The organism is Amycolatopsis sp. NPDC089917 (assembly GCF_040684635.1).
Classification (GTDB): Bacteria; Actinomycetota; Actinomycetes; order Mycobacteriales; family Pseudonocardiaceae; genus Amycolatopsis.
The window spans coordinates 1-54,874 of record NZ_JBFBGL010000057.1; the positions used below are offsets into that span (position 1 = coordinate 1).

Below are 54,874 nucleotides of genomic sequence, written 5' to 3' on the forward strand. Positions count from 1 at the left end.
ATCTCTTGGCCCGCCGCTCCTTTTATATTTTTCTCGCATCACCTTTTTTTTTTTATTGGTTTTTTATTTAGTTTTTTCGTCCTGAACGACCCTTTCATGACATCCGGGACCGGTACACACAACGAAGAGCCGGGCGCCACCCCCGACGTGGCGCACCGGCTCTTCGCTGTGCGCGGACCATCCCCCGACGATCCGCGCTCCCCGCCCTCCGGAACAAGGCCCCGACCCGTACGCCGGAGGGAGCTGGAGACTGTGTGGTTGTCGTACAACCATCCACGGCCGTCGGCCGTGGATACAAGTTCTTTCACTCTCAAGGACGCCATCTGCGTCGATTTGTTGCCCCGAATGACTCAAAATCGACTGACTGTTACCTGATCGTGACGAACCTGCGGGCTTCCGGGTCCGTACTACCCGAAAACGGGGGGTGACAAACCTTACCGGGACAGATCTGGTACTCGCGTACCAAAGTAGTTCATACTGGTACGCGTGTCCCAGTCTGTGTCCGCTTCCGCCGAGAGCCACCGCACCTCCCTCGCCGACTACCGCGCCGCGCTGACCGCGCCCGGATCCCGCGGGGCGGTGATCGCGTCGCTGCTCGCCCGCCTGCCGATCGCGATGATCGGCATCTCCGCGCTGCTCTACGTCCAGCGTGAGACGGGCTCCTTCGCCTCGGCCGGGCTGGTGTCGGCCGGGTCGCTGGTGGGCGTCTCCGTCGGCGCCGTCGTGCAGGGACGGCTCATCGACCGCTTCGGCCCGACACGGCCGCTGCTGGTCACCACGATGCTCTTCGCGCTGGCGATGACCGGCCTGGTGTTCGCGATCGAGGCGCACTCGCCGACGCTCGTGCTGGTCCCGCTCGCCTTCGGCACCGGGATCACGGAACCGATGGTCGGTTCGGCCTCGCGGGCGCTGTGGACACGCCTGCTGCCCGCCGGGCCGACGCGGAACGCCGCGTTCTCCTACGAGGCGATCAGCATGGAGGTCTTCTTCATCCTCGGTCCCGGGTTCGCCGGGCTGCTGATCGCCGCGCCGTGGGCGGGCACCGGCATCGTGACCGGTTCGCTGACGATGATCGCGGGCGCGGTGTTCTTCGCGCTGAGCCCGACGGTGCGGGCCTGGGGACCGGCGCCGTCGTCGGGCGGGAAACTGCTCGGCGCGCTGGCCAGTCCCGGGATGCGCACGCTCGCGCTCGCCGCGCTGGGCTTCGGCGCCGTGATCGGGTTCGTCGAGGTCGCCGTCCCGGCGGCCGCCACCGAAGCCGGGAACACCTCGATCGGCGGGCTGCTGCTGTCGGCCTGGTCGGTCAGCTCGGTCGCGTTCGGTGTCGCGTACAGCCTGCGGCCGTGGCCTCGTCAGATGGGCCTGCGGCTGCCGGTGCTGCTGGCCGGGTTCGGAGCGCTGGTGGCGCTGCTCGCGCTGCCGGGGTCGCTCTGGGGCCTCGCGCTCGCCATGCTCGCCGCGGGCGCGCTGATCACGCCGCAGTCGACGACGCATTCGGCGGCCATCGAGATCGCCGCGCCGAAGGGCACGGCGGCCGAAGCGTTCGGCTGGGTGCTCACCGCGGTGACCCTCGGGCTCGCGTTCGGGCAGTCGATCAGCGGGTACCTCGTCGAGCACGCGGGGCACGAAGCGGCGTTCCTCGCCGCCGGCGCCGTCGGGTTCGCGCTCGCCGCGGTGGTGTGGCTGCTGCGCGGCACCTTCCGCCCGCAGCCGTCCGGAGCCGTCGTCGAAGCCTCCGAACTTGTCGGTGCCGCCCGCTAACTTGCGGGCATGGACCTGACTGCCGCCACCCGCTCCCTCTCGTCCGCCGTTTCCGCCGCCGCCCGGCTGCTTTCGCCCCGTTCCGGCCTGCTCCTGCGCGCGGGGCGGGACGGCCTGACCGTCGGCGGGAACGACAGCGAACGCGCCGTCCGCCTGACCTGTGACGCCGTCACCCACACCGACGGCGAGGTCCTCGTCCCGGCCGGGCCGCTCGCGGAAACGTTGCGCATGCTCGAAGACGATCGGGTGCGCCTGGTCGTCGAGGGATCACGGCTGGCCGTGCGCGTGGAGGGCGGCCGGTTCGCGCTGCCGTTGCTGAGCCGCGAACTGCTGCTCCAGGAGATGCCGCCCAAGGTGTCCGAAGTGGACGGTGCCGCGCTGGCGACGGCGTTGCGGACGGTCGCGGGCACGGCGGCCAAGGACGACGCGCTGCCGATGTTCACCGGCGTCCGCGTGCAGAGCTTCAGCCGTGAGCTGCGGCTGACGGCGTCCGACCGGTACCGCATGGCCGTCGCCACGCTTCCGCTGCGCGGCGAGGGCGAGCCGGTCGACGCGCTCGTCCCGGCCGGCCTGCTCGCCGAGACGGCGAAGCAGGCGCGCGGCGTCGTCGGCCTGCACGGCGACGGGACCCGCTTCGGGCTGAGCTGGGAAAGCGTCACCGTCACCACGGCCGTGCTGGACGCGGGATTCCTGTCGGAGAAGCTGATCGAATCGTCCACTGTGGACACGACGGTCGAGGTCGCCGCCGACTCGCTGGCCGCCGCCGTGCGCCGCGTGGGCGTCTACGCGGACGAGCGCCGGGTGCTGACGCTGGAGGTCGGCGACTCGCAACTGCGGCTGGCCAGTTCGAAGCAGGACACCGGGGAGGCCGAGGAGACCCTGAAGGCCGACGTCTCCGGCGGCCGGACGTCGCCCTCGTTCCAGGCGCGTTACCTGCTGGACGCGCTACAGGGGTTCGCCGGGGAACGGGTGCGGCTCGACATCCAGCCCGGGATGCGGGCCTGCGTCATCCGCGCGGTCGAGCCGGGCGACGTGGAGCTGACGTACTACGTGATGCCGATGCTCCCGCGCTGACACCGGTCTCGTGAGCGGCCAGGACGGTTATCAAGGGGGTCGTGTTCGGGCAAGAGGGGCGATCACGCGAGATCCGTCTCTGATCACGCGAGTCGCGTCTTCGCGCACCCTGGGCTCAGACACGACGCCACCTTCGCCTTGAGAACCGTCCTAGCCACCACGGGGAGTCAGACGGAAGCGGCCTTCACGGCAGCCTCGATCTCGGCGAACGAAGGGTTCACCATCGCCGTCGAGCCCACGAAGACCGTCGGCACGACCTCGTTCCCGTCCGCCACCGAGCGCACTCGCGCCGCCGCGTCCGGGTCCTCCCAGATGTTGACCCGTTTCACCGTGAAACCGCTCTTCGACAGCGGCCGCTCCAGCGCGGCGCAGAACCCGCATCCGGGGCGCCAGTAGAACTCGACCTCGACGTCACTCATTCGCCGTCCTCCGACCTCAGGTACTCCAACTGTGCCTGCACACTCCACTCGGCGGGCGCCCACAAGGCCTTGTCGACGTCGGCGTAGACGACTTCGACGACCTGGCGCGGGGTGGCGTCCGCACCGAGTTTCTCCAAGGCCGAACGTACCTGGTCCAGCCGTTCTTCCCGGTGCGCCAGGTATTCGCGCGCGGTCGCGGCGAGGTCGGGCAGTTCCGGGCCGTGCCCGGGCAGACCGGTGGTGCCTTCGGGCAGTTCGATGAGCTTGCGCAGCGAGCGCAGGTAGTCGCCGAGGTCGTGCAGCACGGTGGTGCCGCGGCCGAGGATGGTGTCGCCGGTCAGGATCTGCCCGTCGGACACCAGGCAGATCGAGTCGCCGGTGTGCCCGGGCGTGTGCAGCACCGAGAGCCGCAGGCCCGCCGCCTCGATCACCTCACCGTCCACAAGGGACTTCCCGCCGATGCACAGCGCTTCGTCGAACGCCCGCACCGGAGCGCCGACGCGCTCGGCGAACCAGGGCGCGCCCTCGGCGTGGTCCGGATGGTGGTGGGTCAGGACGATCAGCTCGACGTCGCCGGTTTCCGCCAGCAGGGTCAGGTGTTCGATGTCCTCGTGCCCGGGGTCGACGACCACGGAGCCGGACGCGCCCGCCCCGCGCAGCACCCAGGAATTGGTGCCCTCCAACGTCATCGACGACGGGTTGTTCTCCAGCAGCACGGAGGCCGTCGGCGTCACCTGCCGCAGCACGCCGTACGCGGGGGCGCTCATGCCGGGTCCATGACGACGCGGACCTTGTCACCTTCGCGCACCAGCGTCGGCATGATCTTCACGATCTCGCGTTCGACGGCCCGCGCCGCGGCGGCCGAGTCGAACCCGCCCAGTTCGGCGAGGGTGATCCAGGTCGGTGGCATGAGCATGCGGCGCCCTTCCTTGGCGTCGGCGATGGCCTCTTCCGGCCGCTGCCAGCCGGTGCTGACGGCCTCGGAGGTGGCGCTGTCCGCCTCCTGCCCCTCGGGCAGCACGGCGACGAAGAAGCAGGTGTCGTAGCGGCGCGGTTCCTGCGGCGGGGTGAGCCAGTTCGCCCACGGGCGCAGGAGATCCGCGCGCAGCGTCAGGCCGTTCGCTTCGAGGAACGCGGCGAGGGAGAGTTCGCGGGAGACCAGCTTTCCGCGGGCTTCCTGGTACGGCGTCGTGTCGGTGACGACGGCGTCCCCGGTGCTCGCGAGCAGCACGCCGGACTCCTCGAACGTCTCCCGCACGGCCGCGCACACCAGGGCGCGGGCGAGCGATTCCTCGCAGCCGAAGCGTTCCGCCCACCACGCGGGCTCCGGGCCCGTCCAGCTCACCGAAGCGTCGACATCGCGGGAATCCACGCCGCCGCCGGGGAAGACGGTCATCCCGCCCGCGAACGGCATGCCCTTCACGCGATGCTGCAGGAAGACCTCGACGCCTTGCGCGCCGTCGCGGAGGAGGATCACGGTCGCCGCGTCCTTGGGCGTCACCGGCTCGCCGTCGGCGTTGGCCCGGGTGCCCACCCCGGCCCCCACCGGGATGTCGAATGTCAGTTCTTCAGCCACACCCGCACGTTAACATCGCAATTCGTCCTCTAGTTGCGATAGTTGCGCGTGCAACCACCGCATCCAGAGGACGAATTGCGTGGGGCTTGCTAGGACCAGCTGGAACCGCTACTGCGCGAAGCACCGTTCAGCCGGATCTTCGCCGCTTCGGCGCGCTCCCGTTCGGCGAGCTCGGCGTGCAGCTCGCGCAGGAGAGCGCGGTCGCGCTCGCTCAGGCTGGGGTCGTCGAGGTCGAGAGCGGGCAGCTCGACGACCTCGTGCATGCTCGGCTTGCCCGAGGCGATCTCACGGCCCTTCTCAGGGTCCTCCTTGAGCGCCTGGCGCAGCTGGGCCACCTCGGCCGGGGTCAGGTCGGCCGTGCGCTCGGCACGGGTCTCCGCCCGCGACTTGCGCGGCGGCGCCTGCTCCGGCGAGGACACGGGCGAAGACGGCGAAGGCGTGGCCGCCTGCTGCACGATCGGCACCACCGGCGCGATCGGCTCGACCGGTTCGTGGCCGCCGCTGCCGACCGGCCGCAGCCCGTGCCTGCTCGGCTGCTCCTTGACCGGCTCGGGAGCCGGAGCGGGAGCGGGCGGCGGGGTCATCGGCTCGGACCGAAAGTCACTGGAGTGGGTGCTCCCCGTGACCCAGACCGGGCTCGCGGCCGAAGAGGCGGCCTGGTGGTACGCGGACCGCGCGACACCGGGTCCCGCGACCTCGACGACCGAGCGGATGCCCGCGCGGCGAAGCGCGGTGTCCACCCGGAACGCGACCGCGGGCGGGTTGCCCTCGGGACCGATCTCGACCAGGACCACGCGCTGCGGCAGCGCGCCGGGCACGCTGCCGGCGGGCGTGTTCCGCCACACCGCGTGCACCGACCGGACGTCCGGCAGCACCTGCAGGGTGCGGTCGAGCGCCTCGGCGAGGCCGAATTCGGGCTGGTTCTCGCCGGTGAACCGGTGCGTGAGCACCGACTCGTCCTCCTCGACGAGCAGGTCGTTCGCCAAGGTGGCGTCGGACCGGCTCATTTCGAGGACGAGCGCGAGCTCACGCTGTTCGGACGAGCTCACCGGGATCTTCCCCGCGATCAGGGTTCCGGTGGTGAGCTCCACCGCTTCGTCGATGTGCGCACGCGCGATCAGCTCACGCGCTTCGGTCAAAGCACTGTCGTCGATTCGACCCGCCAGGGCCAGTAACAGGTTGTGCAGGCGCAGGGGCACCGAGAACCCGTCCATGGGCGGGCCGTCGTGGACCTCCACCATTGCTCTGCTCCCTCCCGGCTCGCCTGGTGGTGCGAGCGTTAAGCGGCGACCAGCCGACTTCCGGTGTCCACCGCGCCCACACAGACCAGCTCGGAGTTGGCGAGCGCGGTGCGGTGATAGCCGGTGAGGTCGATGCTCGGCGGGAGAACCTCGACGCCGGGCTCCTCGTCACCCAGCACGCGCAGGACGCGCTGCAGTTCGCCGGTCAGCCTCGGCAGACCGTTCGTCGCCGTGACCAGGAGGACTCGTTTCGCCCCACCCTCGCCGACCACACCGAGGTGTCGCCAGCTTTGCCGCACTTCACCCACATCCGGCCGTCCTCGCAACGTCGCGTGGATCAATACGGACACAGAGTCGACGGAGTTCACCCATTCGGGCGCACTCTGCGTGAATGTGTACCTGGTCTCGGTGACGTCGTCTACCCCCAGGGTGGAACTCACCTGATGCCAGTCGGCTCCGTGAGGAATGAGCCCGGCGACTAGCAGGCGATACTCGGTTTGATCCAGGTCGATCCTGTGCTTAAGCAAAGACCTGGGCAGGGTCCGCGCGAGCGTGCCCATCGCGCCCTCGCCCAGCCAGTCGCGGAACCGCCACAGGAGCTGGTCCGGCAGGCGCCCCGCCAGCCGGAGCAGGAGCTCGTGCGAGGACTTCTCGATGTCCGGATCCATCACTTCACCTCCACGATCAGTTCGATCTCGACCGGCGCCCCGATCGGCAGCTCGGCGACGCCGACGGCCGACCGGGCGTGGATGCCGGCCTCGCCGAAGATCTCCCCGAGCAGCTCGGACGCGCCGTTGATCACCGCGGGCTGACCGGTGAAGCCCTCCGCGGACGCCACGAACCCGACGACCTTGACGACCCGCGCGATGTTGTCGATCCCGACGACCGAGTCGACCGCGGCGAGGGCGTTGAGGATCGACGTCCGCGCGTACTGCTTCGCCTCTTCGGGGCTGACCTCGGCGCCGACCTTGCCGGTCGCTTCGAGCTCACCCTTCACGAAGGGCAGCTGCCCTGACGTGTAGACGTGCGAACCGGTGCGGACGGCGGGCACGTAGGCCGCCAGCGGGGCGGCGACGCCGGGCAGTTCGATACCGAGCTCGGCGAGTCGATCGCTCCAGGTCATGGCTTCAATCCCTCAGTTCTTGGCTCGTTTGAGGTAGGCGACGTGCTGCTCGCCGGTCGGGTTCGGGAGCACGGTGACGAGCTCCCAGCCGTCCTCGCCCCACTGGTCGAGGATCTGCTTGGTGGCGTGGATCAACAGGGGGACGGTCGCGTACTCCCACTTGGCGTCGCTCATGCCCGGGAGCGTAGCCAAACCGGCAAGGGCGCCCGACACACATGCGGCAAACCCTCTCGTGACCGGCTCGCCGATTTCCCGCCGATGTGTTTCACTTCACACCTACTCGGGAGTAGATAGGACGTTGACATGCGGACAACGAAGTCCCTCGCCGTCGCCTGCCTGGCCGCGGTCCTTGCCCTGATCTGCGTTTCGACGGCGTACGCGGACGAGAAACTTCCCGTTCCGTGGACACTCGCCGCGGCGCTGCCCGCACAGGCGGCGAACCCCGGCGGCCCGCCGCCCGGTTCGAACGACTTCGACTGCCGTCCGACCGCCTCGCATCCGAACCCGGTCGTACTCACCCACGGCCTCGGCGCCAATCAGACGGTGAACTGGCAGACGTTCGGCCCGCTGCTCAAGAACGACGGCTACTGCGTCTTCTCCCTCACCTACGGGATCCCCGGGAAGCCGCTGCCGGTCTACCAGCCCGGCGGACTCGTCCCGATGGAACAGAGCGCGAAGGAACTCTCGGCGTTCGTCGACAAGGTGCTCGGCGCGACCGGTGCGTCCAAGGTGGACATCCTCGGGCATTCCGAGGGCACGCTGATGCCTTCTTATTACGTGAAGTTCCTCGGCGGCGCGTCCAAAGTGGACAAGTACGTCAGCCTGACCCCGCTTTGGGACGGCACGACGCTGTTCGGCGCTTCGCATCTGTACGCGCTCGCGAGCGCGCTGGGCCTGGCGCCCGGGATCAACGGGATCCTCGACCCGGTCTGCGGCTCGTGCCGCCAGTTCCTGCGCGGTTCGGAATTCCTCACGAACCTGCGCTCCGGCAACGGCATATTCCAGCCGGGGGTGACCTACACGAACATCCTGACCCGCTATGACGAAGCCGTCGTCCCGTACACGAGCGGGCTCGGGAAGGGACCGAACGTGAAGAACATCGTCCTGCAGGACGGCTGTCTGCTGGACCTGGCGGAGCACGCCGGGGTCGCCGCCGACCGCAACGCGGCCGGGCACGTCCTCAACGCGCTCGACCCATCGCACGCGAAGCCGGTGCCGTGCGTGCCCGCGACCCCGATCGGGAGCTGACCCGCTCCAAGTACATGAAGGCCCCCTTCCTTGCGCCTAGGTACATGAAGGGGGCCTTCACGTACTTCAGCCCTCGCTAGGCTGGGCCCGTGGAGACCTGGCGCATCGTCGCGACCGTCCTGCTCGCCGCGGCCGGGCTGCCGCTGGTGCTGGTCCTGATGGCCAAGGCCCGGGACCGCCGGAACACCTCGGGAGCGGTCGCGATCACCGGCGCGGTGGCCTTCGTGGTCCTCGTGCTGCTCGGTGTGGTGATGCTCACGGCGCTGCCCGGCGTCCTGACCTGGGTCATCGTCGCCGTGGTGGCCGCCGCGCTCGGCGTCATGATGCTGGCGAGCTAAGGGCTCAATTAGGGTGGGACCGGTGAGCACTCCCCTTGCCGGCTGGACCGATGAACTCGCGAGAGCCAGGCTGCATTTCGTCACCGGTAAGGGCGGGACGGGCAAGACGACGCTCGCCGCTGCCCTGGGCCTCGCGCTCGCCAAAGGCGGGCGCCGCGTGCTGCTGATCGAGGTCGAAGGCCGCCAGGGCATCGCCCAGCTCTTCGACACCGAGCCGCTGCCGTACGCCGAGCAGCGCATCGCGGCCGTCCCCGGCGGCGGTGAGCTGCGCGCGCTGCACATCGACGTCGAAGCCGCGCTCCTCGAATACTTCGAGATGTTCTACAACCTCGGCTTCGCGGGGCGGACGCTGCGGCGGATGGGCGCGATCGAGTTCGCGACCACGCTCGCGCCGGGGCTGCGCGACGTCCTGCTCACCGGGAAGATCAAGGAATGCGTCGGCCGCACCGAATCGGACGGCCGCCACACCTATGACGCCGTCGTCGTCGACTCGCCGCCCACCGGCCGCGTCGTGAAGTTCCTCGACGTCACCAAGGCGCTGACCGATCTCGCCAAGACCGGCCCGATCCGCGGCCAGGCCGACGGCGTCGTCCGGCTGCTGCACTCCGGCGAGACCGCCGTCCACCTGGTGACGCTGCTGGAAGAGATGCCGGTGCGGGAGACCGTCGAAGCGGTCGCCGAACTCGACGGCGCGGATCTGCGCCCCGGCGCGGTGCTGGTCAACCGGGTCCGCCCGCCGCGGCTGCCCGCCCGTTCGGTGACCGCCGCCGCGGACGGCCGCGTCGACGCCTCACGGGTCCGCTCCGGGCTCGCGTCGGCCGGGCTGGACCTGCCCGAAAGCACCCTCGACGCGCTGGTCGAGGAGACCGTCGAGCACGCCGTCCGGGTCGCGGCCGAACAACGCGCCCGCGAGCAACTGTCCGAGGCGGACCTGCCGGGCCTCGAACTGCCGGATCTGACCGACGGGGTCGACGTCGCGGCGCTCTACGACCTCGCCGAAGCGCTGACCGAGCAGGGGGTGCGCTGATGCCGGACGACATCCTGGAGATCGACAAGCTGATCGACGATCCGGAAAGCCGGGTCATCGTGTGCTGCGGATCCGGTGGCGTCGGCAAGACGACCACCGCGGCGGCGTTGGCGTTGCGCGCGGCCGAACGCGGACGGCAGACGGTGGTCCTCACCATCGACCCGGCCCGGCGGCTGGCGCAGGCGCTCGGCCTGCGCGAACTGGGTAACCACCCGAAGCAGGTGCAGGTCGAAGGCTTCGAACCCAAGGGCGAGCTCTGGGCGATGATGCTGGACATGCGCCGCACCTTCGACGACATGGTGCGGGTGCACGCCGGCCCGGAACGCGCCGAACAGCTGCTGCAGAACCCCTTCTACCAGACCATTTCCACGTCGTTCTCCGGCACGCAGGAGTACATGGCGATGGAGAAGCTGGGGCAGCTCGCGGCCACCGACGAGTGGGACCTGATCATCGTCGACACGCCGCCGAGCCGGTCCGCGCTGGACTTCCTCGACGCGCCGACGCGGCTTTCGAGCGCGCTCGACGGCCGGATGATCCGGCTGCTCACCGGTCCGGCCAAGGCGGGCGGATGGGGTCTGCGCAAGGTCGTCAACGCCGGGTTCTCGATGTTCGCGAAGGCCGTCTCGACGATCATCGGCGGCCAGCTGCTGACCGACGCTTCGGCGTTCATGCAGGCCTTCGACAGCATGTTCGGCGGCTTCCGCGAACGCGCGCGCAAGACCTCCGAGCTGCTGCGGTCCGGCGGCACTTCTTTCCTGGTGGTCGCCGCGCCGGAGCCGGACGCGCTGCGCGAGGCGTCCTACTTCGTGGAGCGGCTTTCGGAAGAGAGCATGCCGCTGGCCGGGCTGGTCGCGAACCGGACGCATCCGGTGCTCGCCCCGCTGTCCGGTGCGGAGGCCGTCGCGGCCGCCGAGCAGCTGGCGAAGGGCGAGACCAGCGCACCGCTGGCCGAAGCCGTCCTCCGCCTGCACGCGGACCGGGTCGCGCTGGCCGACCGGGAGACGCGGCTGCTCGCCAGGTTCACGCGGGCGCATCCCGAGGTCCCGCTGGTGCGGGTGCCCGCGCTCCCCAGCGACGTGCACGATCTCGAAGGCCTGCGCGACATCGGCACACGCCTGGCGACTCGGTCCTGATCGTCCGTGAAGGACCTCTTCCCCACCTTGGACTCGGGGAAGGGGCCCTTCACGGAACGATGATCACGAGACTCGGACGCGGACGTCTTCCTCTTCGTCGATCCCGGTGAAGCTGCGCTTCGCCGCTTCGAGCAGATCGGACCAGCTGGAAACGTCCGGCCGCCGCCTCAGCAGCGCCCGCCGTTCCCGTTCGGTCATACCTCCCCAGATGCCGAAGTTGATCCGGCCATCGAGCGCTTCGGCGAGGCATTCCGTCCTGACCGGGCATCCGAGGCAGACCGCCTTGGCCCGGTTCTGTTCCGCCCCCCGGACGAACAAGCCGTCCGGATCGGTGTCGCGGCACGACGCATTGACTCGCCAGCTCGACTGGTTGGTTTCCATACCCCCAGCTCCCTACCCTGGTGTTCGACACACCACGGGAGGACGAAAAGCCTGCGCTCCTGCCCCCATGAGCGTGTCTCCCTGTGTGCTCACGTCGGTTGAGCCGGCACCTCCCCGGTGCCGGGTGCCTCCGTTCGGTCGAATGCGACTGCCGCTCGCACTCACCCGTCTGTCGGCTTTTTCATACGTGAGACGTTGACGGACTGTAAGGGCCCTCGGTTCCCTCCGCCAAGCCCTAGAATGCCTCCGACTACCAGCCGTCACCACATGGGGTCGGTTTCGTGACCGAATCCGCACCCACAGCGAGGTGACGTCACGGTGGGCTAACGGGTTCCGCGTACCCTGGTCCGCGTGCGCAAAACGGACGGTCTGCTGAAGCTCATTGGCCTGTGTGTGCTCGCGGGGGTGCTGGTCGCGGGGATGTTGTTCCCCGTGGCGGGTGCCGCGGGCGTTCTCTCCAACCAGGCGAGCGAGACCGTCGACAAGACATCTTCGGACCTCGCGGACATTCCGCCGCCCCTGGTGACGACGATCACCGACAACACCGGCAAGCAGATCGCGACGCTGTACAAGCAGTTCCGCATCCCGACCACCGAGTCGCAGATCAACGACGCCATGAAGTGGGCGCTGATCTCGGTCGAGGACAAGCGCTTCTACGAGCACAACGGGGTGGACTGGAAGGGCACGCTGCGCGCGGCGGTCAGCAACAGCACCGGCGGCGACACGCAGGGCGCGTCGACGCTGACCCAGCAGTACGTCAAGAACTACCTGATCAACGTCGTCTACCGGGACGACAAGCCGGGCCAGAAGCGCGCACAGGAGCAGTCGGTCGCCCGGAAGCTGAAGGAAGCCCGGATCGCGATCCAGCTGGAAACCAAGCTGAACAAGATGCAGATCCTGACCGGCTATCTGAACGTCGTCGAGTTCTCGCGGGAGATCTTCGGCGTCGGCGCGGCCGCGAACGCGTACTTCAACACGCCAGTCGAGAAGCTCACGGTGCCGCAGGCGGCGCTGCTGGCCGGTCTGGTGAACAACCCGGTCGTCAACGACCCGTGGAAGAACCCGGCGAAGGCGACCGAGCGCCGCAATCTGGTGCTGGACCGCATGGTCGACAACCAGAAACTCGCGAAGGTGGACGCGGAACGGTTCAAGGCCGAGCCGCTCGGCGTCGTCGAAGGCGGCCCGCAGAAACCCGCGTCGAACTGCACCGGCGCCGGGACGGAAAACGGTTTCTTCTGTCAGTACGTCGAGGACTATCTCCTCAAGAACGGCATGACGAAGGACGACCTGTACACCGGCGGCTACCAGATCAAGACCACGTTGGACGAACGGTCGAACCACGAGGCCAAGATGTCGGCCGAGGCCCAGGTCAAGAAGACCCAGGACAACGTCGCGAACACGCTGTCGCTGGTAAAGCCGGGCAAGGACCGGCACGAAGTCGTGGCGCTCGCGGCGAACCGTGACTACGGGCTGCACGAAGACCAAGGGCAGACGACGTTCGCGTTGCCTTCCGGCGTGTACAACACCGGTGGCGCCGGCTCGGCGTACAAGGTCTTCACCGCCGCCGCGGCCTTGGAAGCGGGCGTGGCCGGGATCAACAGCCCGCTCCCGGTGCCCGACTTCTTCACCTCCAGCGTGTTCGCCGGTGGTGGCAACAAATGCGCCCCGACCGGGCCGCCGATGCGCTCCCGCTGGTACTGCCTCGGCAACGCGGGTGACTACAACCCGGCCGGCGGCGTCATGTCGATGCAGCAGGCGCTGGCGACGTCGCCGAACACCGCGTTCGTTGCCCTCGAAGAGAAAATCGGGAGCACCGGGCCGGTCGTCGAGATGGCGCGCAAGCTCGGCATGCGCGACACCATGGCCAGCAACCTCGGCGGTGGCGCCGTCGACCCGAAATCCGACAACCCCGGCGCCAACACCAGCCAGCTGCAGGCCTTCGGCCCGCGGCCCGGCTGGCCCGGCAACGCGTCGTTCACCCTCGGCCCGGCTCCGTTGAGCGGCCTCGAACTGGCGAACGTCGGCGCGACGATCATGAGCGGCGGCGTCTGGTGCCCGCCGACCCCCCTCTCCGGGATCACCGACCGGGACGGAAAGCCCGTCCCCGTCAAGGAAGCCGCTTGCGAGCAGGTGGTGCCCGAAGGCCTCGCGAACACTCTCGCGGTCGGCCTGAGCCGGGACAGCGCGCCCGGCGGGACGTCGGCGGGCGCGGCGGGCAACGCCCGGTGGAACCGGCCGGTGATGGGCAAGACCGGGACCACGCAGAGCAACGGCTCGGGGACGTACCTCGGGGCCACCCCGCAGCTCGCGGGCGCGGCGATGGTGTTCCGCCCCAAGGGCGGAAACGGCGGTCTCTGCTACCTCGGACCGGGCAACGTGACCACCCGCGGTTGCGAGAACATGTTCGGCGGCAAGACGCCGGCGCAGACCTGGTTCGGGGCGATGTCGAAGATCCTCGAAGGCCAGGAAGCACTGCAGTTGCCGGCGCCGGACCCGAAGTACATGGGCGGCGGACGCTGATCGACCAGAGCCGCATTCACCAGCGCAAACCACGATGAGTCACATGAATCTAACTTTAAGTGAGCGACTGGCGGCCTAACGGGGAACAGTGGTCGACGGGATCATGTCGGCTGATCGCGACACCCCGCGTCGACCACGGAAAGTGAAGAAAAGAGGCCATTCTAGCGATTCTTCGGCTTCGCTGGAATGGGGGCGGACGATCACCCCTGATGAGCACGTAAACTGGACATTGTGAGCACGCTCAGTAACAACAGTACTTCGGGGGCGACGGTACGGCGCTTGGCCGTGGGAACCGTCGCCCTGGGAGCCGCGACCCTCGGTTACGCAGTCGGTATCGAAAGGCGCCGGTGGACGCTCCGGACCGCGGAGCTCCCGGTCCTCGCCGCGGGGGCGAAACCCTTCACGATCCTCCACATCTCGGACCTGCACATGCTCCCCGGTCACGTGAGCAAGCAACGCTGGGTAGCCGCGCTCGACGAACTCGAACCGGATCTCGTCGTCAACACCGGTGACAATTTGTCACATCATCAGGCCGTGCCGTCCGTGTTGCGCGCGCTCGGCCCCCTGCTGGACCGGCCCGGCGTGTTCATCTTCGGCAGCAACGACTACTACGCACCGAAGCCGAAGAACCCCGCGCGCTACCTCATGCCGAAGGGCAAGAAGAAGCGGATCCACGGCGAGCATCTGCCGTGGCGCGACCTGCGCGCGGCCTTCGTCGAACACGGCTGGGACGACCTCACGCACGTCCGGCGCACCATCGAGGTCGCCGACCAGTACGTGTTCACCGCTGGCGTCGACGACGCCCACCTCCGCCGCGACCGCTACGCCGACATCGCGGGCCCGGCCGACACCGGCGCCGCCGTCCGCATCGGGGTCACGCACTCCCCGGAACCCCGCGTCCTCGACGAATTCGCCGGCGACGGCTACGACCTCGTCCTCGCGGGCCACACCCACGGCGGGCAGCTCCGCGTCCCCGGCTACGGCGCCCTCGTCACCAACTGCGAACTCGACCGCACCCGGGCCCGCGGCGCGTCCCGCTGGGGCGCCCAGATGTGGCTGCACGTCTCCGCCGGACTGGGCACGTCGCCCTACGCTCCGGCCCGCTTCGCGTGCCCGCCCGAGGCGAGCCTGCTGACCCTCGTCCCACGGGGCACGACCAGCGAGAACCACCGGAAAGCAGCCCCCCGCAAAGCCCGAAACACCGTCCGCTAAACTTCTCCTCGACCCGCTAAGAAGTATCCGGGGTGTGGCGCAGCTTGGTAGCGTGCCTCGTTCGGGTCGAGGAGGTCGTGGGTTCGAATCCCGCCACCCCGACGCTGGATCAAGAAGGCCTTGCTCGTGTATTCCGCGAGCGAGGCCTTCTTGCGTTGCGGCCCGGGCCGAAGGACGCTTTCCCTGCATGACATGCGGCGAAAGTCCCCTTCAGCCCCCACCCTCCGGAACACCCGCCCTCCCGAAAGCGCCCCGCGCAGCCCCCGCCACTCCCAGGGGGGCGACCCCGGACCCAGCGTATCGACCAGGACCGTCGGAACCGATGGAAAGCGGGCCTGGAGGGGCTGGTTGTCCACAACGGCGGGCATGTGTGGACAAACCCCGCCTCAGGGTTCCCGCCCGCGAGTCAGCGGGTGGCGAGCAGCTCGGTCCAGCACTGCGCGAAATCCCCATCCCCCGACCGCGCCCACGACCACGCCGAGCGGGCGGCCGAAGCGAGCTGATCCCGGTCCGGGGTCGTCGCGGTTTCCAGCGCCGTCACCAGACGCGCCTCCACGTACGTCGCCAGCGCCCGGTACGTCGCGTCCGTGCGATAGCGGGTTTTCGCCCGCACGTCGGTGAAACCGGCGGCCGTGACCGCGGCCGAGATCGAACGTCCGGCGAACGGGTCACCCCCCGCGCGACGGCACAGCAGGTAGTGCCCGCGAAGGGCGGCGTCGACGTTCGCCGTCTTCGGCCGCAGCCGAGCCCGGCTCCAGTCCGATGTGGACAGTGCGAGCGCGCCGCTCGGTTTGAGCACCCGCCGGAGCTCCGCCAGCGCGACACCCGGTTCTTTCAGATGCTCGAAGACGGCGTGCGCGAAGACCACGTCCACCGAAGCCTCGGCGAACGGCAACGCGCACGCGTCCGCCACCAAGAAGTCCACTGTGGACTTTCTGTGTCCGTTGTCGATACCGAGGGTGATCGAACCCGGCCCGCAGCCGACGTCGACGAACCCCATCCCCGGTCCGAACAGCGGTTGCGCGAACACGGCCCGTTCGACCGCCTGGCGCGCTGACCGCGCGGACACCGCGGCGCGCGGCGCGTTTCCCTCCAGCACCCCGCACACAGTACGGCTCCGGAGTGGCAGGATCGAGGGGTGAGCACGCAGCCAGGCACTGAATATCCGTCCGCGGCGGTCCCGGACCGCCTGTTCGACGACGCCGAAGCCGAGGCCAGGTGGCGGGCCCGCTTCCACGCGCCGCGCATCTCGGTCCCCGAGTGGGCCATCGACGCGCCGGACGCGAACGTCTACGTCTCCAACGCCAGCGGCGTCTGGGAGGTCTACTCCTGGGACCGCTCGACCGGCGAGCACCGCAGGGTCACCGACCGGCCGAACGGCACCATGCACGCGACGCCGTCCCCGGACGGCCGCTGGATCTGGTGGTTCGACGACACCGACGGCGACGAGTTCGGTTCCTGGGTCCGCGAACCGTTCGCGCCGGGAGCCGCCGCCGAGCGCGCGGTGCCGGACGTCCACGACGGCTACCCCGCCGGGCTCGAGATCGGCACCCGCGTGATCGCCGTCGGCGTCTCGACCGACGACGGCAGCGAACTCTTCGCCCACATCGGCGGCGAGACCACCAGCTTCTACCGGCACGAGGACGACGCCGGGATCGCCTCGCTTTCCCGCGACGAGTCGCTGCTCGCGATCTCGCATTCCGAACACGGTGATTCGCGACACCCCGCGCTGCGCGTCCTTTCGACGGACGGCTTCACCGCGGTTGCCGACAAGTGGGACGGCGACGGCAAGGGGCTCGGCGCGCTGGAGTTCTCGCCGGTCGCGGGCGACCAGCGGCTGCTGGTGCTGCACGAGCGGCGTGGCCGCGAGGAACTGCTGATCTGGGACACCGCCGCGGACACCGAGCAGGAGATCGAGCTCGACCTGCCCGGCGAAGTGGTCGCGGGCTGGTACCCGGACGCGCGGGCGCTGCTGGTCGTCCACTTCCACCAGGGCCGCAGTTCCCTGCACCGGTACGACCTCGCGAGCGGCGAACTGTCCTCTTTGGACACTCCGCCCGGCCGGATCGGCGGCGCCGGGGTGCGGCCCGACGGCACCGTCGAGTACTCGTGGTCCAGTGCCGCGCGGCCGACGGCGGTGCGCGCGCGGACCGCCGACGGCGCCGACTCGGTGCTCCTCGAACCGCCGGGCGAGCGGGCGCCGGAATCCGCGCCGGTCACCGACGCGTTCGTCGACGGGATCGGCGGGCAGATCCACGCGCTGGTCTCGCGTCCGGCCGACGCGCCCGAAGGCCCTCTTCCGACGGTCTTCTCCTTGCACGGCGGACCGCACTCGGCCGACGAGGACCGGTTCTCCGCGTACCGCGCGGTCTGGCTCGACGCCGGTTTCGCCGTCGTCGAGGTCAACTACCGCGGTTCGACCGGCTACGGGTCGGCCTGGCGCGACGCCATCGAAGGGCGTCCGGGCCTGACCGAACTCGAAGACGTCGCCGCCGTGCACGACTGGGCCGTCCAAAGTGGACTCTCGGATCCGGAAAAGTGTGTGGTGAACGGCGCTTCGTGGGGCGGCTATCTGAGTCTGCTGGCGCTCGGCACCCAGCCGGGGCGGTGGGCGGCGGGGGTCGCCGGAGTGCCTGTCGCGGACTACGTCGCCGCGTACGAGGACGAGATGGAGCAGCTTCGCTCGTTCGACAGGGCGCTGTTCGGCGGTTCGCCGGAGGCAGTGCCGGCGGTGTACCGGGAATGCTCGCCGATCACCTACGTCGAGGCCGTGACGGCGCCGGTGCTGGTGCTCGCCGGGGACAACGACCCGCGCTGCCCGATCCGGCAGGTCGAGAACTACCTCGACAGGCTCGCGAAGCGCGAGATCCCGTTCGAGTTCTACCGTTTCGACGCGGGCCACGGGTCGCTGGTGATCGCCGAGACGATCAAGCAGACGGCGATCGAGGTGTTCTTCGCGCTGCGAGCCGTCGGGCTTCGCTGACCTTCGCGGCTTCGTTGCTTCGCAGGTCTTCGGGCCGGTTGTCCACAGCGGGAACCCGTTGTGGACAACCGGCCCCTCCCGGCCCGCGATCGACCGGAAACGTCCTACCCCCGCGCTACGCTGGGTGCGGGGCCGTCCCCCAGGGAGGGCGGGGGGCTGGGGTGGGGCTGGTTTCGGCGTGTGGGGTCAGCGGTCCGAGAAGAGGGTGCCGCCAGCCGCCCAGTGTTCGGCGGGGATCTCGTTGATGGTCACCCAGACGCCGTCGGGGTTGCCGCCGCAGGTGCGGACGAAGGCATCGGTCACCTCGCGCACGAGGGCCTGCTTCTGTTCGGCCGTCCGGCCGGGGAACATCGAAACGCTGATCATCGGCATGCACCGACTCTAGAGTCCGCGGTCGTGCTTCCGGAGCCTGTCCACCGCGTAGGCGTCACCTTCGAAGGTGATCCGGGCCGCGTCCCGGCCGAAGACGAACAGCAGCAACTCGATCGGCGTACCGACCACGGTCACCGTGTCCGGGCCTTCCTTCACCCGCGCTTCGCGGCCTTCGGGAGTCTTCAGGACCACGCCGACCGGTGATTTCCGCAGGTTCAGCTTCGAAGCCTGCTTGGCAGACTTCCACGCCGCCGCGTCCCGCGCGGACTCGGCCGGACGCGGCTCCCAGCCGGGCTGCCCACGTCGGACGTCCTCGTGGTGCACCAGGAACTCCGCGCTGTTCGTCAGCTCGTCGAGCGCACCGATCGACGTCGGCCAGAACCAGGCCGGACCCGACCGCACCTTCCCGACGACCTCGGCCCACGGCCGCGCCGCGTAGGCGTCCTGCACCTTCTGCGTGTACGACGCCAGCGCCGGCACCAGAATCCCCGGCATCGCGTCCGGCCGCCGCTCACGGACCAGCAGATGAGCCGCCAGATCCCGCGTCTTCCAGCCCGCGCACAAGGTCGGCGCGTCCGGCCCGACCTCTTCGAAAAGCTCGCTCAACGCACGACGTTCGTCTCCGGCGACTCCCATACCCCACGACGTTACGCGCCGGTAGGGCCCAGGGAAATCCGGCGTGACGCAGGGCACCCGGCTCAGTGATGGAACGCGGTCCGCCGCCCCGGCCGGTGATCGAGCTCCGGCAGCAGCCGCCGGAGATCCTCCAGCAGCAGATCCGCGAGATCATGCGTGAAACCGTTGCGCACCACGATCCTCAGCACCGCGAGATCCATCCGGTTCTCCGGGAACGTGTACGCCGGGACAAGCCACCCGCGCTCCCGAAGCCGCCGTGACACGTCGAAGACATCGAAGCCCTCGACGTCCGCCTTCGTCGTGAAGGCGAACACGGGCAGCTGATCGCCACGCGTCAGCAGCTCGAACGGGCCAAGCCCGGCTATCCCGTCCGCCAGCTGGGTCGCCACATCACGCGAAGCCTGTTGCACCGCACGGAAACCTTCACGCCCGAGCCGGACGAACGTGTAGTACTGCGCGGCCACCTCGGCACCGGGACGCGAGAAGTTCAGCGCGAAAGTCGGCATGTCGCCACCGAGATAGTTGACGTTGAAGACGAGCTCGTCGGGCAACGCCGCCTTGTCACGCCACAACACCCAGCCGACACCGGGATAGACCAGCCCGTACTTGTGCCCCGACGTGTTGATAGACGCCACCCGGGGCAGCCGGAAGTCCCAGCTCAGCTCCGGATCCAGGAACGGCGCGATCATCGCGCCCGAAGCACCGTCCACATGCACCGGGATGTCCCAGCCGGACCGTTCGTGCAGCCCGTCGAGCGCGTCCGCGATCTCGGCGACCGGCTCGTAACTGCCGTCGAAAGTGGACCCCAGGATCGCGACGACACCGATCGTGTTCTCGTCGCACCGGGCGATCGCCTCGTCCGCGGTGAGATGGAATCGGTCACCGTCCATCGGCACCAGCCGCGGCTCGACCTCCCAGTACTCGCAGAACTTCTCCCAGCACACCTGGACGTTCGCGCCCATCACCAGATTCGGCTTCCCGGTACGCCCGAGTTTCGACCAGCGGCGCTTCAACGCCATCCCGGCGAGCATGCAGGCCTCGGAGGAGCCGGTCGTCGAGCAGCCCATGATCGCGGTCGGATCCGGCGCGTGCCACAGATCGGCGAGGATGTTCACGCACCGCCGCTCGAGTTCCGCGGTCTGCGGATACTCGTCCTTGTCGATCATGTTCTTGTCGACGCACTCGGCCATCAGCTCACGGGCCTGCGGCTCCATCCACGTGGTGACGAACGTGGCGAGATTGAGCCGGGCGTTGCCGTCGAGCATCAGCTCGTCGCGCACCAGCTGGAGCGCGGTGTCGGGCGGCAGCGGATCGTCGGCGAGGCTGTCGTGCGGGAGACGGAAGTTCGCGGCCAGCGCGGGATACGCGCCGGCGTACAACGGGTTGGCCCCGCTCTTGCGGTCCTGGTCGGTCGCGTTCCCCTTGTGCAGCACCATGGACCCGAACCTAACCGCGGGAGCCTCCGAGGGCACCTCGATCAGCGGGCCCGGGTGTCAGGAAAGGGTCGTTCAAGACGAAAAACGTCTTGAACGACCCTTTCCTGACATCTACGGGACCGGAGGGGTCAGGCCTGCTGCGCCTGCCACATCCAGTGCGCCTTCTCGAGCTCCTGCGTGATCGCGATCAGCAGGTCCTGGGTGACCAGGTCGCTCTTGTCGGTCTCGTCGATGCGGCCGCGCAGCCGCTCGATCAGCGCGGCGAGGATCTCGACGATCGCGGCGACCGTCGACTCGACGGACTGCCAGTTGTCGGGGTAGTGCGGCAGGCCGGAGCTCTCCACGACGGCCTTCGCCTGGCCGTTCGGCGAGACACCGATGGCGTTGGCGCGCTCGGCGACCTCGTCGGTGTACTGGCGCGCGATGTCGACCAGCTCGTCGAGCTGGAGGTGCACGCTGCGGAAGTTCGCGCCGACGACGTTCCAGTGGGCCTGCTTCGCGATCAGCGACAGGTCCACCAGGTCGACCAGCGAAGCCTGCAAGGCGTTACCGGTGATCTCCTTGTCGGCGTCGCTCAACGGACTCTGGATCGGGGACTTGCCCATCTTCGGTCTTCCTTTCGGGAATCAGTCGGTTCGGGAGTGGACCTGCCGCGGACGGGATCAGACCGTCGCCGACAGCGCGACCTCGATGTTCCCCCGGGTCGCGTTCGAGTACGGGCACACCTGGTGCGCCTGCTCGACGAGCTGATCGGCCTGCGCCTGCTCCAGACCGGGCAGCGAAACCTTGAGCGCCACGGCGAGACCGAAACCCTCGCCCTGTTTGAGCACGCTGACCTCGGCGGAGACGGTGGAACCCTCCAGCTTCACCTTGGCCTGGCGCGCGACGACCTGGAGCGCGGAGTGGAAACAGGCGGAGTAACCGGCGGCGAACAGCTGCTCGGGGTTGGTCTTGTCCCCGCCCGGACCGCCCATCTCCTTCGGGATCGCCAGCGACTCGTCGATGACGCCGTCGGAGGACGTGACCTCACCGTTGCGGCCATCGCCGCGAGCGGTGGCAACAGCGGTGTACAGAGCCTCAGCCATTCTTCGCCTACCTCCTGGTTTCAAGACACGCCCCGTTGAGCGTCTCTGTGGTGCCAACGTCCCGCAACCGCGAAACCTTGCCACCCCATGGCAGGCATCACGTCCGGGAATTACCCGGACGACGACCGGAACAAACTACTGGTGACCGGCGCGACTCAGCGCGAACTCGGCGACCTGGCTCCCGATCAGGCGAAGTGTGCGGACGCTCTTGTCGTCGGAAGCGCCACCGGCTTCGTCGAACTTCGTCTCCGCGGTGTTGATCGAACCACCCAATGGGGTGGCCCATCCGCGCAGCGCGTGCGTGATCGTGCGCAGCTGTTCCAGCGTGGTGACGGCGGCCTGCCAGCCGAACGCGACGGCGGCCAGGCCGACCGCGCGGCCGTCGAGATACGGGCGGGCGTCGTCACGCAGATCCTCGACGTAGTCCAGGGCGTTCTTGACCAAGCCGGACAACGCTCCGTGATAGCCGGGCGAGACCACGACGATCCCGTCGGCGCGGCGGATGGCCTCGACCAGACGAACGGCCCTTTCGTGCCGGTCCGCCAACGCGGTGTCGTAGAACGGCAGCACCAGTTCGGGTCCGGCGATCAGTTCGGTGGTGACCCCGGCCTCGGCGGCGCCGTCCAGGGCGATGCGCAACGCGCGCTCGGATTGCGAGCCCTCCCGCAGGGAGCCGCCGATACCGAGGACATGAACCGCGTTCGTCGAAGTCACGCTTTCGAGGCTAACCCCTCTACTTAAGTGGAGGACCAGGATCTGGAACGGAGTCCTGCGTCACACCCGATCGCCCCAGCCGCCGCCGTTCCCGCTGGACGGCCTACCTACTCGCAAGTAACCTGTCGGGAAGCCCCCAGGAGGAGACATGGCGATACCGCTCCAGATCCGTGCCGAGGCCGCGTTCTCGCAGCTGGCGTTCTGGCTCCCGAAACCGGTCAGAAGGGCCATCGCCGGATCGCCGCTCCGGCTGGACGGACAGGAACTCGCCCTCGACGCCCAGCTCCTGCTTCGCCTCCAGAAGATCGCGAAGGCGTCGCTGACCCGGGGAAGCGTCGAACAGTCGCGCCGCATGCTCCTGGCGAGCACGCATCTGGTCAGCGGGCCGACGATCGAGCCGGTCGCCACCAGGGACCTGCTGATCCCGACGGGCGACGGCGACGTGCCCGCCACGCTCTACACGCCCGCCGGTCTCCCGGACCCGTCCGGGCTGCTGGTGTTCTTCCACGGCGGCGGCTGGGTGGTCGGCAGCCGCGCCTCCCACGACAACACCGTCCGCTACCTGGCGAAACACGCCGGGGTGCGGGTTCTTTCGGTGGAGTACCGGCTCTCGCCCGAGACGCGGTTCCCCGGCGCCACCGAGGACGCGATCGCGGCGTTCGAGTACGCCTTCGCGAAGGCGCGGGACCTGGGCGCCGACCCGGCCCGCATCGCCGTCGGCGGTGACAGCGCGGGCGGGAACCTCGCGGCGGTGACCGCGCAGCAGGCGGTCAAACGCGGCGGCGGGGTCCCGGCTTTCCAGCTGCTGTTCTATCCGGCGACGGATTTCACCGTGCGACGGCGCTCCCGGGAATTGTTCGCGGAGGACCTGTTCCTCACCGATTCCGATATGACCTGGTTCGAAGGACATTACGTGCCGAAAGGCACCGATCTGTACAACCCGAAACTTTCCCCGCTGCACGGCGACGTTTCCGGATTGCCGCCCGCGTATATCGCGACGGCCGGTTTCGATCCGCTGCGCGACGAGGGCGAGGCTTACGCGGAGAAATTGCGGAAGGCCGGGGTCCCGGTGGCGCTCAGCCGCCAGCCGGACCTGATCCACGGATACATCAACTTCCTCGGCGTCGGCCGCCGGTTCCGGGAAGCGACGGCCGAGGCGGCGGGAGCCCTGAGGCTGGGCCTCGCCCCGAAGTGACGGCCAGAGCCCGAGTGAGGAGAAATGTCCCCACCCGGGCTCCGGCCCCCTATCGTGGCCCGCCGCCCTGCACGGCGGAACCGGATGTCTCTCGCGCCTCTCTAGGGCGTGGGGAGGGGCACTGGCGGGACAGGCAGCGGCGGGACAGGAACTCCGCCGAGCAGGCCGGCGAGGATGCCGGTCACGGCCACCAACAGGGCTTTCACCAGGTCACTGACGATCTTCAACGGTCCGGGCAGGTCCGGCAGCGACGGGATCGGCACCGGCAGCGGCGGCAACTGGCGCGCCTTGGCCGTCGGATCGGCCAGCAGCCTGCTCGATTCGTCGGAGCGGCCCTTGGCCAGGTCGCCGAGCTTCTGCGTTTCGGTCTGGATCTGGTAGCGCTTGCCTGCGGCGATGTCACCGAGGACCGGGCTCAGCTTGTCCAGGTCCGCTCGCGTCTTGGCGACGTCTCCGCCGTACGCGACCTTGGTGAGACCGTCGCGCATCTGCAACACCTGCGCGGCGAGAGCCTGCGTATTCGAGGAACCCTTTCCACCATCGGTGCTAGCCGTCGCGGCGCCGGCTGAGGCCACCGCCAACAGACTGCCCGCGGCTACCGCGGCAATCGTCCGGGCAATGTTGCCTTTCATTCCCTTACCTCCTGGCCTCTGGGACCTGACGAGGTAAATCGATACCCGCCGTATCGGCCGAACACCACCCGATCACCGGTTTGAACCGTTTTCTAACCCTTACGTGCCGGATTCATTCGCGAGCAAGACTCCCGCAATTGATTAACGTCGAAATCTTGTGCTTCCCCCTGAAGATCACCCTTTTCCCGGCTTTCTATGACTACCGGTGACCGGTCGACACGGCGGTGCGCTTCGTTCACCCACAGCGGTGTAAACGGTGATCGTTTGGCTTCATCACTCCGTCGGACAAGCGTGTCGCACTGCTCCACTCGGGGCGTCCCCCACGCACGTCCCGCCACCTTCTGGCTTCACATGCGAGTGGGGACATGGAAACGCACCCGGTGCGCGGGGATGCCGCGCACCGGGTGCGTTCCAGTGGTGGGAGCAGCCTCTGGTGAGAGGTCGTTCTACTTGCGGAAGGCGTCCGCGACCTTGTCGCCGAGGTCCTTGTCGACGTTCCGCCAGTACTCGAAGACGCGCTCCAGCACCGGCTGGGAGACGTCGTTCGAAGCGTGGCCGATGATGTTGCTCGCGAGCCGCTCACGCTGCTCGTCGTCCATCACGTCGCGCACGAGTGTGCCCGGCTGGCCGAAGTCGTCGTCCTCGGCGTGGAGCTTGTACGCCGACCGGATGACCTCGTCCTCGACGCCGTAGCCCGAGGCGGTCTCGGCGGCGATCTCGGCGTTCGCGTGCGGTCCGCCCTTGGAGTTCGGCGCGTACACCGGGTCGCCCGGGTTGTTGTAGCGCATCGCGCCGTCGCGCGAGTAGCTGTTCACCGGGGACTTCGGCGCGTTGACCGGCAGCTGCGTGTAGTTCGCGCCGATCCGGTAGCGGTGCGCGTCCGGGTACGCGAACAGGCGGCCCTGCAGCATCTTGTCCGGCGACGGGCCGATGCCCGGCACCAGGTTGGACGGCTCGAACGCGGCCTGCTCGATCTCCGCGAAGTAGTTCGCCGGGTTGCGGTCGAGCACCCAGCGGCCGACCTTGATCAGCGGGTAGTCGCCCTTCGGCCACACCTTGGTCAGGTCGAACGGGTTGAAGCGGTAGTCCGCGGCCTCGGCGTAGGGCATCACCTGGACGTACAGCGTCCAGCTGGGGTGGTTGCCCTTCTCGATGTTCTTGAACAGGTCCCGGATGTAGTAGTCCGAGTCCTCGCCCGCGATGCGGTCCGCGTCGGCCTGGGGCAGGTAGCCGATGCCCTGGTCGGTCTTGAAGTGGTACTTGACCCAGAACTTCTCGCCGCCGGCGTTCTCCCACAGGTAGGTGTGCGAGCCGAAACCGTCCATCTCGCGCCAGTTCGACGGGATGCCGCGGTCGCCCATCAGCCAGGTGACCTGGTGCGCGGACTCGGGCCGCAGCGTCCAGAAGTCCCACTGGATGTCGTGGTCGCGCAGGTGGTTGTCGGCGCGGCGCTTCTGCGAGTGGATGAAGTCCGGGAACTTGATCGGGTCGCGGATGAAGAACACCGGGGTGTTGTTGCCGACGAGGTCGTAGTTGCCCTCGGAGGTGTAGAACTTCACCGCGAAACCGCGCGGGTCGCGCCAGGTGTCGGGCGATCCGTTCTCGCCCGCGACGGACGAGAAGCGGACGAGGCTCTCGGTGCGCACGCCCGGCTGGAACAGCGCGGCCTTCGTGAACTGGCTGACGTCCTCGGTGACCTCGAGGAAGCCGTGCGCGCCGCCGCCCTTCGCGTGGACGACACGCTCTGGCACGCGCTCACGGTTGAACTGGGCGTTCTTCTCGATCAGGTAGTGGTCCTGGAGCAGGATCGGGCCGTTGGCACCCACCGTCAGCGAATCGTTGTCGCTGGCGACGGGGATGCCCACGTTGTTCGTGGTCGGCAAGGTCACGCCGGTGCCTCCTGGTTCGTGGTGGTGAAGCGGTCAGCCACACCAGCTTCGCCCGAGTGCGCGTGCTCAGCACTTCGTGGACGACCTGGTTCACCCACCCTCTCGCGCAAACTGGAATCAGTCAAGAAAACACCCCGGCGTGGGTGACCGGAACTACGCGAAAAAAACTTGCACGCGCGTACCAAGGTGCGCTCTCATCGGATCATGGCCCTGGCTCCGTACCGTCGCGTGTTGGCCGTGCCCGGAGTCCGCGGCTCGATGCTGCTCATGTTCCTGGCGCGGCTCCCGATGACGGCCATGGGCGTGACGATGACGCTGTACGTGGTCAACGACCTCGGCCGCGGCTACGGGGCGGCCGGGCTGGTCGGCGCGGCCACCACGCTCGGCAGCGCGATCGGGGCACCGCTCGTCGGCCGGTACGTCGACCGCTACGGGCTGCGACCGGTGGTCGCGATCTGCGGGCTGGCCTCGACGACGTTCTGGATCAGCGCGCCGCATCTGCCGTATCAGGTGCTGCTGGCGGTCGCGCTCCCCGCGGGCGTGCTGTCGGTGCCCGCCGGGACGCTCGCGCGGCTGGTGCTCACCGCGCTCGTGCCACTGGAGCAGCGGCGGGCGGCCTACTCGCTGGACACGATCCTGGTGGAGGCGTCGTTCATGATCGGGCCGTCGGCCGGGATCATGGCGATCACGCAGCTGCCCGCGGTCTACGCGCTCACCGGCATCGGCGTCTGCTTCGCGCTTTCGGCGACGCTGATCTACCGGATGAACCCGCCGATCCGCTCCGAGGCCGACACCGACGTGGCCACCGGGGAGCGGCCGTCCGTGCGGAGCTGGCTCACCGGACGGCTCGTGATGGCGATGTTCATCTCCGCCGGCGCGCTGTTCTGCCTGGTCGGCATGGAACTCGCCGCCCTGGCGACGCTGCGCGCGAGCGGCGACATCGCCTGGTCCGGGCTGCTGATCACGTTCATGTGCGTCGCGTCCGTCCTCGGCGGGGCGATCCACGGAGCGGTCCGGCGGTCGCTCTCGCAGGGCACGCTGATGGTGCTGCTCGCGGTGCTCACGCTGCCGGTCGGGCTGATCGACCACCCGTGGTGGCTGCTGGCGATCGTGCTCTTCCCGAGCAACGTGCTGTGCGCGCCGACGCTCGCGGCGAGCACGGAGACGGTCAGCGCGGCGGCGCCGGCGCGCGTGCGCGGCGAGGCGATGGGCCTGCTGGACGCGGCGAGCCGGATCGGGCTGGCGGTCGGGAGCCCGATCATCGGGTTCGTGATCGACCACTCCAGCCCCGGCTGGGGCTTCGCGGCTTCGGCACTGGGCGCGCTGGCGATCGCTTCGGTCGGCCTGTTCTGGCGGCGCTCCCGCACCCCGCGCACCCCGGGCCAGGTGCCCGCGCTCACTTCCTCCTGACGCGAGAGTGTCAGGCGCAGACCTTGCGGAGCGCGTCGAGATGGTCGAGGTTGCGCTTGGTCCAGTCCGCGACCTTGCCCGCGTCGTGGATGTTCTCCTTCTGCGCCTGCAGGTACGAGTCGGCCATGCCGGTGAGCGCGCCCGCCACGTCCTTCTCGCCGACGCTGTTCGCCAGCTCGCGCAGGCGCTTCTCCTTGTCCGCGGCCCGTGCCTTGAGCGTCGCCGGGTCCGGGTTGAGATCGGCGAGGCTGAGCGCCTCGGCACAGGCGCTGACCTTCGTCGCGGCCTTGTTCGTCTGATCGACCGCGTTCGTGACCTCGCTGCAGCCCGCCAGCGCGAGTCCGGCGGCCGCCAAGAGCCCTGCGAATCCCCACCTCTTCATGAAATCAGCGTAGCGATTTCGTGGGTGGTATGTCGGGTTCCCCGGCCACCACCCACGAATCACCCGGTAATTCAGCCCTTCACGCAGACGACCTGCTTGAGGTGCGCGACCACCTCGACGAGATCCGTCTGCGCCTTGATGACCGACTCGATGTCCTTGTACGCGGCCGGGATCTCGTCCACCACACCGGAGTCCTTGCGGCATTCGACACCGGCGGTCTGCGCGGCGAGGTCTTCGGCGGTGAACAGCTTCTTGGCCTTGTTCCGCGACATCCGGCGGCCCGCGCCGTGCGACGCGGACTGGAAGGACGACGCGTTCCCGAGACCGCGCACGATGTACGAACCGGTGCCCATGCTGCCCGGGATGATCCCGAGGTCGCCCGAACCCGCGCGGATCGCGCCCTTGCGGGTCACCAGCAGTTCGACGTCGTCGTAGATCTCTTCCGCGACATAGTTGTGGTGGCACGAGATCGCGTCGTCGAACGTCGTCTGCGGGACGACGTCCTTCAGCGCCTGCTTCACGAGCGCGACCATGGTGGCACGGTTGCGCGCCGCGTAGTCCTGCGCCCAGAAGAGGTCGCGCCGGTACGCCCGCATCTCCGGCGTGCCCGCGACGAACACCGCGAGGTCCGGATCCGGCAGGTCCGCGTTGTGCGGCAGCTTCCGCGCGACGGCCATGTGCCGTTCCGCGAGCTCCTTGCCGATGTTGCGCGAACCGGAGTGCAGCATCAGCCACACGCGGCCTTCGTCGTCGCCGCCCTGTTCGAGGCAGACCTCGATGAAGTGGTTGCCGCCACCGAGGCTCCCGATCTGACGCGACGCGCGGTCGTGCAGGTCCTGGACGCCGTGATGCAGGTCGCCGAAGGACTTCCAGAACGCGTCCCAGCCACCGACACCGTGCACCTTCGCGGGGTTCACCGGCGTCTTGTGCAGACCGAAACCGACCGGGACGGCCGACTCGATCCGGCGGCGGAGCTTCAGCAGGTCGGCGGCGGTGAGCGAGGTCCGCACCGCGCTCATCCCGCAGCCGATGTCCACGCCGACGGCGGCCGGTGACACGGCGTCGCGCATCGCGATCACGCTGCCGACGGTCGCGCCCTTGCCGTAGTGGACGTCGGGCATGACCGCGACGCCGTGCACCCACGGCAGGTTGGCGACGTTGCGCAGCTGTCGCATGGCCTGGTCTTCGACCGACGTGGGATCGGCCCACATCCGGATCGGAACCCGCGAGCCTTCGACCGCCGTGTACATGACTTTCCCTTCGTGGAGAACGTTTTGCCGCTGATGAGCATGCACGGGCCGGACGAGCCGGACAACGCATTTACCGGTATCCACAGTGGACATTCGGGCGCGTTCGCGTGAGGTGATGTTCATCGCGAAGTCTTCGATCGTATTCGAAAAGTGATCGGTCGCGGAGGGGCTTCGGGCACAATGACCCCTCGGTGTCGGGGGTACACCAACTCTGGGGAAGGTCCGTTTCACAGTGAAGTCTTTACGTGGGCTGCTCGCTGCCGTTTTGCTCGCCGGGTTCCCGCTGCTCGTGCTGGCGTTCGTGGGCGGGATCGTGGCACTCGAGGTGCTGGCGCTCCGGCACAACGTCCTGGCGGCGGTGAAGCTCGGCATCGTCACCGTTCCGGTCGGCTGGATCCTGCTCAAGACCCTGCTCACGGTCGAGCGGGCGACCGCCGACGACGTTCCCGGCGTCGTGGTGACGCCGGAGTCCCAGCCGGCCCTGTGGGCGCTGGTCCGGGAGCTGGCGGAGGAGGCGGGCACCCGGCCACCGGACGAGATCCATCTCGACGCCGACGTCAACGCCGCGGTCACCGAGCGGACGTCGTGGCTCGGGCTGCGGGTGCTGCGCCGCCGGATGATCATCGGCGTCCCGCTGATCATGGGCCTGCGCCAGGATCAGTTCCGCGCGGTGCTCGCCCACGAACTCGGCCACTACAGCAACAAGGACACCCGGTTCTCCGCGCTGACCTACCGCGGGCGCAAATCCATCGCGCGGGTGGTCAACGGCCTGGGCCGCGAAGGCTACTTCGAGCGCTTCGTCGGCTGGCTGTTCAAGCAGTACGCGAAGCTGTACTTCATGGTCTCGATGAGCGTCTGCCGGGACCAGGAACTCGCGGCCGACGCCGTCTCGGCGCGGCTCGCCGGCACCGACGCGGCGGCCTCGGCGCTGCGCGAGATCGAAGCGCTGGCCGTCACCTGGCGGTTCTTCATGAACAACTACGCCGCGATCGGCTGGGACGCGGGCTACCTCCCGGACCGGTTCGGCGAGGGCTATCGCGCGCTGCTCACCGACCCGACCAGGGCGGAGCAGATGGAGGAGATGCGGCGGAACCCGTCGGAGGAGAAGACCTCGCGCTGGGACACGCATCCGGCCACCCGCGACCGCGTCGCGACGCTCGAAGCGGGCGCCCGGTTCCCGGTCCGCCCCGGTGGCGAGCGTCCGGCCACCGACCTGCTGACCGGCGCCGAGAAGATGCTCGACGAGGCGCTGTTCACCGTCTTCTCCGACGAGGCGCACACGAAACGGCGGACGGACTGGCAGTCCCTGGTCGCCATCGGCGGCCGTCACGCCGACGCCGAAGCGGCGGCCGAGGTCCTCGGTGAACGCACCCTGGACATGGCGCTGGACCTGCTCGACGCGGGCAGGCACGAGGAACTGGCCGACGCTGTCGACGCTGCCTCGAAGTTGCCCGCCGGGGCCGGCTCCCGGGCGCGCCGGGAGTTCGCCGTGACCTCGGTCCGCGGGCGGCTGGCGGTCGTGGTGCACGCCGCGCTGACCGACGTCGGCGCGGGACGCTGGTCACTGTCATGGTCCGGTCCGGCCCCGTTCGTCCTGGACGAGCCGCTGGAGGACCGGCTGGCGCCCGCGCTCGACAAGGCCACCGCCGCCGAGTCCGACACCGCGCCGCTGCGCGCTTTGCTGACGGCCGCCGGGGTGTCCGCCGGCTACCGGCCGTCACCCACTCTTGTTCGTTCGTAAGGAGTTTCCATGCTTTGGCTGCTCAAATCCCGTGAACGCAAAGCCGTCTTCGCCCTGATGAAGGAGGCGAAGCGGCGTGGCATCGAGGTCGACGAGCTTACCGAGATCATGACCCCGGAAGAGCTCGCCGCGATGCTGCCGCCGAAGAAGCCCAAGTTCAAGGGCAAGATCCCCGACGTCACACGCTGGGGTCTCCCGCCGGACGGCGAGGTGTCGACCAAGGAGTACTGGACGGACGAAGAGGTCCTCCGCGTCCAGGAGTCGACCGCTCGCGGTGCTTGGGAAGGCGCCGCCGCGCTGCTGGCGTCGACCTGGGGTGACTGGGACCGTCGCAACCTGGTGACCGGCGCGCTCGGCGAGGCCGCCGCGAAGGACGACGAGTGGCTGCGCGCGTGGCGCAAGGCCCGGCCCGGTGACGCGGACGCGGCGCTGGTCAACGCGGAATCGCTGGTGCACGTGGCGTGGGAGGTGCGCAGCGGGCTGATGGCGAAGCACGTCTCCGAAGAGCAGTTCGCCGCGTTCTTCCGGGTGCTGGAGCAGGCCGAGGAGGCCGTGCGCGAGGCGTCCGGGCTCGCTCCCGAGGATCCGACGCCGTGGGTGACCGCGCTCGCGATCGCGATGGGGCGGCAGTACGAGAACGACCGGTACCTCCAGGTCTGGGCGGAACTCACCGAACGCGATCCGCAGCACCGCGGGGCGCACACGCGGGCGCTGCAGTACTGGTGCGCCAAGTGGTTCGGCTCGGACGACAAGATGTGGGAGTTCGCCGAGACCGCCGCGGCGAAGTCGCCGAAGCTGGCTCCGCTGTTGCTGGTCGCCGCGCACGAATCCGAGTTCCAGGACGTTCCCGCGTGGCGCGACCCGCGCGTCGCCGGCGCGCTCGACGGGATCGTGGCGTGGCTGAACGGCGAAGGGCGGGATCACCCGTCGACGCGCTCGGACCGGGCGTACGCGGCGAAGGCGCTCGTGGAGAACGGGCGCTTCGACGAGGCCGTCGAGCAGTTCCGGCACCTGGGGACGCGGGCCGATTGCGGGATGTGGGCCTACAGCGGGGACGCGCGGGCCGAGTTCCTGGCGACGCGGTACGCGGCCTGCTTCGGCGCCACGAAGCCTTGACGAGACTGAAGGGCCCTTCACCGCATCGCATGCGGCGAAGGGCCCCTTCAGCCCGGGTCAGGAGTTCGCGGCGACCAGTTCCGCGATCTGCACGGCGTTGAGCGCCGCGCCCTTGCGCAGGTTGTCGTTCGACAGGAACAGCGCGAGACCGCGACCGCCGTCGACACCCGGGTCCGTCCGCAGCCGCCCGACGTAGGACGGGTCCTGACCGGCGGCCTGCAGCGGCGTCGGGATGTCCGACAGTTCCACGCCGGGCGCGCCGGACAGCAGCTCGGTCGCGCGAGCGACCGAAAGCGCCTGCGAGAACTCCGCGTTGATCGAGATCGAGTGCCCCGAGAACACCGGCACCCGCACACAGGTGCAGGAGACACGCAGCTCCGGGATGCTCAGGATCTTGCGGCTCTCGTTGCGGAACTTCTTCTCTTCGTCCGTCTCGAACTCGCCGTCGTCCACAAGGGACCCGGCCATCGGGAGGACGTTGTGCGCGATGGTCCGCGCGTACTTCTTCGGCTCGGGGAAGGTGACCGCCGCGCCGTCGTGGGTCAGCGCGCCCGCGTTCGGCGCCGCCGCGGCCAGCTGGCCTTCCAGCTCCTCGACACCGGCGAGCCCGCTGCCGGACACCGCCTGGTAGGTGCTGGCGACGAGCCGCACCAGGCCCGCTTCGGCGTGCAGCGGCTTGAGCACCGGCATCGCGGCCATGGTGGTGCAGTTGGGGTTCGCGATGATCCCCTTGCGCGCTTCCTTGACCGCTTCCGGGTTGACCTCGCTGACGACCAGCGGGACCTCGGGGTCCATCCGCCAGGCCGACGAGTTGTCGATCACCGTGGCACCGGCCGCGGCGAACCGCTCCGCCTGCGCCTTCGAGGTCGAGCCACCGGCGGAGAACAGCGCGACGTCCAAACCGGACGGATCCGCCGTCGTCGCGTCCTCGATGACGATTTCCCCGTCACGCCAAGGAAGTTTCGAGCCCGCGGACCGCGCCGAAGCGAAGTACCGCATTTCGCCGACCGGGAAACCCCGTTCGGCCAGCAGGCGGCGCATCACGCCACCGACCTGACCCGTCGCCCCGACAACTCCTACTCGCAGGCCTTCAGCCATCAGCGACCACTCCCCGCGTAGACGACGGCTTCTTCGTCGCCGCCGAGTTCGAATGCTTCGTGGATCGCGCGCACCGCGTCGTCGAGCTGCGCGTCCCGGATCAGGACCGAGATCCGGATTTCCGAGGTGTTGATGATTTCGATGTTGACGCCCGATTGCGCGAGCGCCTCGCAGAACGTCGCCGTGACACCGGGGTGCGAACGCATCCCCGCGCCGACGAGCGACACCTTGCCGACATGGTCGTCGTACAGGACCGACTCGAAGCCGATCTCGCCCTTGATCTTCTCCAGCGACTGCACGGCCTTGGCCCCGTTGGCCTTCGACAGCGTGAAGGTGATGTCGGTGCGGCCGGACGAGGTGCTGGACACGTTCTGCAGCACCATGTCGATGTCGATCTCGTTGTCGGCGATCACCCGGAAGATCCTGGCGGCGGCGCCGGCGGTGTCGGGCACCCCGGTCACCGTGATCTTGGCCTCGGAGCGGTCGTGCGCCACACCGGTGATCAACGCTTGTTCCACGGGGATCTCCTCGATAGAACCGGTCACGGTGGTGCCCGGCTTGTCACTGTAGGAAGAACGGACTCGGATCGGGACGCCGTACCGCCGCGCGTACTCCACCGAACGCAGGTGCAGGATCTTCGACCCGCTCGCGGCCAGCTCCAGCATCTCCTCGTAGGCGATGGTGTCGAGCTTGCGCGCGTCGGGCACGACCCGCGGATCGGCGGTGTACACACCGTCCACATCGGAATAGATCTCGCAGACGTCGGCGTTCAGCGCCGCGGCCAGCGCGACGGCGGTGGTGTCCGAGCCGCCGCGCCCGAGGGTGGTGATGTCCTTGGTGTCCTGGGACACGCCCTGGAAGCCCGCCACCAGCGCGATGTAGCCCTGGTCCAGGGCCTCCGTCACGCGGCTGGGGCTGACGTCGATGATCCGCGCGTTGCCGTGCACGGACGTCGTCACCACACCGGCCTGCGAACCGGTGAACGACCAGGCCTCCGCGCCCTGCGCCGAAATCGCCATCGCCACCAGCGAGTTGGAAATACGCTCACCGGCGGTGAGCAGCATGTCCATCTCACGTTCCGGCGGCGCCGGGTTGACCTGCTGAGCCAGGTCGAGCAGCTCGTCCGTCGTGTCTCCCATGGCGGAGCAGACGACGACGACGTCGTTGCCCGCCTTCTTGGTGGCGACGATGCGTTCCGCGACGCGTTTGATCCGGTCGGCACTTTCCAGCGACGAACCGCCGTACTTCTGGACCACGAGGGCCACGCCCGAACCTCCTCGACGGGCCGGGCGTGCTCCTGGTGGGCACCGAGGAGCCCCCGCGTCCCTTATTTGGGCGAAAGCCTACCGGCGTCACGCACACCCGCCACCCTCGTAAGTGGGCCTGAACACCACTTCAGGGACTTCTCGAAGTAAATCTTCCTTAACACCAACGAAATAGTCGGAGGGCTTTCACTTTAGTGACGGAGAGCACCCCTTGTTACGGTCGGCCAATGCACAAACCCGCCCAAACGAGTACCCCGATCGCGTCGATCCTGGCCGCCAGGTGGAGTCCTCGCGCCTACGACGACGCCGCCACGGTCACCGACGACCAGGTCCGCGCGCTGCTCGAAGCGGCGCGCTGGGCGCCGTCGTTCGGCAACACCCAGCCCGCCCGCTACCTGGTCGGACTCCGGGGCACGCCGTCGTTCGACCGGATCCTCTCGACGCTCAACTCGGGCAACAGCGCGTGGGCCCGTCGCGCCGGGCTGCTGCTGATCGGCGTGATGGTGACCACGAACGAGAAGGGCGAAGTCCCGTACGCCGAGTACGGACTGGGGCTGGCGAGCGAGAACCTCGTGCTCCAGGCCGTCGAGCTCGGCCTGATCGCGCATCAGATGGCCGGCTTCTCCGCCGAAGCGGCGACGGACTTCTTCGGGCTGCCCGACGACGTCGTCCCCAAGGTCGCCATCGCCGTCGGCCACCCCGCGGATCCCTCGGTACTGGAAGAGGACTGGCGGATCGAGCGCGAGAAGGCGCCGCGCGAACGTCTCTCGCTGGCGGAATTCGCCTACACCGACGGCTGGGGCACGAGCGCCTTCTCCGACTGAGGGAGCCAGCGCAGGGCGAGCACGCCGAGCCCGACGTGCAGCAGGCTCAGCACCGCGACGGCGGTGTGCAGACCCGCGACGAAAGCCTCCTTCGCGTCAACGACGACGGTGGGCGCGATCCCCGGGTGCTGAAGGGTTTCGCCGAGCGTGGGCGCGAGACCCGGACCGGCCAGGCGGAACACCAGCGCGGCGAGCGACCCCATGAGGGCGATCCCCAGCGCGTTGCCGATCTCGTTGCTCGTCTCGGCGATCGCGCCCGCCGCCCCCGCCCGTTCGGCGGGCACCGCGCCGACGGCGGTGTCGGCCACCACGCTGAACGAGATGCCGTAGCCGACCCCGGCGACCACGGTCGAGGCGACGTACCAGCCCGCCCCGCCCGTGACGCCGGTCATGAGCAGCAACGCCAGCCCGAGCGCGATGGAGAAGTGGCAGGTGATCAGGGCCGCGCGCTTGCCGATCCGGTCGACCAGCGCGGGCGTGACGACGCACAGAGTGGTGAGCACCGCCGCGCCGGGCAGCGCCAGGAGCGCCGCGTGCAGCACGGGCAGGCCGAGCACGGACTGGAGGTGGATCCCGGACAGGTACGCGGCCGCCGACCAGGCGGCCAGCGGAAGCAGCCCGGTGACGACCGCGATCGTGAAGACCCGGTCGCGGAACAGGGAGAACTCGATCAGCGGGTGGTCGAGACCACGCTGGCGCCGGACGAACCACACGAGCAGCCCGGCCCCGGCGATCCCCGCCGAGACCGCGACGACGGACAGCCCGTCGGCGGCGGCGTGCTTGATCCCGTAGATCGCGAGCAGCAGACCGGCGGCGGAGAGCACCACGCTCAGCGCGTCCACGCGACCCGGCCGGGTGACGCGTACCTCCCGGAGCGACACGGGCGCGAGCGCCAGGAACACCACGATCACCGGCAGGTTGACCAGGAAGACCGAACCCCAGGAGAACCGCTCCAGCAGGACACCGCCGACGACCGGGCCGATCGCGAAACCGGCGGCGAACGCGGCCGCGAAGACGCCGATGGCCCGCGCCCGTCGTCGCGGATCGGGGAAGAGCTCGCTCAGCACGGCCAGCGCGGACGGCAGCAGCGTCGCGCCCGCCAGCCCCATCAGGGCACGGAACGCGATGAGCAGTTCCGGGTTCGGGGCGAACGCCGCACCGGTGGAGGCCGCGCCGAACACGGCGGCGCCGATCATCAGCAGCTTCAAGCGGCCGTACCGGTCGCCGAGGTTGCCGAACGCGACGAGCAGCGAGCCGACCGCGAAGCCGTAGACGTCCAGGATCCACAACGCCTGATCGGCCGTCGGCGTGAGCGCCTGGCCGATCCTGGGCATCGCGAGGAACAGGATCGACCCGTCCATCGAGACCAGGAAGACCGGGCAGAGGATCACCAGCAGGCCGAACCAGGCCCGGTTGTGCCGTCTTGTCATGCCCTCGACGGTGCGTCGGCGCCGACTTCCCAGCCATCCCCGTGCCGTGGGTACACCCGCCAGGTACACCCACGCGGCCGCGGGCGAACTTAGGCTCGAAGGCATGGAAAGCCTCGGCGTGTACCTCAAGAGCCGTCGTGACCGGGTGACCCCGGACGAGATCGGCCTGCGCACCTACGGCACCTCCCGCCGCGTTCCCGGTCTGCGCCGCGAGGAACTCGCCCAGCTCGCCGGGGTGAGCGCCGGGTACTACACGCGGCTGGAGCAGGGACTGGCCGAAACCGCTTCACAGCAGGTGCTCGACGCGCTCGCCCGCGCGCTCCGGCTGGACGACGTCGAAACCGTCCACCTGCACAACCTCGCCCGGCAGTCCTCGCTCCCGAAGCTGTCCGACCCCGGCCCGGAGGAGCCGCATCCCCGCGTCCTCGCGCTGCTGGAGAACCTCGGCGAGACCGTGCCCGCCGTCGTGCTCGGCAGGCGCGGCGACGTCCTCGCGTGGAACCGCGCGGGGCACGCGCTCACCGCCGAACACGTCGGCTTCGGCTCGCCGGGGGATCCCGGACGACGGCCGTCCGTGCCGCGGATGTTCTTCCTCGACCCGCTCACCCGCGCGCTGTTCGGCAACTGGGCCGAACTCGCCCGCGTCCACGTCGCCTACCTGCGGCTGACCGCGGGCCGCCATCCCACGGACGCCCGCCTCGCCGGGCTCATCGGCGAACTGACCATGCGCAGCGACGAGTTCGCGACGCTCTGGGCGACCGGTGACGTCGCCGACTGCACCGTCGGCGCCATGCGCCTGCGGCATCCGACGGTCGGCGCGGTCGACGTCGACTATCAGGTGTGGCTCCAGCCCGACAGCCCCGACCATCGGCTGGAGATCTACACGCCGAACGACCCGGGTTCCGCCGACGCGCTGAAGATCCTGACCCGTTTCGATCGCTAACCTGGGGTCATGGGGGCTTTGCACAGTCTTGTCCGCAACGAATCCCGCACGATGAAGGGGCTCTGGCTCTATGTGAGAGGCCGCCAGGACGGTGTCGACGGGGATGCCGTGGCCGTGCCTTATGGCGCGAACGGCAAGGCGATCTTCGTCGTCATGACGGTGGTGAGCGCCGTCGAAGCGGGTCTCTTCTGGCTGATCGACTTCGGTCTGGTCTTCGACGTGGTGCTGCTCGTCTTGGGTGTGTACTCGGTGCTGCTGGTGTTCGGGGTCTACGCCGGCACCGTCGTCCGGCCGCACGTGGTCTCGTCGCGCGAGGTGCGGGTGCGCTACAGCTCGTTCTACGACGTGCGAATCCCGCGAGAGAACGTCGCCGCGCTGCGGTACGCGAAGGAAAGCCACGACCCGCTCAAGGCGAAGCCGTTCCGCGATGAAACCTGGCTCAGTCACGACAATTTCTACGAGACGAACCTGGTCGTCGAACTGCGTGAGCCGATCACCATGACCCGTCCGCTCGGCAGGACCGAGACCGTCCGCGTCGTGAAGTTCCAGGCAGACGACCCGAAGGCCGCCGTCGAGGCCTACCAAAGGCTCGCCGTCAGTTGAGGGCCGTCGTCCGGTCCACGATCATGCGCGCGACCTCGATGACGCTTTCGTCCAGCGAGTAGGCGTGCGCGCGGATGAGGGCCAGCGCGTCCGAAGCGGTGCACTGACGGCTGCTCATGATCATTCCCGTGGCCTGATGGACCACGACCCGCAGATCGCTGTCGCCGAACAGCGGATGCAGGGGGAGCCCGTCCTCGACGTCGATCAGCGTGCCCGGATGCAACGCGGTGTCGGTGAGGACGTCGGCCACCACCTTCGTCGAACGGGCGACAACGGCGTCCGGTTCGGGTTCGGGCCGGTACGCGATGAGGGTGCCCAGCGGTGCCTCCAGCAGCCCCAGCCGGGCCGAAACCACCGCCCGGACGCCGAGTTCCCGCGCGGCCGGGCCGAACCGGGGCCATCTGCTCAGCAGTTCACGCTCGCCGCAGACCCCCGGTCTGAAGGGGATGCCCCGGGAGGGAGCTTTTCCAACGCCTTCAGGGGATACACCCCGGCCCTGGCCTCGCGCAGGGCTTCTTCGTCGACGTCGGTGCCGTAGATCTTGACCTGCTTGGTGCAGTCCTCGATGCCGAGTTGCTCGGCGAAAAGGATCGCGAGGGTGTACGCCTCCTCCCCGCTCGAACAACCGGCGCTCCAGATCCGGATGTCCCCGTCCGGTCCGGCCTTGGCGACCAGCTCGGGGACGACGACCGTCTGGAGGTAGTGCCAGGCGGCGGGGTCCCGGAAGAAACTGGTGACGTTGATCAGAATGGTGTTGAAGAGCTCTTGGAACTCTTCGGCGTTGAGCTCCAGGAAATCGCGGTAATCCGCGTACCGCTCGAAATTCACCGCCTGCATCCGTTTGTGGACCCGGCGGGCGAGTGAGGTTCGTTTGTAACCGGTGAAATCGAATCCGCGGGAGTCCTTGATGAACGTCAGCAGGGCTTCGAGGTCCCGCTCGTCTTCGACTTCGCCATCGTGCGTGTTCACAGCGACCTCGTTCCGTCTGTCAAGGCCACCAGCGCGCCCGCGATGTCTTTCAGCGGCAGCATCAGGTCGACCGCCACGGCATTCGCCACGGCCTGCGGCATGCCTTTGAATTCCGCGGTGCTCGGATCTTCCGCGACCACGGTACCGCCATGAGACATCGCCGCCTTCGCACCCTTCGAGCCGTCGAAACCGGTCCCGGTCAGCACGCAGAACAGGGCGGTGGGCCCGTAGACCTCCGCGACGGACTCGAAGAGCAGATCGGCCGATGGCCGGACGAATCGCACTTTGTCGCCCTTCGACAGGACGAGCTTGCCGCCGGGCGCGACCAGAAGATGACGGTCCGGCGGCGCGAGGTAGGCGACGCCGCCGGCGGCCACCTCGCCGGGTTCGGCCAATTTCACCCGCAACGGTGAACGCCGGTCGAGGATCTCGGCGAGCACCGTGTCGTGGTGGGGATCGAGGTGCTGGACGATGACCAGGGGCACGGGAAAATCGGCGGGCAAGGCTCCCAGCACCGTGACGAGTGCCTTGACTCCGCCCGCCGAAGTTCCGATCGCGACGATCTCGTAAGGCACCGCCCGAGAGCGGTTGAGGCCGAGCATCCTTCGATGCGTAATGCTCCGGGGCTAGGCGGAACCGCCCACGCGGCGGATGATCTTCGCGAGAATTCCGGTGACCACCATCCAGAAGACCGCCGCGATGCCGTAGTTGATCAGCACGCGGAGTTTGGCGTCCTCGGGCATGAAGAGATCCTTGAAGCCCAGCAGGAGACCGTCGGCCCAGCCGCGGACGAACGACACGATGCCGTTGTCGGGGTTCGCCTCGCCGATCACGAAGACGACGTGCAGCACCAGGATGGCCGCGAAGATCAGCCCGACCCAGCGGACGACGCTCGCCAGTATCCCGGCCGCGCGACCGCTCCCGGCCCGCCAGTCGACCTTGCGCCGGGTCTCCTGATCAGCCGTTTCCTTCTCTTCAGCGTGCTCGCCCATGCGGGGCAGTGTGGCACGCTCCCTGGTCCGATTGCTACCCGCGAGTAACCCGAATGGGCGCCACTCTGGTCACGGTTCGATCGCGGCCCGGGTTTCCTTCCGGGCGATCTCGCGGTTAAGGTGGCCTCGTGGCTCGAGCTCTCCTGCTTCGCTGCCGCGACGGGGCCTGATCGGACCGGCTCCCCGTCGCGGGGCTTCGTGGTGCCGGTCGTCGCACCCGATTCTTCAGGAGAACCGTCCCCTCATGAGCATCCGTAAACCCACTCGCCCTGCCCCTTCCGAGCAGGCTCCGTGGAACACCCAGCGCGGCACTTCGATGCCCGTGCACCGCTATCGCCCCTGGTACGACCTGGTCGAGGACATCTCGCTGCCCGACCGCACCTGGCCGGACAAGCGCATCGACACCGCCCCGCTGTGGTGCGCGGTCGACCTGCGCGACGGCAACCAGGCCCTGATCGACCCGATGTCGCCCGCGCGCAAGCGCAAGTTCTTCGACCTGCTGGTCCGCATGGGCTACAAGGAGATCGAGGTCGGCTTCCCGGCGGCGTCGCAGACGGACTTCGACTTCGTCCGCGAGATCATCGACGAGGGCGCCATCCCGGACGACGTCAGCATCCAGGTGCTGACCCAGTGCCGCCCCGAGCTGATCGAGCGCACCTTCAAGGCCCTCGAAGGCGCGCCGCGCGCGATCGTCCACATCTACAACTCGACGTCGATCCTGCAGCGTCGCGTGGTGTTCCGCGAGGAGCGCATCGGCATCACGAAGATCGCTTCGCAGGCGGCCGAGCTGGTCGTCGACTACGCGGCGAAGCAGCCGGACACCGACTTCCGCTTCCAGTACTCGCCCGAGTCCTACACCGGTACCGAGCTGTCCTACGCGCTCGAGGTCTGCAACACGATCACCGAGATCTGGCAGCCGACGCCGGAGAAGCCCGCCATCCTCAACCTGCCCGCCACCGTCGAGATGGCGTCGCCGAACGTCTACGCCGACTCGATCGAGTGGATGCACCGCAACCTGGAGCGCCGCGACTCGGTGATCCTGTCGCTGCACCCGCACAACGACCGCGGCACCGGCATCGCCGCCGCCGAACTGGGCTTCCAGGCCGGCGCGGACCGGATCGAAGGCTGCCTGTTCGGCAACGGCGAGCGCACCGGCAACGTCGACCTGGTCGCGCTGGGCATGAACCTGTACAGCCAGGGCGTCGACCCGCAGATCGACTTCTCCGACATGGACGAGATCAAGCGGACCGTCGAATACTGCAACCAGCTGCCGGTGCACGAACGCAGCCCGTGGGCGGGCGACCTGGTGTTCACCGCGTTCTCCGGCAGCCACCAGGACGCGATCAACAAGGGGCTCGACGCGCTGAAGGCCGCCGCCGACAAGGCGGGCACGCCCGTCGACGAGCACCCGTGGGAGGTCCCGTACCTGCCGATCGACCCGAAGGACATCGGCCGCAACTACGAGGCCGTGATCCGGGTGAACTCGCAGTCCGGCAAGGGCGGCGTCGCCTACATCATGAAGGCCGAGCACCAGCTCGACCTGCCGCGGCGCCTGCAGATCGAGTTCTCGAAGGTCGTCCAGCGCCACACCGACACCGAGGGCGGCGAGGTCGACCCGGCCACCATGTGGAACGCGTTCTCGGCCGAGTACCTGGAGCTGAAGACGCCGCTGGAGCTGGTCCGCCAGCACGTGCGGGACAACGGCGACGGCGAGTACGACATCACCGCCACCGTGCGGGTCGAAGGCGACGAGCACGAGGTCACCGGGCGCGGGAACGGCCCGATCGCGGCCTTCTTCGACGCGCTGTCGACCGTCGGGTTCGACCTGCGGCTGCTGGACTACAGCGAGCACACGCTCTCGCCGGGCGACGACGCGCGGGCGGCGTCGTACATCGAGTGCGCGATCTCGGACCGGGTGTTCTGGGGTATCGGGATCGACCCGTCGATCGTGACCGCTTCGCTGCGGGCCGTCGTGTCGGCGGTGAACCGGGCGAACCGGTAGCTTCCGGCGTTCCCAAGTACATGAAGGCCCCCTTCCTTGCGCCTAGGTACAGGAAGGGGGCCTTCATGTACCTAGGCCGCGGCTGGGCGTGGGCCCGCTCGTAACCGTGTCGCGAAAGCCACTTTGGGGACATCAGACGTCGCGAAAGTGGCTTTCGCGACGTGCGTCACCCCCGGAACCCGGGATCGACGGGCTCGTCCCCTGTGTCTCTGGCGGCGTTCCGGCTTCACGTATCCCGCCGCAGGTTGCGAAAGCCACTTTCACAACGTTGAAGGTTGCGAAAGTGGCTTTCGCACCCCCCGCTCAGCACCGCGCCCGAGTACAGGAAGGGGGCCTTCACGTACCTCTACAGGGCCTTCACCGCGGCCAGGATGTCGGCCGGGTCGGTGCGGGTGGTGTAGTCCGGGTGGACGTCGACGTACCTGATGACGCCCTCACCGTCCACCACCAGGACCGTCGGGTACGGCAGCTCCCATTCCGCCGCCCCGTTGATCTTCTCGACGTCGCCGATCAGCGCGTCGAAGGTCGGCTTGAGCTCCGGGTCCTGGCGGAACGTGATGCCGAGCGCGTGTCCGAGCTCGTTGTCCACATCGGACAGCACGGTGAACTCCAAGTCCTTTGTGGACAACGAGCCGTCCGGCAGCTGCGGGCTGACCGCGACCAGCCTCATCCCCAGGTTCTCCAGCTCCGGCAGCAGCTCCTGCTGATACGCGCGCAGGGCGAGGTTGCAGTACGGGCACCACGCGCCGCGGTAGAACACGACGACCGCGGGCCCGTCCGCGACCCGGACCCGGGCACCGGAAGCGTCCGGCAACGTGAAGTCCGGCATCGCCGCGCCCGGCTTCACCGCCGCCTCGACGACCATCCCGGCGAACTTCTCCCGATCGGCCTTGAGCACCGGCGCCACCTCCTCCGGCAAATGCTCCGCGACAGCGGCACGCAGGTCGGCGAGGTCGGTGTTGAGATCCCCCATCGTCAGCTCCTTTGGTTGTACTGATCGGTACAGTGCGGCTGACTGTACTATTCGGTACATGAGTGGTCAACCGGCGAAGACCCCGCGAGGGCGGATGACTCGTGACGCGATCGTCGACGCGGCGGCGGAACTGATGTACGTCAACGGCGTCGCCGCGACGAGCGTCGACAAGGTGCTCGCGGCCAGCGGCGCCGGGAAATCGCAGATGTACCACTACTTCAAGAACAAGGACGAACTCGTCGGCGCGGTCATCGACCGCTGCCTCGAACTGATCCTCGGCAACCAGCCCACGATCTTCGAACTCCGCGAATGGGCGGACTTCGACCAGTGGGCCCAGGAGATCCTCGCCATCCAGAGCACCTCGAAAGGGCCGGTCGCCTGCCCACTCGGCAACCTCACCGGCGAACTCGGCGACGATCCGAAAATGGCCCCGCTGCTGGACAACGCCTACCGCACCTGGGAATCCCATCTCGAACGCGGCCTGAAGTCCTTGCAGGAAAACGGGAAACTCGCCGAGGACGCCGACCCGGTCCGGCTCGCGCAGGCCACGATGACCTGTCTCCAGGGCGGCCTGCTGATGGCCCACCTGCGGCACGACATCACGCCGATCACCGACGCGCTCAAGATCGCGCTGGACCACCTGAAGAGTCACGCTCGCCCGTGAGCGCCGCGACCTCGTCGGCGAGCGCGTCGAGCACCTTCGCCACCGCGGGCCGCGAGGACGCGCCCAGTCTGCAGACCGCCTCGACGTGCCGCGCCGCCTTGATCCCGGCGAGCGGGCGGCAGACCAGGCCGCTGCCGCGCCGGGTGTCCACTGTGTACCGGGGCAGCAGCGCGATCCCGTGTCCCGCCGCCACCAGCCGTTCGATGATCCGGAAGTCGTTGATGCGCTGCACCACCCGCGGCCGCACGCCGGTGCGGATGATCAGCGACTGGAGGATGTCGTCGACGGGGAAACCGGCGTTGACGCTGATCCAGCGTTCGTCGGCCAGCTCGGCGAGCTCGATGCGGCGCCGTTTCGCGAGCCTGTGCCCCGCCGGGAGCGCGACGTCGAGCGGTTCGCGCAGCAGATGCCGCGACTCCAGCCGCTCCGAGCCGAGCGACTCCGCGTGCTCGTCCCGGTGCGCCACCACGATGTCGTAGTCCGCGACGAGTCCCGGCACTTCGGGCGGCGTCATGTCGACGTCGCGCACGATGACGTCCAGTCCGTCGAATTCCGCCACCCGGTGCAGCAGCCCGGGCAGCAGCATCAGCCCGGCCGACTGGAAGATCGCCACCCGGACCCGGCCGCGCGGGGCACTGCGATAAGTGTCCAATTCGGACTCGGCGCGGTCGAGCGCGGCGAGCACGTCGTCCGCGCGGGCGACCAGCGCGCGGCCCGCGTCGGTCAGCCGCAGCCCGCGCCCGGCGGGCTCCGTCAGCGCGAGACCGACGTCACCCTGCAGGGCGCGCAGCTGCTGGGAAACCGCGGACGGCGTGCAGTGCAACGCCTTCGCGGCCGCCGTCACGCTGCCGCGGTCGGCGAACTCCCGCAGGGTCCGCAGCCTGCCGATGTCCATGTCGCCAGCATATGTGAAGCCGAACTGAACGGTCGCTGCAAATATTCTCGCTGGTCCTAAATGGTCATCCACGTCAGAGTGAAGACATGCCCGCCCGCGACCGTTTGCTCGCCCTGCTCGTCGTCGTCCTCTGGGGCTGCAACTTCCTCGCCATCCACGCCACCCTCGGACAGTTCCCGCCCGTCTTCGCCGGCGGGCTGCGCTTCGCGATCATCGCGATCCCGACCATCCTGTTCGTGCCGTGGCCGAAGGTGAAGATCCGCCACCTGCTCGGCTACGGACTGGGCTTCGGCACCGGGCAGTTCGCCTTCCTGTTCATCGCGATGGACACCGGCATGCCGACCGGTCTCGCGTCGCTGGTGCTGCAGGCTTCGGCCCCGTTCACCGTCCTGCTCGGCGCCGTCTTCCTGCGGGAACGCGTGTCCGGACGCCAGCTCGCCGGGATTCTGCTCGCCGTCGCCGGGATGGCGACGATCGCCTGGCAGCAGGCCGGGAACGCCACCCTGCTGCCGGTGATCCTGACCCTGCTCGGCGCGCTGAGCTGGGCGTTCGGCAACCTGAGCACGCGGCAGGCGGCGCCGGACAACCCACTGAACTTCGTCCTCTGGATGTCCGTGGTGCCGCCCTTGCCGATGTTCGCGCTGTCGCTGGCGATGGAGGGGCCCGCCGAGATCGGGCGTTCGCTGAGCACCCTCGGCACGACCACCGGGCTGATCGGTCTCGGCGGGCTCGCCTACGTCGTGCTGTTCGGCACGATCGTCGGCTCCGGGATCTGGACGTCGCTGATGCGCCGCAACCCGGCCGGCGTGGTCGCGCCGTTCTCGCTGCTGGTGCCGGTGGTCGGGCTGTCGATGGCGTTCCTGGTCCTCGACGAGCGGCCCTCACTGGTGGAGATCATCGCCGCGGCCGTCGTCATCGGCGGCGTCCTGTTCGGGTCGACGAAGCGCCGCGCCCGCGAGCCGGACTTCCTCGCCGAAGCCGAAACGCCTCAGCCCACTGGTGTGCGGTGAGGCTTTTGGGCACGACGCCCGGGCCGGGGCGCGTGAACACCCGCCGCACGAAGTCCTGGTAGCGCTCGCGATCCGCGTCGTCGACGAGCGGCCGCTCGCGACGGGCCATGGTGAGCAGACCGCCGTCGACGCCGGGCCTGGGGCGGAACGCCGCCGCGGGGGACCCTGCCGACCAGCCCGAAGTCGAACCACGGCCACCACTGCGCGGTCAGCATGGTCGCGCCGCCGACCCCGGCCCGGCGGCGCGCCACCTCCCACTGCACGAGCAGGACGGCGTCCGTCCAGCCGGGAGCGGCGAGGACGTGGCGCAGCGTCGCGGTGGTCAGGTGGAACGGCAGATTGCCGACCAGGACGTAAGGCGTCTTCGGCAGAGGGAACCGCAGGAAGTCCGCGGTGACGATCTCGGTGGATGCCCGGACGCGGCCCGCCAGCCGGGCCGCGCGACGGTCGTCGATTTCGATGCCGGTCAGCGACCGGCCGAGCCGTTCCAGCGGCAGGGTCAGCGCGCCGTCGCCGGTGCCGAATTCGATGATCGGACCGTCGATCGCGGCGACGAGCCGCACCAGCTTCTCGATGATGTTCCGGTCGATGAGGAAGTTCTGGCCGAGTTCGTGACGGCCAGGACGATGTGTGCGCAAGGGATCTCCGCGGCTTCGAGGTGAGCCGGGCAGCACGAGGCAGGCCCGGCGATGACTCGCTCGGGCGGCGGTTCCTTGCTGGACGCGCTGGATCCGCCGCTAGGCGCGGCGGATCCTGGTGAACGCGGAAGCACACATGGCGGCGAAGCTACCCCGTGCCGGAGTGCTCCCGCCAACGGTTTTCTACCCGGCGATGCGGCTGGTGCCGAGGTGCTCGACCGGACCGGACAGCGCGGCCTTCACCCGGCGGGTGAGGTCGTCCGTGAGCACCTCGGTCTCGCCCTTCTCCAGCCCGTCGACGACCTGGCGGGCGACGTCGCGCGGGTCGTTCTTGGGGATGTCGAGGCCCTGGGTCATGTCGGTGTCGGTGTAGCCGAGGTGGACGCCGACGACCCGGGTGCCCTGCTCGGCGAACTCGATGCGGAGCGAATTGGTGAGCGACCAGAAGGCCGCCTTCGACGCGCCGTAGGACCCCGAGCCCGCCGCCCAGGACAGGACGGAGTGCACGTTGACCAGCGCGCCGCCGTCCTTGAGCAGCGGCGCAAACGCTTGCGCGACGCGCAGCGCCCCGAAGACGTTCGTCTCGAAGACCGGCCGGTGCGCGTCGACGTCTTCGGCCAGCAGCGAGCCGAGACCGAGGACGCCGGCGTTGTTGAAGACGATCGTCGTGTCGCTCGCTTCGGCGGCCAGCGCGCGAACGGACTCCGGGTCGGTGACGTCGAGCGGAAGCGGGACGATCCGCGGATCGGTCTCCTCGCGCGGCGTCCTGGCCGTCGCGTAGACCTTGGCGGCGCCGCGGTCGAGCAGTTCGGCGACGAACGCCTTGCCCAGTCCGCGTTGTCCGCCGGTGACCAGGACGACCGCACCTTCGTTGGAGGTCATGACTCGCTCCTCTGACAGAAGTGTTCGACTTTTGATTCTGTCGTCAGGATGGCGGCGCGAGATGACAGAGTCAAGTACCCTTGACTTATGTCATGGACCGCGACCGACCGATACCGGTTACGCACCGCCCCCTCGGGGCTGGCGCTCGTTCAGGACTTCCTCAACACGAAGGCGATCAAGACGCACGGCCTCGACCTGCTGAGCGACGTCGATCTGGCGCGGCCGTGGCTTGCCGGGACGCTGGCGGAATGGTCGAAGACCCGGGACTCCGAAGTGCCCGAGATCTCGCTGGGCACGGGTGACCTTCGCGCGCTTCGCGATCTGCGGGAGTCGTTCGTCGCGCTCTTGGACGGCGACGAAGCCACCGTCGAGAAACCGGTCAAGGCCGATCTGGCCGTGCGGGACGGCGTCGTCCGGCTGTTCCCGTCCGGCGCCAGACGGCAGTGGCTCGCTTCGGCGCTGTGGACGGAGACGCTGCTCGCGCAGCAGGCCGGGATCTGGCCGCGGCTGAAACTGTGCCGTCTCGACGGCTGCCGTTCGGCGTTCTACGACGTCTCGCGCAACAACAGCGGGGTCTGGCACGACGTGCGGACCTGCGGGAACGTCGCGAACCTGCGGGCGTCGCGGGAACGGAAGAAGGCGCTCAGCTGAGTGCGGCGAGCGCCGACGGGATCGGGATCTCGCCGCCGATGACGTCGAACCCCTGGTTCTCCGCGAGCGGCTCGTCGAGGGCGGCGACCAGGACCCCGGCGACGTCGGCGCGGGAGACGTGCCCGGGTTCGAGGTGACCGCCGAGCTTGACGCGACCGGTCGGCTGCTCGTCGGTGAGCGTGCCGGGGCGGACGATCGTCCAGTTCAGGCTCGACCGGCGCAGGACGCTGTCGGAGATCTGTTTCGCCATCAGGATCGACCGCACCAGCCGGTCGCCCTGATCCGGCGAATCCGCGAACTGCGCGGAAAGCTGCACGAACCGCGAGACCCCCGCCTTCTCCGCCGCGCGGATCGCGGTGATCACGCCGTCGCGGTCGACGAGGTCGACCGAGGCCTGCTCCGGATCGGGCGCGCCGATAGCGTTGATCACGACCTCGGACCCGGCGAGCGCCTCGACGAGGTCGTCCGCGTCGGCGGTGACGTCCGCGACCACGGTTTCGGCGCCGAGCCCGGCGACCTCCTCGGCGCGACGGCGGCTGCGCAACCCCGCCCGCACCTGATGTCCCCGCCCCACCAGGAGCCGGACCACGTGAATCCCCGTCCGCCCCGACGCACCCAGCACTGTGACCCGCATGACACGAGTCTGCCTGATCACGGCCGCCCCCGCCGTTCACGCGCCCTCCCTCCGCGTTTCGTCCTCTGAATGCGGGCTTGGGTGGCGCAGGTGCCGCCGCCACGGAGGGCGACTTTCCCAGTTGGGGCGCGTGAGTCGGTCGGGCGGTCCGTGAAGGACTCCTTGAGGGACCTAGGGTCCGTGAAGGGCCCCTTCACTACCTTGAGGGTAGGCAAGGAGGCCTTCGCTACGGCGGCCCGGCCGAGGCGAAGTCGGTGAAGGGCTCCTTCATGCGGGAAGTACATGAAGGCCCCCTTCCTGTACCTAGGCGCAAGGAAGGGGGCCTTCACGTACTTCAAGCGGGACTAGAGGATCTCCGCCGCCGAGCCGACGTCCGGAAGGCCGCCGACGTCGGGGTTCAGGTCCCCGGCTCCGACGAGTTCCGCCTCGACCGCGTGCGGTTGGATCCGCCCGTCGCGGATGTCCTCCGCGTAGTGGCACGCGACCCGGTGACCGGCGCCGATCTCCCGCAGCTGAGGACGATCGGTGTCGCACAGGCTCTGCTGCTTCCACGGGCACCGCGTGTGGAACCGGCAGCCGGACGGCGGCCGCGCCGGCGAGGGCAGGTCACCGGCGAGCAGGATCTGCTCCCGGGTGTCCTCCACCGTCGGGTCCGGCACGGGGATCGCCGAGAGCAGCGCCCGCGTGTACGGGTGCAGCGGGTTCTCGTACAGCGTGTCGGCGTCGGCCTCTTCGACCAGCGAGCCGAGGTACATCACGCCGATGCGGTCGGAGATGTGCCGCACCACCGCGAGGTCGTGCGCGATCACGAGATACGTGAGCCCGAGCTTCTCCTGGAGGTCCTCCAGGAGGTTAACGACCTGCGCCTGCACCGAGACGTCCAGCGCGGACACCGGTTCGTCGGCGACGATCAGGTCCGGCTGGACCGCGAGCGCCCGCGCGATGCCGATGCGCTGACGCTGGCCGCCGGAGAACTCGTGCGGGTACTTCCGCAGCGAGGACTCCGGAAGCCCGACGGCGGCAAGGAGTTCACGCAGCCGCGCGGCGGTCGCTTCCTTGTCCTTGTCGAGGCCGTGCGCCTTCATCCCTTCCGTCAGAATGGATTCCACGGACTGCCGAGGGTCCAAAGAGGACATCGGGTCCTGGAAGACCATCTGCATCCGGCGGCGCGCCTTGCGCAGTTCCTCGCCCTTGAGCCCGGCGACGTCGGTGCCGTCGAAGACGACCTTGCCCGCCGTCAGCTCGGTCAGCCGGAGGATCGCCCTGCCCAGAGTGGACTTCCCGCAGCCGGATTCCCCGACCAGGCCGTAGGTCTCACCCTTGCGGATGGACAGATCGACACCGTCGACGGCGAACACGTGCCCGACCGTCTTGTCGACCACGATGCCGCGCTTGATCGGGAAGTGGACCTTGAGGTCTTCGACCGCCAGGAGCACTTCCTGCGCCGGTACCGCGTGCGTCATCGGGTCCCTCCTTGTGCGGCCACGGCCGGGATCACCGGGTTGTGGCAGCGCAGCAGCCCACCGCGATCGGGGGTCAGCTGCGGTGAAACCTCCCGGCACACGCCGAGAGCGTTCGGACAGCGCGGCGCGAAGGCGCAGCCGCCCTCCCACGGGATGTTGTCGGCGACGGATCCCTTGATGGGAATCAGTTTCTCGCCGCGGCCCGCGTCGAGACGCGGGATCGAGGCGAGCAGGCCGTGCGTGTACGGGTGCCGAGGTTCGGCGAACAGCGCGTGCCGTTCCGCGCGCTCGACGATCTTGCCGCCGTAGAGCACGTTGACCTCGTCGCAGAGACCGGCGACGACACCGAGGTCGTGCGTGATCATGATCAGCGCGGTCCCGGTGTCCTGCACCAGTTCGCGCAGCAGCGCGAGGATCTGCGCCTGGATCGTCACGTCGAGCGCGGTGGTCGGCTCGTCGGCGATGAGCAGCCGCGGACGGCACGCCAGCGCGATCGCGATCAGCGCGCGCTGCCGCATCCCGCCGGAAAGCTGGTGCGGGTACTCGGAAAGCCGCCGCGACGGGTCGGGGATGCCGACCTTGTCCAGCAGCTCGGCCGCCTCGACCGAAGCCACCTTGCGCGACATTCCGCGGTGCCGTTCCAGCACCTCGGTGATCTGCAGCCCGATCGGGATGACCGGGTTCAGCGAGGACAGCGGGTCCTGGAAGACCATGCCGAGGTCACGACCCCGGCGGTCCCGCATTTCCTTGTCCGACAGGCGAAGCAGATCCGTGCCTTCGAACGACACGGAACCGCTGACCTTGTTGCCGCGCTTCGCGAGCAGCCGCATGATCGCCAGCGAGGTCACGGACTTGCCGCAACCGGACTCGCCGACGAGACCGACCGTCTGGCCGGGTTCGACGTCGAAACTGACCTCGTCCACCGCGGTGAACGGCTTCTCGCCGCGTCGCTGGAAAACGACCTTGAGGTCGCGTACTTCAAGGAGAGCCATGAAAGATCACCGCCTGTTCTTCGGATCGAGGGCTTCCCGCAAGGACTCGCCGAGCAGCGTGAAGCCGAGCGCGACGATGATGATCGCGATGGCCGGGTAGTACGCCAGCTCGGGGCGGATGTCGAGGAACTGCCGGGCGCTGCGGCTCAGCATGATGCCCCATTCCGCGCGGTTCGGGTCCGGGTCGCCGAGACCGAGGAACGACAGCGCCGCCGCTTCGAGGATGGCGGTCGCCAGGGTCAGCGTGGCCTGCACGATGACCGGGCCGAGCGAGTTGGGCAGCATGTGCCGCAACACGATCGTCCCGCGTTTGACGCCCAGTGACGTCGCCGCGAGCACATGGTCGCTGTTTCTCTGCGCGAGCATCGAACCGCGCAGCAACCGCGCGAAGATCGGCACGCCGACCATCGACACGGCCACGATCACGGTCCACTGGCTCGGCTTCTGGAACAGCGCGGCGACCGAGATCGCCAGCAGCAGCGAAGGCACCGACAGCATGACGTCGACCAGGCGCATCAGCACCGTGTCGACCCAGCCGCCGAACGCGCCGGCGAGCCCGCCGATGATCATGCCGACCGCGACCCCGATGATCGTCGCGAGCACACCGACCAGCAGCGTGTTCTGGGCGCCGACCAGCAGCCGCGAAAGGTAGTCACGGCCGAAGTCGTCGACACCGAGCGGGAAACCGGGCTGCGCGCCGGGGATGATGCCCTGGCCGAGCGCGACCTGGTCCTGCAGATACCGCTCGTAGGGGTCCTTCGGCGCGAGCAGCGGCGCGAAGATCGCCACCAGCAAGAACAGGCCGGTGATCACGGCGCCGGTGATGGCCACCGGGCTCCGCAGCATCCGGCGCAGCGCCTCGCCGCCGAGGCTGTGTCCCTTCGCCGTCGACGCGGCGAGCTTGTCGATCGGCTCCTTCTTCTTGTTCAGCAATGTGTTCATCGGACACGCACCCTCGGGTCGATGAGCCCGTACGAGACGTCGACCAGCATGTTCACCAGCACGTACACCAGCGCGCCGAACAGCAGCAGCGCTTGCAGGCGCGGATAGTCACGCCGTTCGATGCCTTCGGCGAGCAGGAAGCCGAGGCCGCGGAAGTTGAACACCCGCTCGGTCAGCACGGCGCCACCGAGCAGCGCGCCGGTCTGCAGGCCGATGGTGGTGACCACCGGCAGCAGGCCGTTGCGGAGCACGTGACGGCGCCGGACGATCGGCTGGGTCAGGCCCTTCGAGTTGGCCGTGCGGATGAAGTCCTCGTTCAGCACGTCCAGCACCGACGCGCGGGTGATCCGCACGATCACCGCGAGCGGGATGGTGGCCAGCGCGAACGCCGGGAGGATCAGGTGGAGGATCGCGTCCCAGGCGGCGTCCCATTCCTGGGTGATGATGCCGTCGAAGACCGCGAAGCCGGTGACGGTGGTGGCGTCGAGACCGGCCATCTGACGGCCCTGCGAAGGAAGTCCCAGCGGGGCGGCCAGCAGGTCCTGCATCATGTAGCCGAGGAAGAACACCGGCACGGCGACGCCGACCAGCGAAAGCACGATGATGACGTTGTCGACGGCCCCGCCGCGGAAGCGGGCGGACAGGTAGCCGAACGGGATGCCGAGACCCACCGCGATGAGCATCGCGCAGAAGCCGAGCTCGATGGTGGCGGGAAGGAAGTTCCCGATCTCCGACATGACCGGCTGGGCGGAGACCAGCGAGTTGCCGAAGTCGCCGGTGATGGCCCGGCCGAGGAACTTGAAGTACTGGACGAAGATCGGATCGTCGAGGCCGAGGATCCGGTTCAGGTCGGCGATCTTCTCCGGGGTCGCCTTGTCACCCAGGAGGGCGCCGGCGGGGCCGCCGGGGAGAGACCGGAGCCAGGCGAAGATCAAAATGGACAGGATCAAGAGCGTCGGTATCGCTTGTAGCAGCCGACGCACGAGAAAACGGAGCACGTGCGTTCCTTTGTTGCCAGCCCGGGAATGGGCCACAGGGGGCGGGCGCGGTAGCGCCCACCCCCTGGTGGCTTAGTGGTGGTGGATCAGTTGACCGTGACGGTGTAGAAGCGCTCGTCGGTCAGCGGGCTGGCCACCAGGCCCTTCACCTTCGGGCCGACGACGATCGCCGGGGGGCCGTAGGCGATGGGGATGGCGGGCAGGTACTCCATGATCTTCTGGTTCGCTTCCTGGTACGCCTTGGTGTGCGCCTCACCGGCGGGCGCGGCGTCCGCGGCGCCCAGCGCCGAGAACAGCTCGGGGTTTTCGAAGCCGAACTCGGCCTTCTTGCGGCCGAAGAAGGTGCCGACGAAGTTGCCGGCGTCGTTGTAGTCACCGGTCCAGCCGAGCAGGTGGACGTCCTGCTTGCCGGCCTTCTGCACGTCGTCCTTGTAGCCACCGTTCCACGGCTTGGCGACCGGCTCCACCTTGATGCCCATGGCCTTCATGTCCTCGGACAGCGACGTGAAGATGTCCGCCGGGTTCGGCATGTACGGCCGGGAGACCTCGGTCGGGTAGTAGAACTTCAGCGTCATGCCCTCGGCGCCGGCTTCCTTCAGAAGCTGCTTGGCGCGGTTGAGGTCGTACGGGTACTTGGTGACGTTCTCGTTGTAGCCGTCGATCGCCTTCGGCACGAACTGCGTCGCGGTCTCGGCGCCCTCGGGGAGCTTCGACTTCACGAACTGGTCGCGGTTGAGACCGTAGGCCAGCGCCTGGCGGACCTTGAGGTCCTTCAGCTTCGGGTTGTTCGCCTGGTTGATGCCCAGGTACAGGATGTTGAACGACGGGCGGATGAGCACCTGCTCGCCGTCGTTGCGCAGCAGGCCGTAGTCCGCGGGCGACGGGTAGTCGTAGCCCTGGATGTCACCGGCCTTGAGCGCCTGCTTGCGGGCGTTCTCGTCCGGGATGACCTTGAAGATCAGCTTGTCGAGCTTGGCCGTCTGGGTCGGCGAGTCGGTCGCCTTGGACAGCGTGATCTCACCCTTGGCCTGGTCCCAGCTCTCGAACTTGAACGGGCCGGTACCGGTCGGGTGCTTCAGCGCGTACTCGGGGTACTGGAACGAGTCACCGCTCTGGGTGACCTGGTCCGCGTTGTACTTCTTCAGCGCGTCCGGGCTCTGGATCGAGAACGACGGCAGCGTGAAGGCGGCCGGGAACGCGCCCTTGGCCTTGTTCAGGTTCAGGACGGCGGTCGACTCGTCCTTGGCCTGGCAGTCCTTGAACACCGGGTCGCCGGAGGCGTCACCCTCGTTCTTGGCGAAGCCCTCGAAGACGTCGCCGTAGTAGATCATCTGGCTCTGGGCCGCCGCGCCCTTCATGTTGAACATGCGGTTGAAGTTGAAGCAGACCGCTTCGGCGTTGAACGCGGTGCCGTCGTGGAACTTCACGCCCTTCTTGAGGGTGAAGGTCCAGGTCTTGCCTTCGTTGCTGCCTTCCCACTTCTCCGCCAGGCCGGGCTCGAGGTCCGCGGTGCCGGGCTTGTTCATGATCAGGGTGTCCATCATCTGGCGGATGATGCGGAAGGTCTCACCGTCGTCGTTGAAGAGCGGGTCGAAAGTCTTCGGGTTACCGGCGGCGCCGAAGACCATGGTGCCTCCCGAGCCACCCCCTGCGCCTTCTTCACGCTTCGAATCGGCACAGGCGGAAATGGAGACCGCGAGTGCGCCGGCAAGCCCGATCAGGGCCACACGGCGTGCTCGGGTCACCCGCAGTTGCTGCATCTGGCACCCCTTGAGGAGAATTTCGGTGTTTAGGCACCGCCGGCGTCGATCGGGAACTCGAACTCCGCGGACGATCGGTGTGCCCGCCGACACTAGCGGGAACTCAGCCCGCACTTAAGCACGCGAGGTTACGATCGCGCTACACGAAGGCCAATACGACCGCAAAGTGTCCACAATTCCGCACTTAGTGTAATCAATTCCGCTCCACTAACGCGCAGAGTGCCGGGCCACTAACTCAAATGGGTGTCCACCACTAGGCTCATTGGATCACTGACAGAAGTGGACAGTGAGACCACGCGGTGGGGTGTTCGGTGCCGGTGGTCGTGAGTGGCGTTTCGGGTTCTAACCCGAA

The 54,874-nt window shown here is 68.7% G+C and carries 54 protein-coding genes, 1 tRNA gene and 2 pseudogenes; 21 read left to right on the forward strand and 36 right to left on the reverse strand.

The window, feature by feature from the left end:
* Positions 1–486: 486 nt before the first annotated feature.
* Complete coding sequence (locus AB0N89_RS31590; RefSeq protein ID WP_364212058.1) at positions 487–1,761, forward strand: MFS transporter; 1,275 nt, start codon at positions 487–489, stop codon at positions 1,759–1,761.
* Positions 1,762–1,770: 9 nt separating this feature from the next.
* Positions 1,771–2,835 (forward strand): DNA polymerase III subunit beta, encoded by a 1,065-nt coding sequence (gene dnaN / locus AB0N89_RS31595; RefSeq protein ID WP_364212061.1) that lies wholly within the window; start codon positions 1,771–1,773, stop codon positions 2,833–2,835.
* A 167-nt stretch (positions 2,836–3,002) separates the two neighbouring features.
* Here dnaN and AB0N89_RS31600 read toward each other — a convergent pair whose 3' ends face one another.
* The 7 genes from AB0N89_RS31600 to AB0N89_RS31630 form a co-directional block, all read right to left on the reverse strand.
* Positions 3,003–3,254 (reverse strand): glutaredoxin domain-containing protein, encoded by a 252-nt coding sequence (locus AB0N89_RS31600; RefSeq protein WP_184896862.1) that lies wholly within the window; start codon positions 3,252–3,254, stop codon positions 3,003–3,005.
* Entirely contained in the window at positions 3,251–4,021 is a 771-nt protein-coding gene (locus AB0N89_RS31605; RefSeq protein ID WP_364212065.1) for an MBL fold metallo-hydrolase, read from the reverse strand. Before AB0N89_RS31605 ends, AB0N89_RS31600 begins: the two co-directional genes overlap by 4 nt.
* Entirely contained in the window at positions 4,018–4,830 is an 813-nt protein-coding gene (locus AB0N89_RS31610) for an NUDIX hydrolase (RefSeq protein WP_364212068.1), read from the reverse strand. Before AB0N89_RS31610 ends, AB0N89_RS31605 begins: the two co-directional genes overlap by 4 nt.
* 89 nt (positions 4,831–4,919) lie before the next feature.
* Complete coding sequence (locus AB0N89_RS31615) at positions 4,920–6,071, reverse strand: hypothetical protein (RefSeq protein WP_364212071.1); 1,152 nt, start codon at positions 6,069–6,071, stop codon at positions 4,920–4,922.
* A 38-nt stretch (positions 6,072–6,109) separates the two neighbouring features.
* On the reverse strand, positions 6,110–6,739 hold the full coding sequence (locus tag AB0N89_RS31620) for a hypothetical protein (RefSeq protein WP_191256611.1): 630 nt from the start codon (positions 6,737–6,739) through the stop codon (positions 6,110–6,112).
* The gene (locus AB0N89_RS31625; protein ID WP_093932336.1) at positions 6,739–7,194 is read right to left on the reverse strand and encodes a RidA family protein; all 456 of its coding nucleotides are present in this window, start codon (positions 7,192–7,194) and stop codon (positions 6,739–6,741) included. The genes AB0N89_RS31620 and AB0N89_RS31625 overlap by 1 nt, the downstream gene beginning before the upstream one ends.
* 12 nt (positions 7,195–7,206) lie before the next feature.
* Positions 7,207–7,368, reverse strand: a complete 162-nt coding sequence (locus AB0N89_RS31630) for a DUF4177 domain-containing protein (RefSeq protein ID WP_157358207.1) — start codon at positions 7,366–7,368, stop codon at positions 7,207–7,209.
* A gap of 129 nt (positions 7,369–7,497) precedes the next feature.
* Between AB0N89_RS31630 and AB0N89_RS31635 the strand changes: the two genes are divergently transcribed.
* From AB0N89_RS31635 to AB0N89_RS31650, 4 genes are all read left to right on the forward strand, one after another.
* Positions 7,498–8,442 carry a lipase gene (locus AB0N89_RS31635; protein ID WP_364212076.1) on the forward strand — a complete coding sequence of 315 codons (945 nt, stop codon included), beginning with the start codon at positions 7,498–7,500 and terminating at the stop codon, positions 8,440–8,442.
* An 89-nt stretch (positions 8,443–8,531) separates the two neighbouring features.
* A complete protein-coding gene (locus AB0N89_RS31640; protein WP_364212079.1) occupies positions 8,532–8,780 on the forward strand; it encodes a hypothetical protein in 249 nt (82 codons plus the stop codon).
* Between the two features lie 22 nt (positions 8,781–8,802).
* Complete coding sequence (locus AB0N89_RS31645; protein WP_364212082.1) at positions 8,803–9,807, forward strand: ArsA-related P-loop ATPase; 1,005 nt, start codon at positions 8,803–8,805, stop codon at positions 9,805–9,807.
* The gene (locus tag AB0N89_RS31650; RefSeq protein ID WP_364212085.1) at positions 9,807–10,940 is read left to right on the forward strand and encodes an ArsA family ATPase; all 1,134 of its coding nucleotides are present in this window, start codon (positions 9,807–9,809) and stop codon (positions 10,938–10,940) included. The genes AB0N89_RS31645 and AB0N89_RS31650 overlap by 1 nt, the downstream gene beginning before the upstream one ends.
* Positions 10,941–11,003: 63 nt before the next feature.
* Here the strand turns inward: AB0N89_RS31650 and AB0N89_RS31655 are convergent, their stop codons facing one another.
* Complete coding sequence (locus AB0N89_RS31655) at positions 11,004–11,321, reverse strand: WhiB family transcriptional regulator (protein ID WP_364212088.1); 318 nt, start codon at positions 11,319–11,321, stop codon at positions 11,004–11,006.
* A 351-nt stretch (positions 11,322–11,672) separates the two neighbouring features.
* Between AB0N89_RS31655 and AB0N89_RS31660 the strand changes: the two genes are divergently transcribed.
* The 3 genes from AB0N89_RS31660 to AB0N89_RS31670 all read left to right on the forward strand — a co-directional run bounded on the left by AB0N89_RS31660 (position 11,673) and on the right by AB0N89_RS31670 (position 15,155).
* Positions 11,673–13,841 carry a transglycosylase domain-containing protein gene (locus tag AB0N89_RS31660; RefSeq protein ID WP_364212091.1) on the forward strand — a complete coding sequence of 723 codons (2,169 nt, stop codon included), beginning with the start codon at positions 11,673–11,675 and terminating at the stop codon, positions 13,839–13,841.
* A 285-nt stretch (positions 13,842–14,126) separates the two neighbouring features.
* A complete protein-coding gene (locus AB0N89_RS31665) occupies positions 14,127–15,053 on the forward strand; it encodes a metallophosphoesterase (RefSeq protein WP_005166976.1) in 927 nt (308 codons plus the stop codon).
* Positions 15,054–15,081: 28 nt separating this feature from the next.
* Positions 15,082–15,155, forward strand: a tRNA-Pro gene (locus tag AB0N89_RS31670).
* A 304-nt stretch (positions 15,156–15,459) separates the two neighbouring features.
* Here AB0N89_RS31670 and AB0N89_RS31675 read toward each other — a convergent pair.
* Complete coding sequence (locus tag AB0N89_RS31675; protein WP_364212094.1) at positions 15,460–16,152, reverse strand: methyltransferase domain-containing protein; 693 nt, start codon at positions 16,150–16,152, stop codon at positions 15,460–15,462.
* A gap of 39 nt (positions 16,153–16,191) precedes the next feature.
* On the opposite strand from AB0N89_RS31675, the gene AB0N89_RS31680 reads away from it, so the two are divergent.
* Complete coding sequence (locus tag AB0N89_RS31680) at positions 16,192–18,036, forward strand: prolyl oligopeptidase family serine peptidase (RefSeq protein ID WP_364212097.1); 1,845 nt, start codon at positions 16,192–16,194, stop codon at positions 18,034–18,036.
* 186 nt (positions 18,037–18,222) lie between these two features.
* Here the strand turns inward: AB0N89_RS31680 and AB0N89_RS31685 are convergent, their stop codons facing one another.
* The 6 genes from AB0N89_RS31685 to AB0N89_RS31710 form a co-directional block, all read right to left on the reverse strand.
* Complete coding sequence (locus AB0N89_RS31685; protein ID WP_093932328.1) at positions 18,223–18,408, reverse strand: 2-hydroxymuconate tautomerase; 186 nt, start codon at positions 18,406–18,408, stop codon at positions 18,223–18,225.
* Between the two features lie 9 nt (positions 18,409–18,417).
* The gene (locus AB0N89_RS31690; RefSeq protein ID WP_364212100.1) at positions 18,418–19,044 is read right to left on the reverse strand and encodes a TIGR03085 family metal-binding protein; all 627 of its coding nucleotides are present in this window, start codon (positions 19,042–19,044) and stop codon (positions 18,418–18,420) included.
* Positions 19,045–19,106: 62 nt separating this feature from the next.
* Entirely contained in the window at positions 19,107–20,480 is a 1,374-nt protein-coding gene (locus AB0N89_RS31695) for a glutamate decarboxylase (protein ID WP_364212103.1), read from the reverse strand.
* Between the two features lie 128 nt (positions 20,481–20,608).
* On the reverse strand, positions 20,609–21,085 hold the full coding sequence (locus AB0N89_RS31700; protein WP_364212106.1) for a DNA starvation/stationary phase protection protein: 477 nt from the start codon (positions 21,083–21,085) through the stop codon (positions 20,609–20,611).
* A 57-nt stretch (positions 21,086–21,142) separates the two neighbouring features.
* Positions 21,143–21,565, reverse strand: a complete 423-nt coding sequence (locus AB0N89_RS31705; RefSeq protein ID WP_364212109.1) for an organic hydroperoxide resistance protein — start codon at positions 21,563–21,565, stop codon at positions 21,143–21,145.
* A 135-nt stretch (positions 21,566–21,700) separates the two neighbouring features.
* Complete coding sequence (locus AB0N89_RS31710; RefSeq protein ID WP_364212112.1) at positions 21,701–22,279, reverse strand: NAD(P)H-dependent oxidoreductase; 579 nt, start codon at positions 22,277–22,279, stop codon at positions 21,701–21,703.
* A 148-nt stretch (positions 22,280–22,427) separates the two neighbouring features.
* On the opposite strand from AB0N89_RS31710, the gene AB0N89_RS31715 reads away from it, so the two are divergent.
* The gene (locus tag AB0N89_RS31715) at positions 22,428–23,474 is read left to right on the forward strand and encodes an alpha/beta hydrolase (protein WP_364212114.1); all 1,047 of its coding nucleotides are present in this window, start codon (positions 22,428–22,430) and stop codon (positions 23,472–23,474) included.
* 101 nt (positions 23,475–23,575) lie between these two features.
* Here AB0N89_RS31715 and AB0N89_RS31720 read toward each other — a convergent pair whose 3' ends face one another.
* Positions 23,576–24,106: a hypothetical protein gene (locus AB0N89_RS31720; RefSeq protein WP_364212117.1), complete on the reverse strand. Its 531-nt coding sequence runs from the start codon at positions 24,104–24,106 to the stop codon at positions 23,576–23,578.
* Between the two features lie 446 nt (positions 24,107–24,552).
* A complete protein-coding gene (locus tag AB0N89_RS31725) occupies positions 24,553–25,995 on the reverse strand; it encodes a catalase (protein WP_364212120.1) in 1,443 nt (480 codons plus the stop codon).
* A 258-nt stretch (positions 25,996–26,253) separates the two neighbouring features.
* Between AB0N89_RS31725 and AB0N89_RS31730 the strand changes: the two genes are divergently transcribed.
* Entirely contained in the window at positions 26,254–27,405 is a 1,152-nt protein-coding gene (locus AB0N89_RS31730) for an MFS transporter (RefSeq protein ID WP_364212192.1), read from the forward strand.
* Between the two features lie 10 nt (positions 27,406–27,415).
* Here the strand turns inward: AB0N89_RS31730 and AB0N89_RS31735 are convergent, their stop codons facing one another.
* Positions 27,416–27,787: a hypothetical protein gene (locus AB0N89_RS31735; protein WP_364212123.1), complete on the reverse strand. Its 372-nt coding sequence runs from the start codon at positions 27,785–27,787 to the stop codon at positions 27,416–27,418.
* A gap of 71 nt (positions 27,788–27,858) precedes the next feature.
* Positions 27,859–29,037: an RtcB family protein gene (locus AB0N89_RS31740; protein ID WP_364212125.1), complete on the reverse strand. Its 1,179-nt coding sequence runs from the start codon at positions 29,035–29,037 to the stop codon at positions 27,859–27,861.
* Positions 29,038–29,269: 232 nt separating this feature from the next.
* On the opposite strand from AB0N89_RS31740, the gene AB0N89_RS31745 reads away from it, so the two are divergent.
* Both AB0N89_RS31745 and AB0N89_RS31750 read left to right on the forward strand, forming a co-directional pair.
* Positions 29,270–30,778, forward strand: coding sequence for a M48 family metallopeptidase (locus AB0N89_RS31745; RefSeq protein WP_364212128.1), 1,509 nt, complete (start codon positions 29,270–29,272; stop codon positions 30,776–30,778).
* A 9-nt stretch (positions 30,779–30,787) separates the two neighbouring features.
* Positions 30,788–31,894, forward strand: a complete 1,107-nt coding sequence (locus tag AB0N89_RS31750; RefSeq protein ID WP_364212131.1) for a DUF4034 domain-containing protein — start codon at positions 30,788–30,790, stop codon at positions 31,892–31,894.
* Positions 31,895–31,951: 57 nt separating this feature from the next.
* Here AB0N89_RS31750 and AB0N89_RS31755 read toward each other — a convergent pair whose 3' ends face one another.
* Together AB0N89_RS31755 and AB0N89_RS31760 are read right to left on the reverse strand one after the other, a co-directional pair.
* Positions 31,952–32,992, reverse strand: a complete 1,041-nt coding sequence (locus AB0N89_RS31755) for an aspartate-semialdehyde dehydrogenase (protein ID WP_364212134.1) — start codon at positions 32,990–32,992, stop codon at positions 31,952–31,954.
* Positions 32,992–34,257: an aspartate kinase gene (locus tag AB0N89_RS31760; protein ID WP_093932313.1), complete on the reverse strand. Its 1,266-nt coding sequence runs from the start codon at positions 34,255–34,257 to the stop codon at positions 32,992–32,994. Before AB0N89_RS31760 ends, AB0N89_RS31755 begins: the two co-directional genes overlap by 1 nt.
* Before the next feature lie 227 nt (positions 34,258–34,484).
* On the opposite strand from AB0N89_RS31760, the gene AB0N89_RS31765 reads away from it, so the two are divergent.
* Positions 34,485–35,081, forward strand: coding sequence for a nitroreductase family protein (locus AB0N89_RS31765; RefSeq protein ID WP_364212137.1), 597 nt, complete (start codon positions 34,485–34,487; stop codon positions 35,079–35,081).
* Here AB0N89_RS31765 and AB0N89_RS31770 read toward each other — a convergent pair.
* The gene (locus tag AB0N89_RS31770) at positions 35,042–36,511 is read right to left on the reverse strand and encodes an MFS transporter (RefSeq protein ID WP_364212140.1); all 1,470 of its coding nucleotides are present in this window, start codon (positions 36,509–36,511) and stop codon (positions 35,042–35,044) included. The genes AB0N89_RS31765 and AB0N89_RS31770 overlap by 40 nt on opposite strands.
* A gap of 103 nt (positions 36,512–36,614) precedes the next feature.
* Between AB0N89_RS31770 and AB0N89_RS31775 the strand changes: the two genes are divergently transcribed.
* Positions 36,615–37,454: a helix-turn-helix transcriptional regulator gene (locus AB0N89_RS31775; protein ID WP_364212143.1), complete on the forward strand. Its 840-nt coding sequence runs from the start codon at positions 36,615–36,617 to the stop codon at positions 37,452–37,454.
* A 9-nt stretch (positions 37,455–37,463) separates the two neighbouring features.
* Entirely contained in the window at positions 37,464–38,057 is a 594-nt protein-coding gene (locus AB0N89_RS31780) for a hypothetical protein (protein ID WP_364212146.1), read from the forward strand.
* On the opposite strand, the gene AB0N89_RS31785 is transcribed toward AB0N89_RS31780, so the two are convergent.
* The 4 genes and pseudogenes from AB0N89_RS31785 to AB0N89_RS31800 form a co-directional block, all read right to left on the reverse strand.
* Complete coding sequence (locus AB0N89_RS31785) at positions 38,050–38,412, reverse strand: ANTAR domain-containing protein (RefSeq protein ID WP_364212148.1); 363 nt, start codon at positions 38,410–38,412, stop codon at positions 38,050–38,052. The genes AB0N89_RS31780 and AB0N89_RS31785 overlap by 8 nt on opposite strands.
* A 101-nt stretch (positions 38,413–38,513) precedes the next feature.
* Positions 38,514–39,026, reverse strand: a pseudogene (locus AB0N89_RS31790) (CheR family methyltransferase); the annotation flags it as partial.
* Positions 39,023–39,628, reverse strand: coding sequence for a chemotaxis protein CheB (locus AB0N89_RS31795; RefSeq protein WP_364212151.1), 606 nt, complete (start codon positions 39,626–39,628; stop codon positions 39,023–39,025). The gene AB0N89_RS31795 and the pseudogene AB0N89_RS31790, both read right to left, overlap by 4 nt.
* 24 nt (positions 39,629–39,652) lie before the next feature.
* Positions 39,653–40,018 carry a hypothetical protein gene (locus AB0N89_RS31800; RefSeq protein WP_364212154.1) on the reverse strand — a complete coding sequence of 122 codons (366 nt, stop codon included), beginning with the start codon at positions 40,016–40,018 and terminating at the stop codon, positions 39,653–39,655.
* A gap of 244 nt (positions 40,019–40,262) precedes the next feature.
* Here AB0N89_RS31800 and leuA point away from each other — a divergent pair, with 244 nt between their 5' ends.
* On the forward strand, positions 40,263–42,020 hold the full coding sequence (gene leuA / locus AB0N89_RS31805) for a 2-isopropylmalate synthase (RefSeq protein ID WP_364212157.1): 1,758 nt from the start codon (positions 40,263–40,265) through the stop codon (positions 42,018–42,020).
* A 346-nt stretch (positions 42,021–42,366) separates the two neighbouring features.
* On the opposite strand, the gene AB0N89_RS31810 is transcribed toward leuA, so the two are convergent.
* Complete coding sequence (locus AB0N89_RS31810) at positions 42,367–42,993, reverse strand: peroxiredoxin-like family protein (RefSeq protein WP_364212160.1); 627 nt, start codon at positions 42,991–42,993, stop codon at positions 42,367–42,369.
* Positions 42,994–43,087: 94 nt separating this feature from the next.
* On the opposite strand from AB0N89_RS31810, the gene AB0N89_RS31815 reads away from it, so the two are divergent.
* Positions 43,088–43,657 (forward strand): TetR/AcrR family transcriptional regulator, encoded by a 570-nt coding sequence (locus AB0N89_RS31815; protein WP_364212195.1) that lies wholly within the window; start codon positions 43,088–43,090, stop codon positions 43,655–43,657.
* On the opposite strand, the gene AB0N89_RS31820 is transcribed toward AB0N89_RS31815, so the two are convergent.
* Positions 43,614–44,552 carry a LysR family transcriptional regulator gene (locus AB0N89_RS31820; RefSeq protein ID WP_364212163.1) on the reverse strand — a complete coding sequence of 313 codons (939 nt, stop codon included), beginning with the start codon at positions 44,550–44,552 and terminating at the stop codon, positions 43,614–43,616. The two genes, AB0N89_RS31815 and AB0N89_RS31820, sit on opposite strands and share 44 nt — an antisense overlap.
* Before the next feature lie 86 nt (positions 44,553–44,638).
* Between AB0N89_RS31820 and AB0N89_RS31825 the strand changes: the two genes are divergently transcribed.
* Positions 44,639–45,562, forward strand: coding sequence for an EamA family transporter (locus AB0N89_RS31825; RefSeq protein WP_364212166.1), 924 nt, complete (start codon positions 44,639–44,641; stop codon positions 45,560–45,562).
* Positions 45,563–45,584: 22 nt separating this feature from the next.
* Here the strand turns inward: AB0N89_RS31825 and erm are convergent.
* Both erm and AB0N89_RS31835 read right to left on the reverse strand, forming a co-directional pair.
* Positions 45,585–46,200 (reverse strand): annotated as a pseudogene (erm, locus tag AB0N89_RS31830) (23S ribosomal RNA methyltransferase Erm); the annotation flags it as partial.
* A 183-nt stretch (positions 46,201–46,383) separates the two neighbouring features.
* Positions 46,384–47,082 (reverse strand): SDR family oxidoreductase, encoded by a 699-nt coding sequence (locus AB0N89_RS31835; RefSeq protein WP_364212169.1) that lies wholly within the window; start codon positions 47,080–47,082, stop codon positions 46,384–46,386.
* 87 nt (positions 47,083–47,169) lie between these two features.
* On the opposite strand from AB0N89_RS31835, the gene AB0N89_RS31840 reads away from it, so the two are divergent.
* Positions 47,170–47,733 carry a CGNR zinc finger domain-containing protein gene (locus AB0N89_RS31840; RefSeq protein WP_364212172.1) on the forward strand — a complete coding sequence of 188 codons (564 nt, stop codon included), beginning with the start codon at positions 47,170–47,172 and terminating at the stop codon, positions 47,731–47,733.
* Here the strand turns inward: AB0N89_RS31840 and AB0N89_RS31845 are convergent.
* The 6 genes from AB0N89_RS31845 to AB0N89_RS31870 form a co-directional block, all read right to left on the reverse strand.
* Positions 47,726–48,367, reverse strand: a complete 642-nt coding sequence (locus AB0N89_RS31845; RefSeq protein WP_364212175.1) for an SDR family oxidoreductase — start codon at positions 48,365–48,367, stop codon at positions 47,726–47,728. The two genes, AB0N89_RS31840 and AB0N89_RS31845, sit on opposite strands and share 8 nt — an antisense overlap.
* Before the next feature lie 344 nt (positions 48,368–48,711).
* The gene (locus AB0N89_RS31850; protein ID WP_364212178.1) at positions 48,712–49,830 is read right to left on the reverse strand and encodes an ABC transporter ATP-binding protein; all 1,119 of its coding nucleotides are present in this window, start codon (positions 49,828–49,830) and stop codon (positions 48,712–48,714) included.
* Complete coding sequence (locus tag AB0N89_RS31855) at positions 49,827–50,822, reverse strand: ABC transporter ATP-binding protein (RefSeq protein ID WP_364212181.1); 996 nt, start codon at positions 50,820–50,822, stop codon at positions 49,827–49,829. The genes AB0N89_RS31850 and AB0N89_RS31855 overlap by 4 nt, the downstream gene beginning before the upstream one ends.
* 6 nt (positions 50,823–50,828) lie before the next feature.
* Positions 50,829–51,764 (reverse strand): ABC transporter permease, encoded by a 936-nt coding sequence (locus AB0N89_RS31860; protein WP_364212183.1) that lies wholly within the window; start codon positions 51,762–51,764, stop codon positions 50,829–50,831.
* Positions 51,761–52,762, reverse strand: coding sequence for an ABC transporter permease (locus tag AB0N89_RS31865; RefSeq protein WP_093932294.1), 1,002 nt, complete (start codon positions 52,760–52,762; stop codon positions 51,761–51,763). Before AB0N89_RS31865 ends, AB0N89_RS31860 begins: the two co-directional genes overlap by 4 nt.
* A gap of 86 nt (positions 52,763–52,848) precedes the next feature.
* Complete coding sequence (locus AB0N89_RS31870) at positions 52,849–54,390, reverse strand: ABC transporter substrate-binding protein (protein ID WP_364212187.1); 1,542 nt, start codon at positions 54,388–54,390, stop codon at positions 52,849–52,851.
* Positions 54,391–54,874: the final 484 nt, after the last annotated feature.

Coding starts and splice junctions, on each gene's coding strand:
- AB0N89_RS31705 (WP_364212109.1), bottom strand. CDS start 21,565: ATGGCTGAGGCTCTGTACACCGCTGTTGCCACCGCTCGCGGCGATGGC.
- AB0N89_RS31735 (WP_364212123.1), bottom strand. CDS start 27,787: ATGAAGAGGTGGGGATTCGCAGGGCTCTTGGCGGCCGCCGGACTCGCG.
- AB0N89_RS31695 (WP_364212103.1), bottom strand. CDS start 20,480: ATGGTGCTGCACAAGGGGAACGCGACCGACCAGGACCGCAAGAGCGGG.
- AB0N89_RS31755 (WP_364212134.1), bottom strand. CDS start 32,992: ATGGCTGAAGGCCTGCGAGTAGGAGTTGTCGGGGCGACGGGTCAGGTC.
- AB0N89_RS31810 (WP_364212160.1), bottom strand. CDS start 42,993: ATGGGGGATCTCAACACCGACCTCGCCGACCTGCGTGCCGCTGTCGCG.
- dnaN (WP_364212061.1), top strand. CDS start 1,771: ATGGACCTGACTGCCGCCACCCGCTCCCTCTCGTCCGCCGTTTCCGCC.
- AB0N89_RS31845 (WP_364212175.1), bottom strand. CDS start 48,367: ATGCGGGTCACAGTGCTGGGTGCGTCGGGGCGGACGGGGATTCACGTG.
- AB0N89_RS31800 (WP_364212154.1), bottom strand. CDS start 40,018: ATGGGCGAGCACGCTGAAGAGAAGGAAACGGCTGATCAGGAGACCCGG.
- AB0N89_RS31825 (WP_364212166.1), top strand. CDS start 44,639: ATGCCCGCCCGCGACCGTTTGCTCGCCCTGCTCGTCGTCGTCCTCTGG.
- AB0N89_RS31715 (WP_364212114.1), top strand. CDS start 22,428: ATGGCGATACCGCTCCAGATCCGTGCCGAGGCCGCGTTCTCGCAGCTG.
- AB0N89_RS31850 (WP_364212178.1), bottom strand. CDS start 49,830: ATGACGCACGCGGTACCGGCGCAGGAAGTGCTCCTGGCGGTCGAAGAC.
- AB0N89_RS31780 (WP_364212146.1), top strand. CDS start 37,464: ATGGGGGCTTTGCACAGTCTTGTCCGCAACGAATCCCGCACGATGAAG.
- AB0N89_RS31720 (WP_364212117.1), bottom strand. CDS start 24,106: ATGAAAGGCAACATTGCCCGGACGATTGCCGCGGTAGCCGCGGGCAGT.
- AB0N89_RS31730 (WP_364212192.1), top strand. CDS start 26,254: ATGCTGCTCATGTTCCTGGCGCGGCTCCCGATGACGGCCATGGGCGTG.
- AB0N89_RS31840 (WP_364212172.1), top strand. CDS start 47,170: ATGTCATGGACCGCGACCGACCGATACCGGTTACGCACCGCCCCCTCG.
- AB0N89_RS31605 (WP_364212065.1), bottom strand. CDS start 4,021: ATGAGCGCCCCCGCGTACGGCGTGCTGCGGCAGGTGACGCCGACGGCC.
- AB0N89_RS31685 (WP_093932328.1), bottom strand. CDS start 18,408: ATGCCGATGATCAGCGTTTCGATGTTCCCCGGCCGGACGGCCGAACAG.
- AB0N89_RS31700 (WP_364212106.1), bottom strand. CDS start 21,085: ATGGGCAAGTCCCCGATCCAGAGTCCGTTGAGCGACGCCGACAAGGAG.
- AB0N89_RS31860 (WP_364212183.1), bottom strand. CDS start 51,764: ATGAACACATTGCTGAACAAGAAGAAGGAGCCGATCGACAAGCTCGCC.
- AB0N89_RS31740 (WP_364212125.1), bottom strand. CDS start 29,037: ATGTACACGGCGGTCGAAGGCTCGCGGGTTCCGATCCGGATGTGGGCC.
- AB0N89_RS31770 (WP_364212140.1), bottom strand. CDS start 36,511: ATGACAAGACGGCACAACCGGGCCTGGTTCGGCCTGCTGGTGATCCTC.
- AB0N89_RS31750 (WP_364212131.1), top strand. CDS start 30,788: ATGCTTTGGCTGCTCAAATCCCGTGAACGCAAAGCCGTCTTCGCCCTG.
- AB0N89_RS31655 (WP_364212088.1), bottom strand. CDS start 11,321: ATGGAAACCAACCAGTCGAGCTGGCGAGTCAATGCGTCGTGCCGCGAC.
- AB0N89_RS31870 (WP_364212187.1), bottom strand. CDS start 54,390: ATGGTCTTCGGCGCCGCCGGTAACCCGAAGACTTTCGACCCGCTCTTC.
- AB0N89_RS31690 (WP_364212100.1), bottom strand. CDS start 19,044: ATGGGAGTCGCCGGAGACGAACGTCGTGCGTTGAGCGAGCTTTTCGAA.
- AB0N89_RS31835 (WP_364212169.1), bottom strand. CDS start 47,082: ATGACCTCCAACGAAGGTGCGGTCGTCCTGGTCACCGGCGGACAACGC.
- AB0N89_RS31650 (WP_364212085.1), top strand. CDS start 9,807: ATGCCGGACGACATCCTGGAGATCGACAAGCTGATCGACGATCCGGAA.
- leuA (WP_364212157.1), top strand. CDS start 40,263: ATGAGCATCCGTAAACCCACTCGCCCTGCCCCTTCCGAGCAGGCTCCG.
- AB0N89_RS31765 (WP_364212137.1), top strand. CDS start 34,485: ATGCACAAACCCGCCCAAACGAGTACCCCGATCGCGTCGATCCTGGCC.
- AB0N89_RS31855 (WP_364212181.1), bottom strand. CDS start 50,822: ATGGCTCTCCTTGAAGTACGCGACCTCAAGGTCGTTTTCCAGCGACGC.
- AB0N89_RS31615 (WP_364212071.1), bottom strand. CDS start 6,071: ATGGTGGAGGTCCACGACGGCCCGCCCATGGACGGGTTCTCGGTGCCC.
- AB0N89_RS31820 (WP_364212163.1), bottom strand. CDS start 44,552: ATGGACATCGGCAGGCTGCGGACCCTGCGGGAGTTCGCCGACCGCGGC.
- AB0N89_RS31635 (WP_364212076.1), top strand. CDS start 7,498: ATGCGGACAACGAAGTCCCTCGCCGTCGCCTGCCTGGCCGCGGTCCTT.
- AB0N89_RS31625 (WP_093932336.1), bottom strand. CDS start 7,194: ATGACCTGGAGCGATCGACTCGCCGAGCTCGGTATCGAACTGCCCGGC.
- AB0N89_RS31795 (WP_364212151.1), bottom strand. CDS start 39,628: ATGCTCGGCCTCAACCGCTCTCGGGCGGTGCCTTACGAGATCGTCGCG.
- AB0N89_RS31775 (WP_364212143.1), top strand. CDS start 36,615: ATGGAAAGCCTCGGCGTGTACCTCAAGAGCCGTCGTGACCGGGTGACC.
- AB0N89_RS31815 (WP_364212195.1), top strand. CDS start 43,088: ATGACTCGTGACGCGATCGTCGACGCGGCGGCGGAACTGATGTACGTC.
- AB0N89_RS31630 (WP_157358207.1), bottom strand. CDS start 7,368: ATGAGCGACGCCAAGTGGGAGTACGCGACCGTCCCCCTGTTGATCCAC.
- AB0N89_RS31600 (WP_184896862.1), bottom strand. CDS start 3,254: ATGAGTGACGTCGAGGTCGAGTTCTACTGGCGCCCCGGATGCGGGTTC.
- AB0N89_RS31620 (WP_191256611.1), bottom strand. CDS start 6,739: ATGGATCCGGACATCGAGAAGTCCTCGCACGAGCTCCTGCTCCGGCTG.